The sequence below is a fragment of the Glycomyces algeriensis genome (assembly GCF_027622855.1).
Taxonomy (GTDB): domain Bacteria; phylum Actinomycetota; class Actinomycetes; order Mycobacteriales; family Micromonosporaceae; genus Glycomyces; species Glycomyces algeriensis.
The window spans coordinates 1-55111 of record NZ_JAPZVR010000023.1 but is presented as its reverse complement, the minus strand read 5'-3'; the positions used below and the strand labels follow the sequence as shown (position 1 = coordinate 55111).

Sequence of the window (55111 nt, the reverse complement as noted above, 5' to 3'; positions counted from 1 at the left end):
CCACTCGCGCCCCTGAAGTTCGCTCTGGAAACGGATGATCCGCCGCAGGGCGCGCCGTACCGTTCTGGGCATGATCGAGATCGAGCACTTGACGAAGCGCTACGGCAAGAAGACGGCCGTGGACGACTTGACGTTCGCCGTCAAACCCGGCGTCGTCACCGGCTTCCTCGGCCCCAACGGCGCCGGGAAGTCCACCACGATGCGCGCCATCGTGGGCCTGGACGCCCCGACGAGCGGCCTCGCCCGGGTCAACGGCAAGCACTACTCTGAGTTCCGCTCGCCGCTCACCGAGGTCGGAGCGCTCCTGGAGGCCAAGTCCGTCCACGCCGGGCGCAGCGCCTACAAGCACCTCCTCGCCCTCGCCCGCACCCACGGCATTCCGAAGCGCCGCGTCAACGAGGTCATCGACCTCGTCGGCCTCCACGAGGTCGCCGGCAAGCGCGTCGGCGGCTTCAGCCTCGGCATGGGCCAGCGCCTGGGCATCGCGGTGGCGCTCCTGGGCGACCCGGCCGTGCTGATCCTGGACGAGCCGGTGAACGGCCTGGACCCTGACGGTGTGAAGTGGATCCGCTTGCTGCTCAAGGGCCTTGCGTCCGAGGGCCGGACGGTGTTCCTGTCCTCGCACTTGATGAGCGAGCTGGCCCAGACCGCCGAGCACCTGATCGTGATCGGGCAGGGCAGGCTGCTGGCCGACACGACGGTTGACGCGTTCGTGTCCGGCAGCGGGCAGGCGAGCGTGCGGGTGGTCTCGCCCGATGCGGCGCGGCTGGCCGAGCACTTGGCGGGGCCCGGCATCACCGTGTCGAGTCCGGAGCGCGGGGTGCTGGAGGTGACCGGGACCGAGGCGTCCGTGGTCGGCCAGACCGCGGCCGCGCACGGGCTGGTGCTGCACGAGCTGCGCACCGACCGCGGGTCCCTTGAGGACGCGTTCATGCAGTTGACCGCCGACGCGGTCGAGTACCGCCAGACCACTGAAGGGGCGAACCGATGACCGCCGCTGTGATGACCGACCGCGCGGCCTACGTGCCGCCGGCGAACTACAAGCTCTCCGCGGCGGGTCTGCTGCGTTCGGAGTGGACGAAGCTGTGGTCGCTGCGCTCGACCTGGATCGTGCTGCTGTGCGCAGTCGTGTTCAGCGCCGGCCTGGGCGCGCTCATCTCCTCGAGTGTGCCGAACGACCAAGCGGTGGGCGGCGCCGATGTGGCGCTGAGCTTCTCGATGGCGGGGATCTCCTTGTCCTCGGTGTTCGTCGCGGTGCTCGGCATCCTCACGGTGACCGGGGAGTACTCGACGGGGTCGATCCGCTCCACCATGTCGGCCGCGCCGAAGCGCCTGTCGGTGCTGTGGGCGAAGGCCGCCGTGTTCGGGGCCGTGGTCGCGGTCCTGTTCGGGGCCATGGTGTTCTTGACGTTCTTCATGACCCAGGCGATCCTCTCGGACACTGAGCTTGGCAGCGTGTCGCTGTCGGACGAGGGCGTGCTGCGGGCGCTGCTGGGGTGGACGGCGATGATCGTCTACCTGGCGCTCCTGGCGCTGGGCATCGGTGCGATCCTGCGGAACTCGGCGGGTTCGATCGGGTTCTACATCGGCGTGATCATGATCCTGCCGCAGCTGGCGGGTCTGCTGCCGTGGAGCTGGGTGGATGATGTGACGCCGTTCGCGCCGGGCAATGTGGCGAATACGATCGCGATGGTCGACACGACCGGGGCGGACCTGTCGCTGGGCCAGTCGTGGCTGTGGATGGGGATCTGGCTGGTCGTCACTTTCGGGCTGGCGGGCGTGCTGCTCAAGCGTCGCGACGTGTGAGCATGAGCTCGTGGCCGAGGCCGTGACCGTTCCCCGCAAGCGCGGGATGTGGCAGCGGATGCTGGAGTTCGACTCCCGGCATCCGCTGCTTTGGAATCTGTTCCCGATCTTCCTGTTCTCGCTGCCCGCGGCGCTGGCGGTGGTGCTGGCCGCGGTGGGCGAGATCGACCCGGTGGATCCGCTGCTGCAGGTGCTGCTGGTGGCGATGTTCCTGGTGCCGACGATCTGGCGGCGCCGGTACCCGTTCGCGGTACTGCTGAGTCAGTGCGTGCCGCTGGCGATCACGATCCCGATGGGGTACACGAGCGAGGAGAGCGCGGGGTTCGTGAACTCCGCTGCGGCGGTGGCGTTCACGTTCGTGCTCTACAACCTGGTGGTGCGGCGGCCGCTGAAGCTGCTGTGGTGGGCGGGGATGGTCTCGCTCGTGCCGTCGCTGATCGACTGGCTGGTCAATCAGAACCTGTCGGTGGGCAGCTTTCTCGCGTTCTTCGCGCCGACGGTGATCTACTTCGGTTTCATCGTGGCGATCGGCATGCTGATGCGCACGCGCCGGGAGTTCCAGCATTCGGAGCGGGACCAGGCGGCGCAGCAGGCGGTGACGGAGGAGCGCAACCGGATCGCGCGGGAGATGCACGACATCATCGGGCACAACCTGGCGGTGATCAATGCGTTGGCGGACGGAGGCGCGTACGCCGCGACGGCGGCGCCGGAGAAGGCGAAGGAGGCGCTCGAGGCGATCGGGCGCACGAGCCGGGAGGCGCTGTCGGAGTTGCGGCGGGTGCTGTCGGTGCTCAAGGCCGAGGAGGGCGAGGACCTGGAGTTGGCGCCGCAGCCGGGCCTGGCCGAGTTGGACGCGCTCATCGAGCGGGTGCGGGAGGCGGGTCTGCCGGTGACAGTGTCGGTGGCGGGTGATCCGTGGGCGTTGTCGGAGAACCAGCAGTTGGCGGTGTACCGGACGGTGCAGGAGTCGCTGACGAACGTGTTCAAGCACGCGAGGGGTGTGCGGCGGGCCGAGGTGTCGATGGAGTACCGGGATGCGGGGCTGTCCGTGACGGTGCGCAACACCGGGAACCGGGTGGATGAGGCCGGTACGGCCCGTGGTCTGGCAGGCTTGTCGGAGCGTGCGGCGGCGTTCGGCGGCACGATGGTGGCCGGGCCCGAGGCGCTCGGCGGTTGGCGGGTCGCGTTGTGGCTTCCCGAGGATGGAGAGGAGCGCCGGTGACGACGTTGCTGATCGTGGACGATCATCCTTTGCAGCGCATGGGGTTTCGGATGCTGGTGGAGAGCCAGTCGGACCTGGTGGTGCTCGGGGAGGCCGACAACGGGGCCGATGCGGTGCGTCGGGCGACCGAGCTGGGGCCGGACGTGGTGCTCATGGACGTGCGCATGCCGGGCGTTGACGGGATCGAGGCGACGCGGCGGATCATCGCGGCGGGCGGGCGCAGCCGGGTGCTGGTGCTGACCACGTTCGACCTGGACGAGTACGCGTATGCGGCGCTGCGGGCGGGCGCGAGCGGGTTCCTGGTCAAGGACGCGCAGCCGGAGGAGCTGCTCGCGGGCATCCGCGTGGTGGCCGCCGGCGACGCGGTGGTCGCGCCGAAGCTGACGCGGCGGCTGCTCGACCGGTTCGCCGACCAGTTCCCGGTCGACGGCGAAGCGGACGCGTCGGCGACGGCCGAGCGGCTCGGGGTCCTCACCGATCGGGAGAAGGAGGTGCTGACGGCGATCGGGCGGGGGTGGAACAACTCCGAGATCGCTGAGCGGTTCCACCTGGCCGAGTCGACGGTGAAGACCCATGTGGGCCGGATCCTCGCCAAGATCGGCGCCCGAGACCGGGTGCAGGCGGTCATCTTCGCCTACAACACCGGTCTCGTCTCCCCTGACGGCAACTAGGCTACGCGCGGGCCCGGGCCTGTTTCCGCAGGTAGCGGGCCTTTGTCATACCCGTGTGGGAGGGTGTCCTTTTCACTGGTAGTGGTGAAGGTGGGATAGGGCGGGTACCCGGGGCCTCCCGTATCGGCGGCATCTCGCCGGACCGGTGGCATGTCACATGCCATGCAGCGCCGGCCGAGCGGCAGCTCCGCGGCCGAGCCGCGGTGGCAGATCCTCCGTCGAAGTGCACTGCGGCTCCGTTGCCTCCCAACGTGAACCATCAGTGGCATGTCACATGTCATGCGCCATTTCAGGAGTTGCCGCGCCCGTTCACTGCCGTGTGAACGCGAGCAGGTCGCATTCGGATTCGACCGGGCTCGGGGCGGTCTCTGCGAGCGCGTCGGCTTCCAGTGCGGCGAGGCCGTCGCGGTACTCCTCGTCCGTCAAGTGCTCGTAGACCGAGAGCGCGCGCATCCGCTGCCGCCCGGCGTATTCGGCGAGGCTGTCCGCCGAGCGGTGGTGGACCTCGCTGAGCCCGGCGTGCGCGAACCCGGCGTCGGCGAACACGCGCACGGTCTCCTCCAGCGACGGGAACACCTCGGCGTCGATGTCGCGGGTCCGCGGGAAGTACCGGTACAGCAGCAGGTCCTTCAGGCGGTCCGAGAGCGTGGTCGCCATGAGCAGCCGCGCGCCCGGCGCGAGGACCCGCGCCAGCTCCCGCGCGGCCGCGTCCCGGTCGGGCACGTGGTGCCAGACGAGGAACATCAGCGCCAGGTCGGCGCTCCCGTCCTCCAGCGGCAGGTCCGCGGCGTCGCCCGGCACATACGATACGAGCGGGTGCGAGGACTCGACATGGGCGACCTCCCGCATCCGCGCCGAGGGTTCGACGCCGATGACGTCGGCCCCGAACTCGTCGGCCAGCGCGGGGGTGAACCGTCCGGTGCCGGAGCCGACGTCGAGGACGGTGCCGATGCGGCGGTTCCCGGCGTGTTCGCGGAAGGCCCGGAGCCAGGCGCGGCGGCTCGCGGGCAGGAGCCGGCGGCCCTTCGCGTATCCGGCGTGCTGTGTGCGGTCGTAGTCGACGCGTTTGAGTCCCACCTAGTCCCCCAACCTGTGTGCTTGCATTGCTATGGCGCGGTAGGCACCCAGAACCGGAGTCTGCCGCCGCGTTCGTCTTCGAGTACCCCGCCGTTGGCTTCGATGACCTTGCGGGAGGCGGTGTTCTCGGTGTCGCAGGTGATGAGTGCCTTGTCGATGCCGAGGTCTGCGGCGAGGGGCAGGACCGCGGCGAGCATGGCGGTGGCGTGGCCGCGGCGGCGGGCGGTGGGGCGGACGTCGTAGCCGATGTGGCCGCCGATGTCGCTGAGCTGCTCGTTGAGGCGGTGGCGGAGGTTGATGCGGCCGAGGTAGGTGTCGCCCTCGGTCCACCAGTAGGTGGTGGAGGGGACGAAGTCGGCGGGCGGGTCGGTGATGAGGCGGCGTTCGAAGGCGAGGGCGCGTTCGAGCCATGCCGGGGTGTCATCGGGGCGGCCGGCTTCGCGGATGAGGTTGCGGAAGAGGGAGTGGTCGTCGGGTCCGCCGCGGCCTTCGGCGAGGAATTCGCGGACGCCTTCGGTGTAGGAGGGTCCGACGCGTGCGGTGGGGAGTGTCAGTGCTGGCACGGTGTCGACGGTAAGTGGTCGTCCGGTTTCGCGCAACCGTTATCTGCGGGGTGGCGGGGGCTCACGGCGGGCGGGCGCGAATCCTTCGTGAGAGTTAGCGTGGTCGTCATGTTCCGTTGATACCGTGCATGTCCGGTGACTCGAGGAGGGTATGTACATGGGTGATTCGGTGCTGACGGCTGCGGTGCTGCTGTTCGACATGGACGGGACGCTGGTCGATTCGACGGCGTCGGTGGAGCGGGCGTGGGGTCGGTTCGCCGGCCGGCACGGTCTGGAGGCTTCGGCGATTCTGGCGGTGGCGCACGGGCGGCCGACGATCGAGGTGGTGGCGGAGTTCGCGCCGCACGGTGTGGACGTGGTGGCGGAGACCGATCGGATCGAGGCGGAGGAGATCGACCGCACGGACGGGATCAGTGAGATTCCGGGTTCGGCGGCGCTGCTCGGCGGCCTGGACCGGGACCGGTGGGCGGTGGTGACGTCGGCGACGCGGGCGTTGACGCTGCGCCGGCTTGCGGCCGTGGGGATTCCGCTGCCGAAGATCCTGGTGGCCGCTGACGACGTGACGAGGGGCAAGCCGCATCCGCAGCCGTACATGCTGGCGGCGAAGGCGCTGGGGTTCGACGCGGCGGAGGCGGTGGTGTTCGAGGACGCGCCGGCGGGTCTGGCTTCGGCGAGGGCCGCAGGGGCGGCCACGGTGGTGGTAGGCGATTACAAGGGCGAGGCGTCGGAGGGGCTGCCGCGGGTGCCGGACATGCTGTCGGTCTCGGTGTCCGCCAGCGGTTCCGGGATGACGGTGACGCTGGCCTGAGCGGCGTTCGCTATCGAGTCTCCTTGGGGCGCATGGTGTCGGCTTTCCGACAGTGCCGTGTCCGTCCGGTTCGTTCCTCGTTCTCTCGGGTGCATTCCCCGATATGGAAAGAGGAGTCAATGCCAGGAGAGTTCCACGAGATCCTCGTGAAGCTGATCCAGGACGAGCCGGCGTCGGTGCCGTGGATGCTGGCGCTGGCCGGCGGTCCGCGCGGCGCGAAGTGCGTCAAGGCTGAGACGCGCTCGGGCGCGGTGGGCTCGTCGGGTCCGACCGAGCGCCGGGCGGACGGCGTCGTCCGGCTCGGTTTCGCGGACGGCGCGGAGCTGATCGTCGTCTGCGAGGTCCAGAACGAGTGGAGCGAGGACAAGTACCACCGGTTGCCCGGCTACCTGACCCACGCCTTCGAGGACCACCGCGTCCCGGTCGTGCTGCTGATGCTGTGCCGCACCGATGCGCTCGCGCGGCGGTTCCGCCGCGGGATCGCCATGGGCCCGGGCAGTACGGTCGCGGTGGCGACCGTGGGCCCCGGGAACATGCCGGACCTGGGTGCCGACGAGGCGCCGCCGAACGCGGCCGCGGCCGTCGCCGCGGCGGTCATGCGCCGGCAGCCGAAGACCATTCCGACCGAACTGTTCGTCTCGACGCTCGACCGCTGGCTCGGCACCATCGAGCCAGGACGAGCGGCCGACTATGCGAGATTCCTGCTCACCACTTTGGCCAAGGAGCCTGCGACCTTGCTGGAGGCACTGATGAAGACCGAAGCCCGTCTCTACCACTCGGAGTACACCGAGGAGCTGCTCACCAAGGGCCGCGACGAAGGCGCCGTGCGCCACGCCCGGACGACGCTGCTGCTCATGCTGGAGTCCGACGGCGAGGTGCCCGCCGAGCGGCGGGCGGAGATCGAGGCCTGCGAGGACTTGACCCGGCTCGACGCCTGGATCGTCGAGCGGGTCCGGTCCGCCAAGGGCCGACACTGGCATAGCTGATCCCCGCGCATGCGAAAGCCGGGCCGCGAACGCGGCCCGGCTTCGGCGTGTTCGGCGGGCTCAGACGGGCTGAGCGGCGTCCATGCTCGCGACCCGCGCGGCGCGCAGCCGCCCGGCGAGGTCGCGGGTGGGGCCGCCGCGCAGGAGAAGGACCAGCCACGGGTCGTCGTCCATCTTCGCGGCGCTGACCAGGGCGAGCGCCATGATGTGGGCGCACACTTCGCGGCTGTCGGCGCAGGGGCAGGTCGCGGTGATGCGGTTGTGGTCCTCGGTGACGAACTTCTTGGGCAGCAGGCGCATCCCGGTCTCGGCGAGGACGTCGTCGATGCGCTTGGGCAGGCGCCCGGCGAGCAGTCCGGCCACGCACGAGGGCGACAGGGACAGCGCGGTCATCCCGGCGGCCCACGCGGACGCGTTGTAGACGGGGATCTGGATCTCGGTCTCGAAGGTGCGGCCGTTGTCGGTGACGCGGCCCGTGACGCTGCCGGCGTCGATCGACATGCCGGTCACGGCGCCGTGCCCGGCGAGGGCGCGGCCTTTGACGATGCGCTGGTCGGGGTAGTTCAGGCCGATGGTCTCCAGGGCCCGCCACCATTTGCGGCCCCACCAGGTCCGTCCGTACGGGTCGCTCACAGGTGGCCTCCGTCGGCGTCGAGTTCGATGAGTTTGCGCAGCTGGGAATCGTCGAGGTCGCCCAGCCAGTCCTCGCCGTTGCCCACCACGGCGTCGGCGATGGCCCGCTTGCGCTGGAGCAGTTCGTCGACGCGCTCCTCGAGGGAGCCCGCGGTGACGAGTTTGTGGACGTGCACGGTGCGGGTCTGGCCGATGCGGTGCGCCCGGTCGGTGGCCTGGTCCTCGACGGCCGGGTTCCACCAGCGGTCGTAGTGGACGACGTGGGACGCGCCGGTGAGGTTGAGGCCGGTGCCGCCCGCGCGCAGGGACACGAGCAGGATCGCCGGCCCCTCGCCGGTCTGGAACTCGTCCACGAGCCGGTCGCGGGCGGGCTGGTCGAGGCCGCCGTGCAGGAACGGCGCGGCGACGCCGAGCTCGGCGTGGAGGTGGCGCGAGAGCAGCTCCCCCATCTGCCGGTACTGGGTGAAGATCAGCGTCTTGTCGCCCTCGTCGACGACCTCGGCGAGCATCTCGGTGACCCGGTCGAGCTTCCCGGAGCGTTCGGCCAGGCCGGCGCTGTCGCCGACCCCCACGTACTGGGCGGGGTGGTTGCAGATCTGCTTGAGGCGCGTCAGGAGCTTGAGGACGCGGCCGCGGCGGGTGATGCCGTCGCCCAGGCCCTCGTCGAAGGCCTCGCGGATGGCCTCCTTGTACAGGCCGGCCTGCTCGTCGGTCATGGTGCAGGCGACGACGGCCTCGATCTTCGGCGGCAGGTCGGCGGCGACGTCTTCTTTCATGCGGCGCAGCACGACCGGGTCGATGCGGGCCCGGAGGGTGGCGGCCGAGACGGGGTCGCGGCCGATCTCGATGGGGTCGGCGAAGCGGCGCTTGAAGTCGGTCTGGCCGCCGAGGAGCCCGGGGTTCACGAACTCGGAGATCGACCACAGCTCGGAGAGGTGGTTCTCCACGGGCGTGCCCGTGAGGGCGACCCGGACGCGGCCGGTGAGGTCGCGGACGGCGCCGGCGGTGCGCGACCGGTGGTTCTTGATGGCCTGGGCCTCGTCGATGACGATCGTGTCGAACGCGATCTGCCGCAGCAGCTTGATGTCGCGCAGCGCGATCGAGTACGAGGTGACGACCACGTCGGACTCGGTCAGCGGCCGGCGCTCCTTGGTGCGGGACGGGCCGTGGTGCAGGTGCACGGAGAGCTGGGACGCGAAGCGCGCGATCTCCCGCTGCCAGTTGCCGACCAGCGAGGTCGGGCAGACGACCAGGTGCGGGGCGTTCCCGGCGCGGCGCACGAGCAGCCCGATCGACTGGAGGGTCTTGCCCAGGCCCATGTCGTCGGCGAGGATGACGCCCGCGCCGCCCTCGGCCGCGGCCTCCAGCCACGCGATGCCGTGCGCCTGGTACTTGCGCAGGTCGGCGTTGACGCGGACCTCGCCGGGGTCGGAGTGCTGGGCGGTGATGAGCCGCAGGTTGAGCCCGGAGTCGGAGCGCAGCAGCTCGGTGAAGGACTCCACGAACGAGCCCACGAGGGCCTTGGCGGTCCACACGTGGCCCTCGGAGTGGGGCACGCAGTGCCCTTCGGCGGGCAGTTCGCCCGCGATGCGGTCGAGGTCGTCGAACTTGTCGTCGTCCACCGCGTTCGCGATGCGCGCCCAGATCGCGACCGACTCGGTGATGTCCGGCCGGGAGGCGATCCGCGTGAGCGCGGGCAGCACCGGGCGCACCGGCATGGCCACACCCTCGACCTCGACGAGCTCGCCGTCCAGGTACAGCTCGGCGTCCACCGGGTCCCCCGGGGGGAGCCCGAGCTCGGCCACCGCGGCCCAGGGATGCGCGCCGCCGAAGAAGAGCAGCCGCCCGTCGGCCGGGGAGGCGTGGTCGGGCAGGAAGGTGGCGTGCAATTCGCTGGGTGGCAACGAGGCTCCTACGGGTCAACGGCAGACGTGCCATTTTGCCACAAGCGCGGCCCCGAACCCAAACGCGCGCTCCGCGGGCGACGCCTGGGAATGTGTGAAACCCCAGCTCGGCGGTCATCTGCCAACTCGGCGGTGTGCGCATGCAGACGAACGCTTGCACTGGCGGGGACCGGCCTATCGGGACGCGCCCCGGGACGTAGGCCCGCGGCGCAGGAACGGGGCGGGCCCGCCCGTCGCCGCACGGGACCGCGCGTTCACGCGGCCCGGGCGCCTTCGGGCGGACTCGCCCCGTCAACCCCAGAGCAAAGTCCGCGCGGAGGCGCGGGCGGACCGGGCGCTCGCGCGCCGTGCCGCGTCCCTCCGCATTGAGGTGCACCGAACACCCTTCGCACAGAAGGATGTTCGAACGTGTAGAAGTTAGCGGCAATTTCGAACACTGTCAATACCTGTGTCCAGGTTTCGGACCGGTTCACCGCAGCGGGCAGCGCATCGCCAGATCCAGCGAGGCGTCGTCGCGGAACGCCGCCTGGGCCTCCTCGAGCGCGTCCGCGTCCCCCTCCGGCACGCTCGCGACCATCTCCTGGACCCGCACCGCGAAGCCCGACGTGAGCGACTTGAGGTTGGGGTCGACGATGCCGGTGCCGATCGTGTCGATCTGGTCGAGCACGCCGTCCACGTTCTCGCCGTCGGCCTCGGCGGCCAGGTCGAAGGCCTGCCAGGCGTGCTCGCAGTCGGCGGCGATCTGCTCGGCGTCGCGGTCGAGGTCCTGGTATCCCGGGTCGGTCTCGTCCACCCCGCCGAGGCACTCGGTGAGCATCCACAGCAGGGTGAGCACGCCGATCGTCCACGCGAAGAGCTTCACCAGACGCAGGTCGGTCATGTCCGGCTCCAAGGTGAGAGGCCTGTGTCACACAGTCTACGCGGACGGGGGCGGGCGGCACGGGACGGCGCGCCGCGGCGGGCGATCGGCGCCCGCCGCCGCATGGCCCCTGTCTGTATGCGTTTTCCAGTCGGTAGGCTGAAGCTCCGTCTGCCCACCCCTTGCACACGCGGACACGAACGGAGCCACATGGACGTCCTGTGCCTGGGCGAGTCGATGATCGTCCTCGCCCCCGCCGCCGCCGAACCCCTGCGCGGCGCCGTCGACCTCCACATGGGCGTCGCCGGAGCCGAATCCAACGTCGCCGTCGCCCTCGCGCGCCTCGGCGCCGGCACCGCCTGGTGCGGCAAGATCGGCGACGACCCGCTCGGACGGCGCATCCGCGACGTCCTCGACGACGCCGGCGTCGACTGCAGCCTCGTCCAGACCGACACCGAGCGGCCCACCGGCGTCTACTTCAAGGACCCCGGGCCTGAGGGCACCCGCGTCCACTACTACCGGCGCGGCTCGGCCGCCTCGACCATGCGCCCCGGGCACCTCGACGGCATCGCGCCGCCGCGCCTGCTGCACCTCTCGGGCATCACGCCGGTCCTCTCCGACACCTGCGCCGCGCTCGTCGACGAACTCCTCATCGACCGGGCCCTGGACCCGGCGCTGGTGAGCTTCGATGTCAACTACCGTCCCGCGCTCTGGCCTGTGAGCGAGGCCGGGCCGGCGCTGCGGCGGCTCGCCGACGCCGCCGACATCGCGTTCGTGGGGCTCGACGAGGCCCAGACCCTGTGGGGCACGGCGACCGCCGACGACGTCCGCGAGCTCCTGCCCGGCACCGGCGTGCTCGTCGTCAAGGACGGCGGCAACGGGGTCACCGCGTTCGAGGGCGGCAAGAGCGCCTACTCCCCCGCCGAACCGGTCGACGTGGTCGAACCGGTCGGCGCCGGCGACGCGTTCGCCGCCGGATTCCTCTACGGCCGCTTGCAGGACGCCTCCCTCGAGGCGTCCATGCGGCTGGGCCACCGGCTCGCCGCCGGCGCCCTCCAGACCGTCGGGGACCTCGCGCCCCCGCCGCCACCCGAGACCGTCCGAGCCATCCTGGAGGACCAGTGACCATTGACCAAGGCGCATTCTTCGACCGCCTCTTCGCCGGGCAGCGCGTCATGGCGATCTGGCGGGGCCTGCCCGCCGAGGAGACCGTCGAGCTCTCCGAGCGCGTGTGGGACGCCGGGTTCGACCTGGTCGAGGTCCCGATCGGGAAGCCCGGCCAGGAGGAGGCGCTCGCCGCTGCGGTGAAGGCCGCGGGCCCGAGCGGGCGAGCCGTCGGCGCGGGGACCGTGGTCTCGGCCGGGCACGTCGAACGCGCCGCCGCGGCGGGCGCGGCCTACACGATCGCGCCGGGCCTGAACCCCGCGGTGCTGGAGGCCTCGCACGCGGCCGGCCTGCCGCACCTGCCGGGCGTGGCCACGGCCAGCGAGGTCGGGCTCGCAAGGGACCTCGGCTGCACCTGGGTGAAGGTCTTCCCGGCCTCCACCCTCGGACCGGACTGGTTCAAGGCCATGCACGGGCCGTTCCCGGACATGAAGTTCGTGGCCACCGGCGGCGTCGGCCCGGACGAGATCGACACCTACATCAAGGCCGGCGCCTCGGTCATCGGCATGGGCTCGGCCCTGGCCGACCCGGCGAACCTGGCGAAGCTCGTCGGCTGAGTCGTTCTTGTGTAATGCCAATGGCGCGTGACATATCACCGGTCACGCGCCATTGGCTTGCCCCTACGGGGCTACAGCTTGCCGAGGAGCGAGACCACCGGGTAGCCGTCGAGGCGGTCGCGTCCCGAGAGGGCGGCGATCTCGAGGAGGGCGGCGCAGGCGGCCACGGTGCCGCCGAGTCCTTCGACCAGGCGCACGCCGGCGGCCATGGACTCGCCGGTGGCGATGACGTCGTCGACCAGGAGGACGCGGTCGCCCTTGCGGACGGCGTCCTTGTGCATCTCGACGCGGACCTCGGCGTACTCGCCGCGGTAGGTCTCGATCGCGGCCTCGCGCGGGAGCTTCCCGGCCTTGCGGATCGGGATGAGCGGCGTGCCGGTGCGGTCGGCGAGCGGGGCGGCCCACAGGAAGCCGCGGGCGTCGAACGCCGCGATCGCGTCGTACGGGTGGGCCGCGCAGGCCTCCAGGAGCCGGTCGACCGAGGCGCGGAAGGCGTCAGGGGCGGCGAGCAGCGGCGTGATGTCGCGGAAGCCGACCCCCGGTTCGGGGAAGTCGGGGACGATGGGCACGTATTCGGTCAGATCCACAGCGGCAAGGGTAGCCGCTCGCGCGCTGCCGGGGTGCCGCCGCACGAGCCCAGTGGCATATCACGCGTCACGCACCACGAAGCCCCCGGCCGATGCTTCGGCCGGGGGCTTCGCCTCCGCGTGATTCACGGCGAGGGGCGTCCTAGACGGGGACGCTCTGGCGGGCCTGCACGGCGGTGACGACCAGGTTCTGCTGGGCCTGGATGTAGCAGAGGTTGGTGCCGGCGAGGAAGCACAGGAGGGTGGCCACGCCGGTGTTGAACGTGGGGGTCAGGCCGGCGGCCTGCTGCTCGGCCTTGATGGAGGCGCACAGCTTGAACCAGTTCATGATCGGGACGATGAACAGCGTGATGGCGCCGAACAGCATCCACACCACGAGGCTGGAACCGCTCACGTTCTTCGGGTTGTCCGGGTTCACGGCCTTGATCTGGGTGGCGGTCTTGGCGTACCAGAACAGGCCGTAGATGCCGAAGCTGACGAGGGTGAGGCCCCACACGCCGAAGGGGGACCGGATCTTCAGTTCTTCCACTGGGGATGACTCCTTGCAAAAGGGACTTTCGGGCTGGGTCAAAGCGCACGGCCGCGGGTGGGGACCCGCGGCCGGTTGGGCACACTGTGACCTAAGTGGGGCTCACATTAACACCTATGAGCGTCGCGTATGGAGCGAGGCGGCCCTTCGGTCACCCCTTGAGGCCGGTCTGCGCCACGCCCTGCACCAGAAAGCGCTGCAGGAACAGGAACACGAACACCAGCGGCAGGATCGCCACCGCGGCGGCCATGAACAGCTGCGGCAGGTTCACCGTCTGCGAGGTCAGGAACGTCGACAATGCGACCTGCACGGTCCACGAGTCCGACGAGCGCCCGATGACCAGCGGCCACAGGAACGAGTTCCATGAGGTCACGAACGTGATCACCGCGATCGCGGCGAGGAAGCCCTTCGAGTTGGGGATCACGATGCGCCAGAACGAACCCCAGTACCCCAACCCGTCCACGCGGGCGGCCTCCTCGAGCTCCCGGGGGAAGCTCAGGAAGTACTGCCGGCACAGGAACGCCACGAACCCGTTGAACAGCGTCGGAATGATCAGCCCTCGCAGGTCCGAGACCCAGCCGAGGCTGGAGACCATCACGAAGCTCGGCAGGAACGTGATCGCGCTGGGCACCATGAGCGTCGCCAGGATCGCGTAGAACACCTTGTCCGCGTGCCGGTACGGGATGCGGGCCAGGCCGTACCCGGCCGTCGTGCACAGGAACAGCGTGCCGACGGTGGTGAGCACGGAGACCATGGCGGAGTTCAGGAGGCTCCGCGCCATCGGCACCTTGTCGTCGTTGAACAGCTCGGTGAAGTTGCCCCACTGGACGTCGGTGGGGAACCACATCCAGCCCGGCGCGGTGATGTCCTCTGTGGTGGAGAGGGCGTTGCGCACGATCAGGTAGAACGGGATCAGGAAGAGCGCTGCGATCACGCACAGCCCGATGAAGTTGAGGGCCCGCGAGGCCCGTGAGCCGACGCCCGGCCTGAATCCGACCGGTTTGCGCCGGTTCTCGGTGGACACCATGTCGGTCACCGTCCTTCCGGTTTGCCGAAGCCGAGGAGCTTGCCCTGGAAGAGGGTCACGATCGCGATCAGGAGCGCCAGGATGAGCGCTCCGGCCGAGCCGCGGCCGAGGTCCTGGCTCGTCCCCAGCGAGGTGTGGAACAGGTAGATCAGCGGGGTCCGGGCGTACGGGACGTTCCCGGAGTTGGGCAGCAGGTTCCAGAACTCGTCGAAGGCCTGGTAGGCGGCGATGAGCACCAGCATCAGCACCGCCACCGAGGAGGCCCGCAGGTGCGGCAGCGTGATGTGCCAGAAGGTCTGCCAGCCCGGCTTCGCACCGTCCACATAGGCGGCCTCGTAGAGGTGCTCGGGGATCTGCTGGAGCGCGGCGATGAACAGGATCATGTAGAAGCCGCACTGGATCCACAGGCGGAGCGAGGCGATGACCAGCCAGAACCACGGCGGGTCGTTCCCGAACAGCCACGGGATGTTCTCGATCCCGAACCAGCCGAGCACGGTGTTGGCCATGCCGTAGCGCACCCCGGCGAAGATCGACATCTTCCACACCAGCGACGCCACCACGTACGAGCAGGCGAAGGGCAGGAAGAACACCGAGCGGAAGAACGCCCGCATGATGCGGACCTTGTTCACCGCCAGCGCGAGTCCGAGCGAGGAGACGAAGGTGATCGGCACGATGATCGCCGCGAAGACGGAGAAGGTGATGAGGCTCCGCCGGAAGTCCGCGTTGGTGAGCATGGTGACGTAGTTGTCGACGCCGACGAAGTCCTCGCTCGCCGGGGTGACGGTGTTGCGCGCGTCGAAGAGCGACAGGTAGGCGGACCAGCCCACCGGGATGTACGTGAAGATGATCAGGCCGAGCAGGAAGGGCCCGACGAAGTACCAGAAGGCGAGGTTGCGGCCGCCGAACGTCCGGCGGCGGCGGGGGCGTCGTGACGTCCCCGCTGCCGCCGCTGCCGGTTCGGCCGTCGTGTCGGTGACGGCCATGTCGATCCCCTTACCCGAAGATGCCGTCGAGTTCGGTGTTGACCGTCTCGACGGCCTTGGCCAGTTCGGCCTCGGGGTCGTTGCCCTCGATGGCGATGTTGGAGAACATGTCGTTGACGGCGGTGTTCATCGCCGGGGTCCAGTCGGGGCTGTCGGCCCAGCCGTACTCCTCCGAGATGGCCACGGCCTCGGCGGCCGGGCCGGAGGCGAGCTGGTCGGCCTGCTCCCGCAGTGAGAGCCGCGAGGGGATGTGGAAGCCGTAGCTCAGGCACCAGTCGAGGATGGCTTCGGTGTTGTCGACCCACAGCCACTTGGTGAAGGCCTTGGCCGCGTCGACGTTCTTGCCGTTGGCGTTGACGAAGGTCGCCCAGCCGCCGTTGTAGACCGTGGGCGTGCCGCCGACGAAGCCGGGGCACGGGAAGATCCCGATGTCGTCGCCGAGGTTCTCGATGAGCGCCGGCATGGTCCAGAGGCCGGTCCACGACATCGCCGTAAGGCCCTGGATCATCGACGAGGGGTCCCACCAGTCGGTGGGGGCGCCGAGCAGGAGCGAGCCGGAGTCGTTGAGCTGCTTGACGAGTTGGGCGCCTTCGGCCATCCGCGGGTCGTTGAAGCCGGCCTGCATGTCGGCGCCGATGAACGACAGGCCGAGGCTGTTGATCATGTGCTGGCCGAGCCGGTCGGTGCCGCCGGCCGCGCCGAAGTCGATGCCCTTGACGTCGCCGGTGGTCAGTTCGGTGGCGATCGCGATCAGCTCTTCGAAGGTGGTCGGCGGCGCGGTGATGCCCGCGGCCTCGAACAGGCTGGGGCGGTAGACGATGTACTGCGGGTCGTCGATCATGTTGATGCCGTAGACGGTGCCGTCGATCGTGTTCCGCACGAGGTCGCCCTCGGGGATGTCGGCGATGACGTCCGCGATGATGTCGTCGAGCGGCACGAGCTGGCCGGCCTCGACCATGCCGCGGTTGAGGTGGCTCTCGAAGACGTCGGGGCCGTCGTCGGTCAGCAGACCCGAGGCGAGCGCGGCGTCGTAGTCGCCGGGAATCCACTCGACGGTCACGTTGGCGTCGGCGTAGTCCGCGGCGTAACCCTTGGCCGCTTCCTGGGTGCCCGCCTCGCCGTACTCGTGGTACCACTGCTTCAGGGCGACGCCGTCGCCCTGCTCCTCGCGGCCGGTGTTGCCGCCGCAGGCCGCCAGGGCGCCGGCGCCGGCGGTCATGCCGCCGAGCGCGAGCATGCGCCGGCGGTTCATCATGAACTCGGCGAACGCTTTCTTCGAAGGGTGGTTGTTGCGTGAGGCAACCATCGTCTAGCTCCTCGCTACGTTGAGAGGTGAAGGGCTCCCGCGCGGCCCCCGGTTCGACACCACAGCGGGGAATCAACATGCGTCGATTCGACTCCCAGTGTTACGAGCGCCACTCACTTTGTCAATGGGTTGGAGTAAGTGTTCGGATAACGATTTGTGCGCGGTCGGACCAGTCCGGATCGGCCTGCGGCATTCGATTGCACAGCGCTGACCAGCACGAACAGCGCCCTCGGCGGTATCGTGCCGGGGGCGCTGGGCTCGTGATGGCGGCTCCGCGGGCGTTCGCCGCCGCGGAAATATTCGGTTGCGCCGGTGGCGGCGCCGTGCTCAGCGGCGGCTGCGGGAGCCGACCGTGTTCAACCGGTTCAAATGGCCTTCGAGCGCCAGCGCGGCGGCGCCGAGGGCGACCATGTTGCGGTCCTGGCCGTTGCGCTTGAGGCGCGCGGCCTTGAGCGGCGCCTCCATGGCGTGGTCGGCGAGGCGGCGCTGGAACTCGGGGACGAGGGCGTCGCCGAGGACGCTGGTGACCCAGCCGTCGAAGACGACGAGGTCGGGGTTGAAGAGGTTGAGGAGGTTGGCGACACCCGCGGCGAGGTATTCGGCGACGGTCTCGACGGTGCGGACGGCGGTGGTCTCGCCGGCTTCCCAGGCGGCGGCGAGTGCGGCCATGGCCTCGGTCTGGGAGCCGAGGGCGGCGCGGGGGTCGAGCTGTCCCCAGTGCCAGAGGATGGCGGGGGCGCCGACGTAGGCCTCGATGCATCCCTTTGCGCCGCAGCGGCATTGGGGACCAGCGGGGTTGATGGTGGTGTGGCCCCATTCGCCGGCGGAGTTGGTGGCGCCGCGGTAGAGCTGGCCGCCGAAGGCGAGGCCGGCGCCGACGCCGGTGCCGAGGATGAGGACGGCGAGGCGGTCGACGCCGCGGCCGTCGCCGAACCAGAGTTCGCCGACGGTGATGGTCTTGAGGGGGTTGTCGAGGTAGATGGGGACGCCGAGTTGGAGGCGGTCGTCGAGGAGTTTGCGGAAGGGGACGTCGTGCCAGTTCCAGTTGGGGGCGAAGCCGGAGACGCCCCAGGTGACGTCGACCTGGCCGGGGAGGCTGACGCCGAGGCCGAGGATGGCGCGGTCGCCGAGGCGTTCGCGGATCTGGTCCATGGCGGAGACGATGTGGCCGATGACCTGTTCGGGGGCGTTCTCGCTGGGTTCCATGCGTTCTTCGACGCGGTCGACGACGGCGAGGGTGAGGTCGTAGACCTCGAGGTAGACGTAGGTTTCGGCGACGTCGACGCCGATCATGACGCCGCCGCCGGCGTTGGGGGCGAGCAGGGCGCGGGGCCTGCCGCCGCCGGAGTCCTCGCGGCCCACTTCTACGACGACGCCGAGTTCGATCAGGTCGGTCACCAGGTTGGAGACGGTGGCGACGCTGAGGTCGGTCTCGCGGGCGAGGATCTGGCGGGAGGTCGGGGCGTCCGCGATCAGGTGCCGGAGCACTGCGAAGCAGTTGCGGAGGCGGATGTCGCGCGAGGTGGACTTCATGGATGCATGGTACGGCGCGAATGCCGCCTTTGTAAATGGGTTAGATGAAGGGTCCGGTATCGGCTGTGAGGGTAATGCCGCAGGCAGTGCGGTTGCCGAGCGGGCATTGGTGATACGTCACATGTCATGTACCGCCCCGAATCGGGGTATGTCGGGTGACCGGCGGTGGGAAGTGACATGTGACGTATCACTGTTCCACTGAACGCACCGCAAAGGCGAAAGGCGGGTCGATGCGTGCACGTGCACTCCGGGTCAGCGATCCGGGTTCAGGATGCGGTCGGCGTCGGGGGCCCGGGTGACCTCGACGGCGTCGAGGTCGATGTCCTGCGGGCCGGGCATGATGCTGCCGGGCAGTGTCACCGCGGCGGTGCCCCAGGCGACGGCGGCCGCGAGCGCTTCGGGGCCGCGGCCTCCCGCGGCGAGGAATCCCGCGAGGGCGGCGTCGCCGGCCCCGACGGTGCTGACGAGGGGCCCGGCGAGCGGGGCCTTCGCGTGCCAGACGCCGTCGGCGTCGACGAGGATCGCGCCTTCCGCGCCGAGCGAGGCGAGGACCGCTCCGGCCCCGGCGGCGCGCAGCGCCTGGGCGGCGGCGACGGCGTCGCCCATGGTCGTGATCGGGGTGCGGGCGGCTTCGGCGAGCTCTTCGAGGTTGGGTTTGACCAGGTCGGGCCGGGACGCGAGACACGATTCCAGTGCGGGACCGGAAGTGTCGATGACGGTGGCGGCCCCGGCGTCGCGGGCGCGTTCGACCAGTTCGGCGTAGAAGGAGGCGCCGACGCCGGGCGGCAGGCTGCCGCAGCCGGCGATCCAGGCGGTCGGCCGTTCGATGCTGCTGGAGGGGGTCTGCAGGGCGTAGTTCGGGGGCGCCGAGATCGCCGCGTCGAGCAGCTCTTCGATCTCCTCGGCCCGCAGGACCGGGCCGGATTCGTTGAGTTTGGTGACCGTGCCGTCGGCTTCGGCGAGGGTGAGGTTCGAGCGGACCCCTTGGGAGACGGGCACTTCGATGATTGGGACGTCCGCTTCGGCGAGGAGGTCGAGCAGCTCGGCGCCGGCGTGGCCGCCGCTGATGAGGACGGCCCGGGTGGCGTGGCCGTTGGCGACGAGCGCGCGGGAGACGTTGACGCCCTTGCCGCCCGGGTCGACCCGGTCGCCGATGGCGCGCTGCACTTCGCCGCGGCGGAGCCGGTCGACCTCGATCGTCCGGTCGAGGCTCGGGTTGGCGGTCAAGGTGACGATCATGCGCACCACTTTCGGGTCGGCGGGCTCGGCGGCGGCGGCGAGGCCGTTGCCGTGACCCCGAACGGTACTGCGGCGCCTGCGGCACGGCACGGAAACCCCGGGCGCTGGACCGCAGCCGGCCGCGGCGTGTTTGCATGGGGCATGGACATCCGGATCCTCAGCGGCGACATCACGAAGCAGCGCGTGGACGCGATCGTCAACGCCGCGAACTCCTCGCTCCTCGGCGGCGGCGGCGTGGACGGCGCGATCCACCGCGCCGGCGGCCCGGCGATCCTCGCGGAGTGCCAGGAGCTGCGCCGCGGGCAGTACGGCAAAGGCCTGCCGACCGGGCAGGCGGTCGCGACCACCGCCGGGCGGCTCGACGCCGACTGGGTCATCCACACCGTCGGCCCCGTCTACTCCCCTGCCGAGGACCGCAGCGCGCTCCTCGCCTCCTGCTACCGCGAGTCCCTCGCCCTCGCCGACCGGCTCGGCGCCGACTCGATCGCGTTTCCGGCGGTCTCGGCCGGGGTATACGGCTGGCCCGCCGCATCGGCGGCGGCGATCGCGGTCGCCGCCGTCCGCGAAGCCGAGGCGAGCGTCGCGGACGTCAGGTTCGTCCTGTTCACCGAGGAACTGCTCGCGGCCTTCCAGCAGGCACTGGGCTGAACCGCCGCGCGGTGTCGCACCCGGCCGGTACGGTCGGGCGCGCACCACTCGCCAGAAGGGGCCCGCCATGAAGACGCTCAGCCAGGACGCGTTCGCCGCCGCAGAGCGGTACCTCCAGCTCAACGCCCGACTCATCGACCGGGCGCGGTTCGCCAACCGCTTCCACGGCGGCCAGGCCGGCGCCGTGACGCACGCCGTGCGCGCCTACCAGAACCCCGACGGCGGGTTCGGCCACGCCATCGAACCGGACCTGCGCGGCGCCGGCAGCCAGCCGCAGGGCGCCGAGGTCGCACTGTGGGCGCTCGACGACGTCGGCGCGTTCGACGAGCCCATCGTGCTCGCCGCCTGCGCCTGGCTCGAAGCGAACTCGACCGATGAGGGCGGTGTGCCGTGGGTGCTGCCCAGCGTCGTCGGCGACGAGCGCGGCCCCTGGTGGCAGCCGCAGGGCGAGCAGCCCCCGGCGGCCCTGAACCCGACCGCGCCGATCGTCGGCCTCCTCCACACCCACGACGTCAAGCACCCCTGGATGGAGTCGGCCACCGAGTTCTGCTGGCGGAAGATCGCCGAACTGGACGAGGTCGGCGCCTACGACGCGATGTGCGTGCTGCACTTCCTCGAACGGGTCCCCGACAGCGAACGCGCCCGGACCGAGTTCGAGCGCCTCGGCCCCTCCCTCCGCGCCAGCGCGGCCCTGGACCCGGACGAGCCCGGGCACACCCACTCGCCGCTCGACCTGGCGCCGACCCCTGATTCCTTGGCGCGCAGCCTGTTCAGTGACGAGGAGATCGGCCGCCACCTCGACCACCTGGTCGAGACCCAGGGCGCCGAGGGCGGTTGGGCCCCGAACTTCCCGATGTGGACGCCGGTGGTCGCCCACGAATGGGGCGGCTTCCTGACGCGGGCGACACTCGCGACCCTGCAGGCGTACGGCCGCATCGCCTGAGGGCGGCCCGCCGGGTCTGCGGCGGGCGCTGAGGAGCATGGCAAGGGGTCCGCGGGACGAGATCGACTGCGGTGGGCCCGCATTCGCGTGCTCAGGAGTCGGGCCACTCGCCCTTGGCGGCGAGGTCGAGGACGACGGCGGCGATGTTCCAGGCGTCGTCGGCGCCGCTGTGGTGGCGGCCTTCCAGCGGCAGGCCCGCGATCTCGAGGGCTTGGGCCATGCCGGGCCTGCGGCGCAGTCCTCTGGCTTCGGTGAAGCGCAGTTTCGCGTTGACGTGCCGCCGCCCGAACGGGTAGCGGGTGCCGGTCGCCCGGCATTGGCGTTCGAACTGCTTGCGGTCGTAATCGCCCCAGCTGGCCCAGGACCGCGAGTCCGCGCGGTGCTCGGCGGTGAGGAGCCGGCAGGCCTCCGTGAAGGTGATGCCGGTGTCGACCTCCTCCTGGGTGAGGCCGGTGAGCTCGGTGCAGAACGCGCTGACGCGGGACCGCTGGGGCCGCACCAGGATGCGGTGCTTGGCGAGGCGCTCGCGGGCGGCGAGGTCGACGACGGTGAGGCCGATCTCGATGATCTCGTTGACCGCGCCCGGCGGCGGCTGCCCTTCCCAGCAGGTCGCTTCGACGTCGACCACGTTGAGCAGGTTTCGGGGTGCGTCCATGCCGTGAGCGTAGGCGGGCGCCGCCATGGGGCTCAAGCGGTTTCGGGCCGCAGGCGCCAGAGCGAGGTCACTTCCCGGCGGCGGGCGTCGGCGAGGAGGTCGGGGTCGCGTTCGGGTCCGGGGTGGGTCGGGCGGGTCTCCAGGCGTCCGGCGACGGTGAGGCCCGCGCTCGCGATGGCGTCGAGGAGGTCGGTGCGGGTGCGCAGGCCGAGGTGCTCGGCGAGGTCGGAGAGGACGAGCCAGCCCTCGCCGCCGGGCCGGAGGTGCTCGGTGAGGCCGGTGAGGAAGCCGTTGAGCATCGCGGCGTCGGGGTCGTAGACGCCGCCTTCGACGGCGGAGACGGGCCGGCCGGGGAGCCACGGCGGGTTGCACACGACGAGGTCGGCGCGGCCGTCCGGGTAGAGGCCGGTGGTGGTCGCTGCGATGCGGTCGGCGAGGCCGAGCCGTTCGGCGTTGTCGCGGGCGCAGGCGAGCGCGCGCGGGTTGACGTCGGTGGCCTCGACCCGGTCGAAGCCGCGGCGGGCCAGGACCGCGGCGAGCACGCCCGTCCCGGTCCCGAGGTCGAAGGCAACGCGGTCGTAGGCGATGCCGTCGAAGGCGGTGTCGGTCCGGTCGGGCAGCGGCGCGTTCGCCACGAGGTCGATGTACTCGCCCCGGATCGGTGAGAACACGCCGTAGTGCGGGTGGACGCTGGCGTCGAGCGCGGGGATGTGGACGCCCTTCTCGCGCCACTGGTGGGCGCTGAGCACGCCCTGCAGTTCGGTGAACGCGACGGCGACCGGCCCGGTGGACGGGCCGTACGCCTCGGTGCAGGCCTGGCGCACGTCGGGCGCGCGGTGCAGGTCCAGGTCGTAGCCGTCCCCGAGCACGACGATGAGCCGCCCCAGGACCCTCGCGCGGTGGCCGCGGTACTGGCGGTGGCGGTAGAAGGTCTGGGCGGGCGTCCCCTGCGAACCGCGCGGTTCGCGGATGCGGCGGTCCATGGCGCGCAGCAGCTGCCGGGCGTTGTGGAAGTCGCCGCGCCAGAGCAGGGCCGTGCCTTTGGCGGCGAGCCGGTACGCGGTGTCGGCCTTCATGCGGTCGTCAGCGACGTGGACCTCGGCCGGCGGCGGCGTGGCGTTCTCGGAATGCCAGGCGGCGGTGCGGGTCTCGTCGGCTTCGGTCCAGCTGATGGCGGACATGGGTCTCCCGGTGATCGAAGGTGCGCGGGCGGCATTCCGATCGAGGGCGCGTCCCTGGGGGCGGCCGGGGCCTGGCGGAGCGGCTACCCCTCCCGCGTTGAAATGCGGGGGTCTGCCGACCTGCGCCATGGGCGTCGCACCGATTTCCGCCAGAGTCTTCCACAGGGCCCGGTGCGCCGGGTTTGCGGGCGGCGCCGGCCAGGTGCGGGCTCACCGAGCACGGGAACGGCCCTGAGCCGCTAGGCGGGTTTGCGGGCCGAGCCGACGAGGTGGGTGCTCTTGGAGACCGGGAACGGCAGGAACGCGAACCGCTCCTCGCTCATCCCGGCGGTGTCGAACCCGGCCGCGCGGATCGCGCCCAGCGTGTCGCGGGAGAGGTGGCAGCCGCCGTTCAGGTGCGTCCAGAGCACGGCGTCGAGGACCTTCTCGGCCGCATGCCGGGCGCGGCCGGGCGAGCCGACGTGCTCGAAGCCCCAGAGCTGCCCGCCGGGCTTGAGGACCCGGGCGATCTCGGCCAGCGCGTCCGCCTGGCTGTCGACCGAGCAGAGGACGGCGGTGGCGACGACGGCGTCGAACGAGCCGGTCTCGACGGGGAGGGCTTCGGCGGTGCCTTCGATGATCGCGGCCTTGAGCCCGAGTTCGTCGGCGCGGGCGCGGGCGAGGTCGCGGAAGTGCTCCTCGGGTTCGACGGCGACCAGTTCGGTCACCGTATCGGGGTAGTGCGGGAAGTTGGCGCCGAAGCCGGGGCCGATCTCGAGGACGCGGCCTTCGAGCGGGGCGAGGAGTCGGGCGCGCTGCGCGGCGAGGCCGCGCTCCTCGAGGCGGGCGGCGGCGTCGGGGTACCAGCGGGCGAACAGGGGGCGCTTGCGGCGTGCCATGGGGTGTCCTCTCATCCGGGAGCGTGCCGTAGGGCGCTCCCCGGTGCTGAGCCTAGTCAAGGGGTGCTCAGCGGTGGGGCCAACCGGTTCCAGGGGCCCGGGTCATTCCTCGTCGCGGGAGGAGCGGGCCATGACGGCGAAGCCGATGACGATGGCGGCCAGCAGGATCACGGCGACGAGCAGGGTGTCGACCGCGAACAGGGTGTTGAAGAGCTGGGCGATGACGGGGGCGAGCATGGCGAGCAGGGCCGCCAGTGCGATCCATTTCGCGTTGCGACGCATGAAGTCCATCGAGGCTCCTCCCGGGGTTCGCCCCGAGCCTACGTGAGGGCCCGGGGCGAATCCGGACGCGTCAGTTGGTCCGCGTGTTGGGCAGGTGGTCGCCGAGGTAGCCGATCCACACCTTGCCGGTGGCGCCGCCGGCGTCGTCGAGGAAGTGCATGCGGGGCGCGGGCGAGCCGACCTGCTGGAGCTTGATGTGGGAGGGCATGTAGACGCGGCCTGACGGGTCGATCTCGGTGGGGACGCGGAAGACCCTGGCCCGGTGGTACTTCGGGTTGCCCGAGACCGAGTCGGACTCCTTCATGGACACCATGGTGGGGGTGATGGCGGGCGCTCCGGGGAGCGGGCGGGCGCACCAGTCGTAGAAGCCGCCGGTGAAGCGGGCGTCGGCGCGGGCGGCGGCGTAGGCGTCGAGGGCGCGCAGGGCGTCCCAGGTGCGGCCGGTCCAGCGGCGGCGCTGGCGCGGGTACATGACGTCGAGTTTGGACACCTCGGTGTCGAGGGAGTCGGGGAGGTCGAGGTGGCGCAGCTGCTTGCGGGCGCGCTGGACCACTTCCATGAGGCTCTCGGCCTCCCAGCAGTCGTCCCGGTCGGCGTCGGTCTGGACGCCGTAGACGGGGTCGGCGTGCTCGGCGAGGCGGCTCTCGAGCCAGCGGATGCGGTCCTGGGCCTTGCGTTCGCATTCCTGGAGTTCGGTGTAGTCGAGTTCGAGCTGGTCGTACTGGCGGCGGAGGCGTTCGAGCTCCTGGCCGGGCGCGCGGACGGCGAGGAGCCCGGTGGACTCGACGGCGCGGGTGAGGGCGTCGAGGTGGGCGGCCATGGTCTTGATGAGGGCGGTGGTCTCGGTGTCGCCGCCGCGGGCCATGTCGACGAGGGCGTCGAGGACGCTCTCGTCGAGGCGGTCGGCGAGCTTCGCGGCGATGTCGTCGGCGAGTCCGGCCGCGGGCTCGGGTTCGGGTACTGGGTCGGGTTCGACGCCCGGTTCGGGCGCGGTCGTCAGTTCGGGCTGCGGGTCCGGGGGTGCCGGTGGTTCGGGCTGCGCCGGTGGTTCGGGTTGGAGTGTCTGCGGTTCTGAGGGCGCGGCGGGTCTGGGGATGCGGGGGCCGCGCGGGACGGCTATCGCGGCGGGGGTGGGCGGGGCGGCGTGGAGTTCGCCCGGCGGCAGCGCCCCGGCGAGCACGCGGGCGATCCGCGGCTCGGTCTGGCGCACGTCCGCGGGCACCGCCCGGTGGACGGAGAGTTCGACGACGCCTTTGACGACCACTTCGAGTGAGCGCACGCCCTGGTCGCGTATCGCGCCGCCGCCGCGCGGCTGGTGGCGCATCGCGTAGGTCTCCTCCCCCGGGCGCACGCCGGGCAGATAGGTGCGCAGGCCGCCGCCGAAGACGCTGAGGTCGCCGCCGAGCCAGGCGTTGAGGTCGTCCTGGGTGCGGGCGTCGTAGAGGCGGGCGACGAGGGCGACGCCCGCGAGGGTCTCGGCGAGGTGGTCGGCGCAGGCGGCGACGAGGTTCGGGTCGCTGCGGTCGACGGTGAGGACGATGACGGGGACGCCCCGGTCGGGGCGGGCGAGCCAGCCGGTGAGCTCCTTGACCTCTTCGGGGCCGATGAGGTGCGGGCCGGCCTCGACGGGCACGGCGCCGTCGGTGGCGCGGCCGGTGGCAAGGAACGCGGGCATGAAGCCCGGGGCGGTCACCGCGGCCTGGTCGAGGTCGCCTTCGACGGTGACGCGGACCCAGCCGGGCGCGCCCTTGCGCCCGGCGGCCCAGGTCGCGGTGGTGCGGAGCCGGCCGTCGCCGGTCGGGACGTCGTGGAGGTAGCGGCCGCACAGGTCGTTGTCGGCGAGGGCGGTGCGGGAGCGGCCGCGGGCGTGCTCGAGGGCCGGGCCCCCGTCGTCCTCGACACCGGCCCAGGCGGCGAAGCACCGCCGCAGCCGCGGCCCCAGCCGGGGCCCTCCGTCCCGGAGCAAAGCTTGGTAGAACTGCGTCATTGCGCCTCCAACGGTCCAGCTCACGGCCACGTTGAGGCAACATGCTACTTGAAGTTCACCTTCGCGTCGTCCCCCAAATCCAATAGGGACGGTTGCGTGAGACCGGTGGGAACGCGAACGGCCCGCACCGTGAGCGGTGCGGGCCGGAAGCAGTGCGGTTCAGGAGGTCTCGGCGGCGGGCGCTTCCGCACTGACGGGCACCTGGGCGCCGGCTCCCCCGGACTTGTCGCCTTCGGGGTTGTCGGCACTGGGGTTGTTGGCCTTGTCGAGGACGGGTCCGCCCACGTCGCGCTCGGCGAGGTGGCGGCGCACCGAGTACCAGACGGCAGCGATCCAGACCGCGGCGATGGCGATGTAGACGGCGGTCGCGACCCCGGCGGGAGCGGCGACCCAGTCGCTGCGCAGCAGCGTGCGGGTGTTGGTCAGGATGATGACGCCGCCCACTGCCGAGCCGAGCACGCGCGGCGGGATGTGGCGGACCAGCCAGGCCGCGATCGGCGCCGCGATGAGGCCGCCGGCCAGGAGCACGCCGACCCACGCGAAGTTGATGCCCGCGCTGCCGATGCCGATGATGAAGCCGGCCGAGGCGGCCAGCGCGACGAGGAACTCGGAGGTGTCGATGGAGCCGATGACCTTGCGCGGTTCGATGCGGCCGCTGGCGAGCAGGGCGGGCGTGCCGACCGGGCCCCAGCCGCCGCCGCCGGTCGCGTCGAGGAAGCCGCCGACGAGGCCGAGCGGGGTCAGGAACCGCTTGCGCAGGGGCTTGCCGAGGTTCTTGCGGTCGAGCCCGCGCACGGTGAAGCGGATGAGCAGGTACAGGCCGAGGGAGAGCAGGATGATCGACATGACCGGGGCGGCGATCTCGGTCGAGAGCCACGACAGGAACGTGGCGCCCGCGAAGGCGCCGACGGCGCCGGGGATGCCGATCTTGAGGACGACCTTCCAGTCGACGTTGCCGAAGCGCCAGTGCGAGGCGCCGGAGGCGAGGGTCGTGCCGATCTCGGCGAGGTGGACGGTGGCCGAGGCCGAGGCGGGGTTGGCGCCGATGGCGAGGAGCAGTGTGGTCGAGGTGACGCCGTAGGCCATGCCGAGGCTGCCGTCCACGAGCTGAGCGGCGAGGCCTACGAGGCCGAGCAAGACGAGGGAGCGCACTGAGGGAGCCTTCCGAGTGATGACCGGAACGATTTCTCTACCAAATCTATGGGAAATATAGATTGAACGGCCGGGGACCGTCAACCGGTGTTCCCGCCAGGCGGGAATGCCGCGCCCGGCACCCCTCGCACCCACCAGGAACAGGGTTTGCGTGCGTTTCCCGGCGAAGACCTGCAAAGGCGGACACAATCGGGCGAGACGCCGCCGAAGGCGGCCCGCAGAGAGGAAGACGCATGAGCAAACTCATCGCCGTGGCCTACCCGGACGTGCCCACCGCGCAGACGGTCCTCGGCAAACTCGCCGACATGCAGAAGCGCGAGCTCATCAAGCTCGACGACGCGGTCGTGGTCGAGCGGCGGGACGACGGCAAGGTCAAGCTCCACCAGTCGACCTCGCTGGTCGGCATCAGCGCCACCGGCGGTGCGCTGTGGGGCGGGCTCATCGGCCTGCTGTTCCTCGCGCCGCTGCTCGGCATGGCCGTGGGCGCGGCCGCGGGGGCCGCGGGCGGGGCCATGTCCGACGTCGGCGTGGACGACACGTTCATGAAGAACCTCGGCAAGGAGCTCAGCCCCGGCGGTGCCGCGCTCGTGCTCCTCGTCCGCTCCATGACCGAGGACAAGGTCCTCGAGGAGCTCCACGGCCAGTACCAGGGCAAGCTCCTCCAGACGAACCTCTCGTCCGAAGAGGAGACCCGCCTGCGCGAGCACATCGAGGCCGCCCAAGCGCGCACCTGATCGGAAGGCGCAGAGCGGACGGGAGCGGCCCTCGTCCGCTTTCGCCGTCTCCGGGCCCGTTTTCGCTGTTCAAGAGGCGGGTCGGCGGTGGGCCGCTTACGCTCTCCCCGTGAAGAGGACCAAGCCCGCCGGCGCCGACATGCAGGGGTACTTCAGGTCCTATGTGCAGCCCAAGAACATCCTGAGCCGCATGGCCGCCGGGCAGTCCGGCTCGGTCCTGGTCCTGCGCCTCATGCCGTACATCCTCATCGCCGTGACCTTCCCCATCGCGTTCATCGACGACACCGCGGCCGAGTACGCCGACTTCACCGTGGTCCTCCTGCCCGCCTTCACCGCGCTCGTCAACGGGCCCATCGCGACCGCCGCGTCGACGCTCCTCGTCGTCGCCGTCATCAGCGCCGGGGAGGACGCGCTCGGGCTGCTCCCCTACCCCGAGTCGAGCTGGTCGGACGTGCCGCCGGTCGCCATCGTCGGCATCCTGTGCACCGCGCTCGCGTGGGTCAGGAACCGCATGGTCGTGCGCCTCCTCGAGATGACGCTCGTGGCCGAGGCCGTCCAGACCGCGATCCTGCCCGAACTGCCCGCGCACGTGGGCGGCGCGCGCGTCGCCGTCGCCTACCGGACCCACAAGGGCAGCCCCGGGCTCGTCGGCGGCGACTTCTACGAAGTGCTGGAGACCGACCTCGGCCTCCGCGCGGTCGTCGGCGACGTCCAGGGCCACGGCCTCACCACCGTCCACCTCACCGAAGCGCTCCTGGGCACCTTCCGGGAGCGCTCGCTGGACGACCCCGACCTCTACACGCTCGCCGCGCGCATGGAGCGCCGCGTCCGCATGCACAACCGCGGCCGGGGCGAATGGGAGCAGTCGTTCGCCACCGCCGTGTTCGTGGAGATCACGCCCCGGTTCGACACCATCAGGGTCGTCCTGTGCGGCCACCCCGCGCCGCTCCTGGTGCGCGGCTCGGCGCAGCCGCTGTCCGCGCGGCCCATGCCGCCGCTCGGCCTGGCCGACTTCGCGCTCCAGCGCACCCAGGTCCGCGAGGCCACGCTCATGCCCGGCGACCTGATCGTGATGTTCTCCGACGGGTTCATCGAGGGCCGCAACGCCGCCGGGGAGACCTTCCCGGTGATCGAGCGCATCAACGCGCACATCTCCTCCGGCATCCGCGATCCCGACCGCCTCCACCGCAAGCTCAAGGCCGACTTCCAGGGCGGCGGGTACAAGCGCACCGACGACCTCACGGTCCTCATCATCCAAGCGCCCGGTGCAACCTCGCGGTAGGGCCGTCGCGTTAGGTGAGCGGAACCCCGGACCGACCGAAGGACACCGCATGCCACGCATCTCCCGGCCCCTTGCGCTCATCGCCGCCGTCCTCGCACTGGCGGCTGCCGGGTGCGGCGCCGACGCCGGCGGCGATGCCGGCGGTGAGGCCGTTGCGGCGACCTCCACCGAGTGCGACGAGCACGGCATCCAGATGTCGCTCACCCCGACCGCGAAGGCCGGCGACCGCACGTTCATGGCGATCGGCCTGGTCAACTGCGGCGAGACCCCGCTGCTGCTCGACAGCATGCCGCAGGTCGGCGTCTTCGGCGGGAACGTCGTGGCGCCGCGCGACCACAACGCCGCCGAGTCCATCACCGTGGACCCCGGGCAGGGCGCGATCGCACCGCTCTCATGGGAGGTCGCGACCCGCACCGGCGACGTGCTCGAAGTGGACCGGTTCCTCATCAACGCCCTGCCGGTGACCGCCGGGTACGAACTGGACCTCGCCGAGCCGGTCGAGCTCAACGCCGACCACGAGCTCGACCTCGGCGCCTGGCAGCTCACGGGCGTGCCGGCGGCGGAAGTCGACCCGGTTGAGCCGGCCACCGACCGGCCTGAGGAGCCGCAGTGCCCCGAAGGAGGCTTCCATGTCACCGTCACCCAGGGCGACGCGGCCATGGGCCTGCGCACCAGCGGCATCGAGCTGGTCAACTGCGGCACCGAGGACATCGCGATCGACGGCTACCCGGTGATCGAGATCCCCGGCGTCGAGATCGCGGTCCGGCAAGGCTCGGACACGCTCCAGGACCCCGGACCGACGTCCATCACCCTCGCCCCCGGAGCGTCGGTGAGCGCGGGCATGCTCTGGACCAACAGGGTCGAGAGCGGCGACGCCGTCAACGCCACCGAGATCAACGTCGGCTACGCCGAGGGGTCGCCCCTGGAGACCGTCACCCCCGAGGCCCCCATCGACCTCGGGACCACGCGTGAAATCGAAGTCACCGCCTGGAGCCCGGCGGATTAGCGGCCGCGGAGCGATCACCCAGGGTCGCACGAAGAGCGGCCCGCGCCCTTTTCCTATAGGAAATATCCTATAGGGCTGAGCCCTATTCGATCTGCCAGCCGAGGTTTCGCACCCGCCCTGAACGACAGCGGCGGCGGCGCATCAGCGCCACCGCCGTTCACTTCGAGGAGGGCGCTACTCGGCGCCTTCCTCATGACTCGGTACGAAGTACGAGCGGGAAGGCGCCACTGCCGGAGTACCGACCGGCAGGTCCACGGTCACCGCCTCGCCGTTCGAGAAGACGAACGTGACCTCGACGGTCTGGCCCATCGACACCTCCTCCTTCAGCCCGTCCAGAAGCAGGAAGGAGCCCCTGGTGGGCGCCAGGCGCACGAACGAGTCCGGCGCGATCTCGATCGTGAAGTCGCGCTCCCCCGCCAGCTCCGGAGCGGCCTCCTCGCCCTCAGGCGAAGCGGACGCCGAAGCGTCGGCGGTCGGCGAGGCGTCCTCGCCCCCCGGCGTCGCCGAGGCATCTGCCGAGGGTGTCTCGGAGGCGTCGGCCGAAGGCGTCTCGGACGCATCGGCATCGGGCGTCGCCGACGCGTCAGGGGCCGGGGTCGACTCGCCTTCCGCGGGCGTCTCGGCGACGGCGTCGGAAGCGAGGACCACGGCCTCGGCGTCCGGGCTCGTCACCGCTTCGAGGGTCACCGGCTCGTCGCCCTGGTTGTCGATCCAGATCCGCAGCGGGGCCTGCCCGCCGGCGGGGTAGAAGCCCCGCTCGCCGAAGTCCACCTGCATGTCGCGCAGGGCCAGCGTGCCGGCGTCCACGTCGACACCCGAAATCGCCGGCGCGTCCTCACTGGTCTGCGCACTCCGGCTCGCTCCGCAACCGGCCACGGCCATCGCCACTATCGCCAGGGCTGCGGCCCAGCGGACCCCGGCCGCCCCCGCGCTCGCTTCTCGTCTCTCCACAAGCGCCACCTTAAGGGCGCGAAGGCGCCGCGCCCGGCCGCGACATACCGGGCACCGCGTTCTCGCTTCCCGAAGCACCTCAGGTGCCACGTGACATATCACATGCCACATGGCACACCGCCGCAACGAATGCGGCAGTCAGGTGGCGCGGCGGCGGCTCACCGCCCGGTGGTCGAGGGCGGCGAGCACGCGGTCGACGAGGACCGGGTCGTGCCCCGGCGAGGAACGCAGCTGCAGCACCCGCGCCGTGGCGGCGGACAGCATCTCGCCCTCGATGCGCTGCAACGTGTCGAACCGCTCGGCGAGCCGCTCGGTCTCAGGGTCCTCGCGGTCCTCCACCATCGCGGTGATCTGCGCGGCCCGGTGTTCGAACCGCCGCTCCATCGCCGCCGCGACCTCGTCGTCCACATCGTTGTGCTCCCGGCGCAACTCCCGCAGCCGCTCCGTCGCCGCCTCGCCCGCCTCCCGCATGAGCGACCGCAGCGCGGCGGTCTCCTTCTCCTCGTCGGCCCGCACACCGAGGAACGCGATCAGGCCCGGCAGGGTCAGGCCCTGCGCGACGAGCGTGGCGAGCACGACCACCACGGACAGGAACTGGATCTGCTCGCGCCCGGGGAACGGCGAACCTTCCGCCGTGAACTCCGGGATCGCCAGCGCGGTCACGACCGTGACGACGCCGCGCATCCCGGCCCAGGCGGTCACCACGGCCAGGCGAGGCTGGTTCCCCAGGCTCGTCCAGCCGATGCCCTTGCGGCCCAGGACGATCGCCATGGCGAGCCAGAGGGCGCGGACCGCGATCACCGCGCCCGCCACCGCCAGGCCCTTCCACAGCAGTTCGCTCACGCCGGGGCCGATGGCGTCGATGATGTCGATGAGCTCCATGCCGACCAGGCCGAAGGTGAGGGCGATGAGGCCGGTCTCCAGGACGTCCCACACCGAGCCCTGGACGAGCCGGCCTTCGAAGTCGTCCGGGTCGTTCGACCTGGCGACGAGGTAGAACGCGGCGCAGATGACGGCGAGGACCCCGGAGGCCTTCAGGGCGTCGGCGAGCAGGTAGGCGATGTAGGGGGCGGTGAGGCCGAGGGCGGTGCGGACCCGGCTGTCGGCTACGAGGGACCCGAGTTTGACGAGGCACCAGCCGACGCCCAGGCCGATCACGGCGGCGGCGACCGCCGAGTAGGCGAACAGGCCGGCCGTCCACAATGCTGAGACCGAGCCGGTGACGACGCCGATGACGGCGACGTTGTAGAGGGTGAGGGCGGTGACGTCGTTGAACAGTCCCTCGCCTTCGAGGATGGTGACGAGCCGGCGGGGCAGGCCGAGCCGGTCGGCGACGGCGGTGACGGCCGCGGCGTCGGGCGGGGCGCAGATCGCGCCGAGCACGATCGCGGCGCTGACCGGCAGGACCGGGCTGATAGTGGCGGCCAGGGCGGCGACGGCCGCGGTCGTGATGAAGACGAGGAGCACCGCGAGGAAGAGGATCGGCCGCCAGTTCGCGGCGAAGTGGCGCCACGAGGACTTGCGGGCGGCGGCCCACAGGATGGGCGGCAGCAGGATCGGGAGGAGGTGCTCGGGGTCGAGGTCGAGGGCGGGCATGCCGGGGACGAGGCCGAGGGCGAGTCCGTAGAGGCAGATGAGGACCGGGGCGGGGATGCGCATCCATTCGGCGGCGGCCGTCAGGAGGAGCCCGCCGACGGCGAGTGCGAACAGGATCGCGACCAGTTCCATGCCACCTCCGACGTGGGGACCCTCGATGCCCGGGCACACCTTACGCCCGTCCGGTCGGGATCGGGCGCAGTCGGCCATGGCGGCGCCGGTTTGCGGCTATCGTGCCGGTTATGGCCACTGTCGACACTCCTGAGCGCGCGGACCCCGCGGAACCGGCGCCGCCGGTGCTGGGCAAGTCCCGGCGCAACCTCGTGTTCGCCACCATCATGCTCGGCATGCTCATGGCGGCGCTGGACCAGACGATCGTCTCCACGGCCCTGCCGACGATCGTGGCCGACCTCGGCAGCCCCGGCCACATGGCGTGGGTGGTCACGTCCTACCTGCTCGCCGAGGCGATCGCGGCGGCCGTGGTCGGCAAGTTCGGCGACATGTTCGGACGCAAGGCGATCTTCCAGATCAGCGCGGTCGTGTTCGTGGGCGGCTCGGCTCTGGCGGGGTTCAGCGACGGCATGGTCTTCCTGATCGTGTCCCGCGCGGTCCAGGGCCTGGGCGCGGGCGGCCTGATGGTGACGGCGATGGCGCTCATCGCGGACGTCATCCCGCTCCGCGACCGCGGCAAGTACCAGGGCGCCATGGGCGCGGTGTTCGGTGTGACCACTGTGCTCGGTCCGACCCTCGGCGGCCTGTTCACCGACCACCTGTCGTGGCGGTGGTGCTTCTACGTGAACCTGCCTATCGCGGTGGTCATGATCGCGATGGCGGCCGCCACGATCCCGCGGGTGCGGTCGGTCGTCAAGCCCGTGATCGACTACCTGGGCCTGATCCTCGTCGCGGTCGGCACGACGCTCCTGATCCTGGCGCTGGAGTGGGGCGGCGACGAGTACGCGTGGGACTCCGGGGTGATCCTGGGGATGTTCGCCGGCGCGGGCGTGGCGATCCTCCTGTTCATCGTGGTCGAGCGCCGCGCGGCCGAGCCGATCCTCCCCATGGCGCTCTTCGCGAACCCGGTGTTCACCGTCTCCTCGATCCTGAGCTTCATCGTGGGGTTCGCGATGCTCGGGGCGATGACCTTCCTGCCGACCTACCTGCAGTACGTGGACGGCACCTCGGCCACGGTCTCCGGGTACCGCACGCTGCCGATGGTCGCGGGCATGATGGTCTGCTCGATCCTGTCGGGCTCGGTGGTGAGCAGGACCGGCCGGTACAAGATCTTCCCGATCCTCGGCACGTTCATCATGGGCGTCGGGCTCTACCTCATGTCGACCATGGGCACGGACACGAGCATCTGGCTGGAGTCGCTGTACATGCTCGTGTTCGGCAGCGGCCTCGGCCTGGCGATGCAGGTGCTGACGATCGCGGTGCAGAACACCGTCCCGTACGCGCAGATGGGCGCGGCCACCTCGGGCGTGACGTTCTTCCGGACCATCGGCTCCACGTTCGGCACCGCGATCTTCGGGACCCTCTTCACCAACCACAGCACGCCGCTGCTGGCGGCGGCCTACGCGGAGTCGGGAGTGGACCCCGCCGTGGCCGCGAGCCCGGCCGCGCTGCACGAGCTGCCGGATGCGGTGATCGCGCCGATCATCCAGGCCTACGCCGACTCGATCGACTTCGTGTTCTTCTGGACCGTGCCGGTGGCCGCGGTCGGGTTCGTCGTCGCCTGGTTCCTCGTCGAGCGGCCCCTGCACGACGCGACGCGCGGACGCGCCGCCGACATGGGCGAGGGCTTCGGCGCCCCCGACCCGGCACCCTCGGAGGAGCGGCTGGCGCGCATGATCGCCGACGTCATGCAGCGCGAGCGCGAGACGGTCTTCACCGAGGTGTACAAGGCGACCGACACGCTGCTCGACCGCGCGGACGCATGGGCGATGCGCCAGGTCTACGTGCTCGAACGCGCCGGCGAGGGCGCCAGCGTCCGCAAGATCGCCGCCGCCCACCGCGTGCCGCCGGAGGTGCTCATGCCGGTGTTCACGCAGGCGGTCCGCTCCGGACTGCTCGCCGTCGACACTGGACGACTGCACCTGACGCCGCTGGGCCGGGCCGAGTTCGAGCGCTTCATCGCCGTCTGGCGGCGCTGGCTCGACGCGCACCTGGACGACTGGGACCTCGCCGACCCCGAGGACCGCAAGGTGTTCGACAAGGCCGTCACCCGCATCGCGCGCGCGATCACCACCGAGGAGTCGCAGGACTGGAACGAGCCGGCGGCGCTCCGATCCTGACAGGCCGATCGGTCGGCCGCCTGGCGTTCAGGATTTCGGCGCGGGTTCGAGGACGCCGTCGACGCGGCGCTGGAGGCCCAGCGGGTTGTCGTAGTGGAGCGCCTCGGGCAGCAGCGGTTCGGGCGTGGACTGGTAGGCGACGGGCCGGACGAACCGCGCGATCGCGCCGGTGCCGACCGAGGTGTAGCGGGCATTGAGCGTGGCGGGCCACGGGCCGCCGTGGTGCTGGGCGTGGGTCACGGCCACGCCGGTCGGCCAGCCGTTGACGATGACGCGGCCCGAGCGTTCGGCCAGGAGCGGCAGGGCGGCCTGCGCGACCGGGTCCGCGGAGGTCGCGAGCTGCACCGTCGCGGTGAGGCCGCCCGGCAGTTGCGGCAGGACCCGCTCGAGCTCGGCCGTGTCGGCGTAGGTGAGCACCAGGGCCGTCGGGCCGAAGCACTCGTGCAGCAGCGTGTCGTCGCCGTCGATCGCGGCGGCGGGAGCCGCGATGAGCCCCGGTGTCACCGCGAAGCCGCCACCGGCGGTCGACGGCTCGACCGCGAAGCGCGCCTGCGGATGCGACGCGAGTCCGGCCGCCTCCGCCGCGTAGGCCTCCTGGATGCGGCCGTTGAGCATCGGGTGGACCTCCTTGGCGCGCACGGCGGCCGCCAGCGCCTCGTCGAGGCCGTGGCCCTCAGGAAGGAAGAGCAGGCCCGGCTTCGTGCAGAACTGACCCGCGCCGAGCGTCATGGACGCGACGAACTCCTCCACCAGGCCGCGGCCGCGCTGCGCGACGGCCTCGGGGGTGACGACGACGGGGTTGAGGCTGCCGAGCTCGCCGTAGAACGGGATCGGTTCGGGCCGGCCCGCGGCCTCGTCGGCGAGCGCCCGGCCGCCCGCGATCGATCCGGTGAAGGCTCCGGCTTTGATGTTCGGGTCGCGGATCAGGTCGAGTCCGGCTTGGAAGCCGCTGACGACGGCGAACAGGCGCGGGTCGGCGCCGTGGCGTTCGAGCGCTGCGGCGATGATCTTGCCGAGCAGGACTGCGAGGGCGGGCTGGGAGGCGTGGGCTTTGGCGACGACCGGGCAGCCGGCGGCGAGGGCGGCGGCGGTGTCGGTGCCGGCGACGCCGAAGCCGAGCGGGAAGTTGGAGGCCGCGTAGACCGCGACGGGGCCGAGCGGGGTGTTCCAGCGGCGCAGGTCGGGGCGGGGCGGTGTCGCGCGCGGGGCGGCGTGGTCGATCACGACGTCGAGGACGCCGCCGTGCTCGGCGTAGGCGGCGTACTGCTCGAACTGGCCGGTGGTGCGGGCGAGTTCGCCGCGGAGGCGGGTCTCGCCGAGGCCGGACTCGGCGTCGGCGAGGGCGACGACGGCGTCCTCATGCTCGGTGAGCGCGGCGGCGATGGTGTGCATGATCGCACCGCGTTCGGCGGGGCGCAGCGCGGCGAGGCCGGGTGCGGCGGCGCGGGCGGCGGCCGCGAGGCGGGCGACCTCCTCGGGGGTGGTCTGGGCGATCGGCTCGCCGAACGCTTCCCCGGTGGTCGGGTTGACGCTGCGCAGTGTGTCGGCCATGGGTGATGCGGTCCGTTCGGTCGTCGGTGCGGCGGTGCCCGCGGGCGCGGCCTTCAAGTATGGGAAGTCCGGCGGGCGGGCTTCGGTCGGTGCGCGGGGCTCGGGCGTCAGGATTCGCCCGCTGGTCCGCGGGGTTCACTCCCCGTTGCCCGCGGCCCCCTCGAACCAACTATAGTATGTGACATATTACTGATGCTGAACGGTGAGCGGCCCCTACCGCCGCCTGCCGCTGCCGGACCGCTCCAAGCGGTTTCGGCAGTACCATGTCACACGTCATCGAGATTGGAAGCCCCATGTCGGCACTCGAATCGCGCCCTTGGCGCGGCGTCTTCGTCGCCACCGCCCTGCCGTTCAACGACGACGGATCGGTCGACTTCGCGGCCTTCGACGAGCACTGCGCCTGGCTGGTGGCGAACGGGTGCGACGGCGTCACTCCCAACGGCTCCCTCGGGGAGTACCAGACCCTCACCGAGGCCGAGCGCGCCGAGGTCGTCACCACCGCCGTCGCGGCGGTCGGCGGCGAGCGCGTCATGCCCGGCATCGCCGCCTACGGCGCGGCCGAGGCCCGCCGCTGGGCCGAGCAGGCGCGCGACGCGGGGTGCGGCGCGGTCATGCTCCTGCCGCCCAACGCCTACCGGGCCGACGAGCGCTCGGTGATCGCCCACTACGAGGAGGTCGCCAAGGCCGGCGTGCCGATCGTGGCATACAACAACCCGATCGACACCAAGGTCGACCTCACGCCCGAGCTGCTGGCGAAGCTCCACGCCGAACGCCTCATCCAGGCCGTCAAGGAGTTCTCCGGAGACGTGCGCCGCGCCTACCGCATCGCCGAGCTCGCCCCCGGACTCGACCTGCTCGTGGGCGCCGACGACGTGCTGCTCGAGCTGGCCGTCGCGGGCGCCGTCGGCTGGGTCTCCGGCTACCCCAACGCCCTCCCGAAGTCCACCGTGGAGCTGTACCGGGCGGCCGTCGCGGGCGACCTCACGACCGCCCTCCCGCTGTACCGCCAGCTGCACCCGCTCCTGCGCTGGGACTCCAAGGTCGAGTTCGTGCAGGCCATCAAGCTCTCCATGGACCTCGTCGGCCGCAAGGGCGGCGCCTGCCGCCTCCCCCGCGTCCCGCTCCTGCCCGAGCAGGCCGCCGAGATCCGCACCGCCACCGAGCAGGCCCTCGCGGTCGGGCTCGCGTAAGAGGAGGACCGATGCGCAGCAGGCTGGTGCTCCAGACCGTCGAATCGCACACCGAGGGCATGCCCACGCGGGTCGTCACCGGCGGCGTGGGCGCCGTCCCCGGGGCGACGATGATGGAGCGGCGCAACCACTTGCGCGACCACGACGACCACATCCGCCAGTTCCTGATGAACGAGCCGCGCGGCCACGCGGCGATGAGCGGGGCGATCCTCCAGCCGCCGACCCGGCCGGACGCCGACTGGGGCGTGCTGTTCATCGAGGTCTCCGGGTACCTCCCGATGTGCGGCCACGGCACGATCGGGGTGGCGACAGTGCTGTGTGAGACGGGCATGGTGCCGGTGACCGAGCCGATCACCACCGTCCGGCTCGACACCCCCGCGGGCCTGGTCACTGTGGACGTGCGCGTCGAGGACGGGTCGGCGAAGGCCGTCACGCTCGTCAACGTCCCGGCGTTCTCCGTCGGGCTCGACCGCACCGTCCACCTCAAGGACGGCCGCGAGATCCGCTACGACCTGGCGTTCGGCGGGAACTTCTACGCGTTCGTCGACCTCGACGACCTCGGCCTGCCCTTCGACCGGGCCGCCAAGAACGAGCTCATCGCGGCCGGGCTCGACATCATGGCGGCGGTGAACGCCGAAGCGGAGCCGGTGCACCCGCTCGAGCCGTCCATCAGGGGCCTCCACCACGTGTACCTGACCGCGCCCGGCTCCGACGCAAAGCACTCGCGGCACGCCATGGCGATCCATCCCGGCTGGTTCGACCGGTCCCCTTGCGGCACAGGGACCTCCGCGCGCATGGCCCAGCTCCACGCCCGCGGCCTGCTCGACCTCGACCAGGACTTCGTGAACGAGTCGTTCATCGGATCGCGCTTCACCGGGCGCCTGATCGGCGAGACGGAGGTCGCCGGCATCCCGGCTGTCGTCCCGTCCGTCACGGGCCGGGCGTGGATAACCGGTACCGCCCAGTACACCCTCGACCCCGACGACCCCTTCCCCAGCGGTTTCATCCTCTGAGCCCTCCCGCATACTGTGACGCGCCACGTGTGACATACCACTGAGGAGGTCCTGATGCCAGCTCGAGCCGGAGCCGCGCCAGCCGTCGCGATGTCCCTGCCCGAGATGGGCGGGCGCCGCGCCAGCTACCGGGAGCGCATAGGCGAGGCCCTCCGGGCCGCCGTCATCACCGGTGAACTCGCCCCGGGCAAGGTCTACTCGGTGCCCGCCCTCGCCGAGCAGTTCGGCGTCTCCGCCACCCCGGTGCGCGAGGCGATGCTGGACCTCGTCAAGGAGGAACTGGTCGAACCCGTGCCCAACAAGGGCTTCCGGGTCAAGGTCGTCTCCGAGTCGCAGCTCGACGAGTACACGAAGCTGCGCGAGCTCATCGAGATCCCCACGACCGTGGCGCTCGCTACCACGGCGGACCCCGCCGACATCGAGGCGCTGCGCCCCCTCGCCCAGGCCATCGTCGACGCCGCGGCCGAAGAGGACCTCATCGCCTACGTCGAGGCCGATATGCGCTTCCACCTGGAGATGCTCGCGCTCTCGGGCAACGCGACCCTGGTCGAGACCGTCCGCAACCTCCGCCAGCGCTCGCGCCTGTACGGCCTGACCGCGCTCATGGAGCTGGGCGAGCTCGAGGAGTCGGCCGGCGAGCACATGGAGATCCTGCACGGGCTCCTCACCCGCGACCCCGAGTACGTGCAGCAGGTGATGGAGCTGCACCTCAGCCACGTCAGGGGCTCGTGGGCGCAGCCTTCCTGACCGAGACGGCGCGAAGCGGCCGTGGGCGGAATGCCCACGGCCGCTTCGCTTTCGCCTGCAACCGGATCAGTGGTCGTCCCAGTGGCCGGCGTGGGCGGCGTGGCGGCAGCCGTCGTGGGCGTAGTCGGTGTGGTCGCCGTGGACGACCGCGAGGTGCCCGCAGTCCTTGCCGTGCTCGTGGGCGTGCCCTTCGTGGACGTGGTGGCCCTGCGGCTCGCATTCGTCCACGTGCTCGCCGTGGACCTTGTGCATGTGCCCGTCGTGGGCGTAGTCGGTGTGGTCGCCGTGCGGGACCGCGGTGTGCCCGCAGTCCTTGCCGTGGTGGTGCGCGTGCGCGGCGTGTTCCTTGTGCGCGGCCATGTCGCCGCCTCCTCAGTGTCTCCCCGTGGCGAGCCCGCGCGAAGGCGCGGCTCAACGTCACCGTAGCGTCCCCGCCCGCCCTGTTTGAGGGCTTTTCGCGATCCGGCCGGGTCAGCGGCGTTCGGCGTCGCGGATCGCCAGGGCGGCGTTGATGAGCCCGATGTGGCTGAACGCCTGCGGGAAGTTGCCGAGCATCGCCCCGGAGGCGGTGTCGACCTCTTCGGACAGGAGGCCGAGGTCGTTCGCGCAGGCGGCGGCCACGGCGAAGGCGTCGCGGGCGCGGTCGGGCCGGCCGGTGAGGGCGAGCGCCTGGGCGAGCCAGAACGTGCACATCACGAACGAGCCTTCGGCGCCTTCGAGGCCGTCGGTGCCCGATTCGTAGCGGCGCACCAGGCCGCGCGGGTCGCGCAGCCATTCCGCGATGGCGTCCACCGTCGAGACCAGCCGCGGGTCGTCGCCGGGCAGGAAGCCGACGGCGGCCATGCTGAGGACGGACGCGTCGAGGTCCTCGCCGCCGAAGGCCGCGCAGAACGCTCCGGCGTCGGGGTTCCAGCCGCGGGTCTCGATGGCCTCGCGCACGCGGTCGCGCTCGGCCTCCCAGCGCGGCGCGGCGCCTTCGATGTCGAGCAGGTGCGCGTACTTGACGGCCCGGTCGAGCGCGACCCAGCACATGAGCTTGGAGTACGTGTAGTGCCGGGGCAGGCCGCGCGACTCCCAGATGCCCTGGTCGGGCTGCTCCCACTGGTCGGCGGCGGCGTCGGCGACGTCTGCGAGGAAGTGGCGCGCGGTGTCGTCGAGGCGGCGCAGGTGGCCGCGCAGGTGCCAGGCGGCGTCGAGCAGTTCGCCGTAGACGTCGAGCTGCGGCTGGAGCCAGGCGGCGTTGCCCACCCTGACCGGACGTGAAGCGCGCCAGCCGGAGAGGTGGCCGAGCTCCCGTTCGGAGAGGTCGTGCTCGCCGCCGATGCCGAACATGATCTGCAGCGGCGTCTCGGGCTTGTAGCGGGCGGCGGCGTGCGTCATGAACTCGAAGAACTCGACGGCCTCGCCGTGGCACCCGGCCGCGGCGAGCGCCTGCACCGTGAAGCTGGCGTCGCGCACCCACGCGTAGCGGTAGTCCCAGTTGCGGCCCGCGCCAACGGCCTCGGGCAGCGAGGTGGTGGGCGCGGCGACGATGGCGCCGGTGGGCTGGTAGCGGAGCGCTTCGAGGACGAGGATCGAGCGGAGCACGAGATGCGGCAGGGGGCCGTCCCAGGGCGGGTGGGCGTCGCACCAGTCCTGCCAGCCCTGCACGGTCTCGGTGAGGGACGCGTCGATCGCCTCGGGCGTCCAGGTGGCGGGCGGTTCGTCGGCGAGGCCGGTGGTCTGGGCGGCGAAGCGCAGGCGGTCGCCCGCGCGGAGCCGGAGCCGCGCGGTTGCGCCCTCATGGCCGAACGCGAGGTCGACGGGGCTGGTGAGGACCGTGCGGACGGGCCCGCCGGTGGCGAGCACCCCGCCGGGGACCGCGGTGAGGATGGGGGTGACCAGCCCGTACTCGGGGCGGGGGCGGAAGGTGAAGTCGAGCTCCATCGCTCCGGCGGTGCACTCGATGACGCGGAGGGTCGCGATCGGGGCGTGGGCCGCGAGCAGGAGGCGCCGGTCGGCGTCGTCGTCGGTGGTGTTCGTTTCGGCGCTGCCGGCGGTGCGGGTGGGGCCGAGGGCGAGCGCGTCGGTGAGGTGGACGGTGCCGGTGTCGGTGGTGAAGACGGAGCGGAGGGCGAACGTGTCGCCCACATAGGAGCGCTCGGTGTGGAACTCGGCGGCGGGCCTGATCGACCAGTGGCCGGCGTCGGGGTCGAGGAGGCGGCCGAAGACGGCGGGGCTGTCGAAGCGGGGGCGGCACAGCCAGTCGATGGAGCCTTCAGTGGAGACCAGGGCGGCGCCGTGGCGGTCGGAGAGCAGGGCGTAGTCCTCGATGGGGCGGCTCTGGTCGGTGGTCGCGCCCGTTTCGGCGGTGTCCCGGTGTTCCATGGTGTGCTCCTCGCCTTCGGCGCTGGCGGCATTCTATGGCGCGCAGCAGGAGCCGCGTCGGCTTTCCGGTGGCATATGCCATGCGACATGTGACATACCACCGGCGGTTGGCGAACGAGCGTTCCCACCCCGGCGTGGCTCGTAACAAGCCGGCCGCAGTCCCGACGTGTGGGCCGTCGACGAGAGCCGGATCGTGGACCTGCGCCTGAGCAACCCCAACTGGCTGCTCTACCAGATCGAGGCCTGGGGGGAGGCCGCCCAAGGGGATCGCGATGGATCGCCGGTCGGTTCTCGCAGCGTGTTTACGGCGCGGGCGCGCGATGCCACTTCCAGTGCGGCGTGGGGCGGCGCGGCCCGGCCGGGACTGGGATGGCGGCGCAGTCGGGTCGAGCCCGACGGTGCCGGTCGGCGGCAGCGATGCTCAGCCCGTCCGGTGCGTGCGGACCGTGGCAGCCGCGCGCGGTCGGTCGATCCTTTGCGTTGCAAAGCGCCTGACCGCTGGGTGGCGGCCTCTTCGCGAGCCGCCACCCCGGTCGGGCGTCAGGAGGGTTTGCGGTCGGCGCGGCGGTACTGGCGCGGGAGCGGGTGCGGGTCGCCGAGTTCGTGCGCGGCCTTGCGGGGCCAGTAGGGGTTGCGCAGGAGTTCACGGCCGAGCAGGACGGCGTCGGCGCCGCCGTCAACGAGGATCTTCTCGGCCTGCTGCACCTCGGTGATGATCCCGACCGCGGCGGTCGGGATCCCGGCCTCGCGGCGGATCCGCTCGGCGAACGGCACCTGGTAGCCGGGGCCGGACGCGATCGGGGCGTTCGGAATGTTGCCGCCGGTCGAGACGTCGATCAGGTCGACGCCGTGCTCGCGCAGCAGCGCGGCGAGGCGCACGGTCTGGTCGGCGGTCCAGCCCTCGGGCTCGATCCAGTCGGTCGCCGAGAGCCGGAACAGCACCGGCACCTGCTCCCCCACCGTCGCGCGCACGGCGTCGGCGATCTCCAGCGGCAGGCGGGCGCAGCGCTCGAAGTCGCCGCCGTACGCGTCCTCGCGACGGTTCGAGACCGGGGACAGGAACTCGTGGACGAGGTAGCCGTGCGCGGCGTGCACCTCGATGACCTCGTACCCCGCCTCGAGCGACCGCCGGGCGGCTTCGGCGAAGGCAGTCACGACGCCGCGGATCTCCGCGATGCTCAGCTCGTGCGGCACGGCGTGGTCGTCACTGAACGCGACCGCGCTGGGCGCCACCGTCTCCCAGCCGCCGTGGTCCAGGTCGAGCGAGCCGCCGCCGTGGGCTTCGCTGTCGGTGCTGGCCTTGCGGCCGGCGTGGGCGATCTGGATGCCGGGGACGACCCCCTGGCCGCGCATGAACGCGGTGAGCCGCCGGTGCCCTTCGACCTGGGCGTCGTTCCAGATGCCGAGGTCGTAGGGGCTGATGCGGCCTTCCGGGACGACCGCGGTGGCCTCGACCAGGATTAGGCCGGGGCCACCGGCGGCGCGGGAGCCGTAATGCTGGACATGCCAGTCGTTCGGCACCCCGGTCCCGGATCCGGTGGCATCGGCGCTGTACTGGCACATCGGCGCCATCCAGATCCGGTTCGGCACGGTGGTCCCGCGCAGCGTGATCGGGGTGAACAGGTTGCTGGTCATGATGACTCCCTTGAGGTTTTCGGGCCGGGGGCGCTAGCCGATGCGGGCGTTGAAGGCTTCGGCGAAGGCGGTGGACGACTGCGGGTTCTGGGCGGTGACGAGGTTGCGGTCGACCTGGACGTGAGCGGTGAACGGGTCGGCGGGCGCGAACTCGATCCCGGCGGCCTCGAGCCGGTCCTGGAGCAGCCAGGGAGCCTTGTCGGCGAGGCCTGCAAGGCGCTCTTCGGCATTGGTGAAACCGGTGGCGCGGTAGCCCGCGAAGGCGTTCACGCCGTCAGCGTCGGCGGCGAGGAGCGCCGCGAGGCCGTGGCAGACCAGGCCGACCGGCTTGCCCGCGCGGAGGGCCCCGGCGAGGAGCCGCCCGGCGTCGGCGTCGACCGCCAGGTCCTCCATGGGGCCGTGGCCGCCCGGCGCATACACCGCGTCGAACGCTGCAAGGTCCACAATGGACAGGTCGACGGGCTTGGTGAACTCGTCGGCCGATGCGACCACGGTGCGCAGATGCGCTGCGGTCTCGGCGTCGCCGGCCACCTCGTCGGTGAGGCTCGCCGCGTCGACCGGCGGCACGACGCCGCCGGGGGTGGCCACGGTGACCTGGTGCCCGGCGTGCTTGAACGCCTCGAGCGGGACCACGGCCTCCTCGGCCCAGAAACCGGTGGTGTGCCGGGTGCCGTCGTTCAGGGTCCACTCGTCGGCCCCGGTCATGATGAACAGGATCTTCGCCACGATCGCTTCCTCTCGTTGTCGTTGCGGCGCTTGCTAGTCGGTGAAGCTCGCGAAGTAGGACGCGGCCATGTCCTCACTGCCGTGCCCCTGCGCGGAGGCGCGGCGGAACCGCTCGACCCCGGCCTCACCGAGGTCGAGCCGGACGCCGTTCGCGCGGGCGGCCTCCACGATGAGCCTCGCGTCCTTCTCGGCCGTGTCCAGGCCGAAGCTGGTGTTCGCGGTGTCGCCGCCCAGGATCAGACCGCCCTTGGCATGGGCGTACCCGGCGTCGAGCGGGCCGCCGTCGATGAGCGCGAAGAACCGCTCCGGGTCGACGCCGAGGCCCTTCGCCAGGGCGAGGACCTCCCCGATGCCGTGGGTGAGCACCAGGACCCAGCTGTTGGCGACGAGTTTGAGCCGGGAGGCGGCGCCGTCCGCGCCGTTCTCGCCGAGCCACACGGTCTTCGCGCCGACCGCGTCGAACACGGCGCTCGCGGCGGGGTCGTCGTTCGGTCCGGCGGCGAGCACGGTGAGCTCGCCGGCCTCGGCCGGTTCGCGGGTGCCGAGGACGGGGGCGTCGAAGAACAGGAGGTCGTGGTCGGCCGCGAAGGCGGCCAGCTCGGCGATGCCCTCGACGCCGGCGGTGGTCGACTGGATCCACCGCGTACCGGGGCGCAGGGCGGGGGCGGCCTGGCGCATCACGTCGAGTGCGGCGGGGCCGTCGTGGAGCATGGTCACGATCGCGTCGGCGTCCGCGACGGCCTCGGCGGGCGTGCCGGCGATCCGGACGCCGTCCTCGGCGAGCGGCGCGGCCTTGTCGGGGCTGCGGTTCCAGGCCGTGACCCGGTGCCCGGCGCGGGCGAGGTTGCGGGCCATCGCGGCCCCCATGATGCCGGTGCCCAGGACGCTCACGGTCGGCTTGTCGCTCATCGGTTCTCCAGTCCGCAGGCCCCTGGCGGGCGTGCTCGGTGTCGGAACTGCCGCGACCGATAATACTTGCAGACGCCGACTAATGCAAGCGACGATTATCTTCGAGAGAGTTATGTCGCGATACGCTAGTATCGGTACGAACGGACCGAGCCGGAGGACCATCGTGAGTACAGCAGCGACCCCCAGCACCGCGCTGGCCCAGCACTGGTGCGCCCTCTCCGCACTGCACGACGGCATCGCCGACCACATCGAACGCCGGCTCGAAGCCGCCCACGGGCTTTCCGTGCGCGAGTTCTCACTGCTCACCGTCCTCGACCGGCAGGCGCCGGGCAGGCACCTGCAGATGCGGCAGGTCGCCGAAGCGGTCGTACTGAGCCAGAGCGCGACCACGCGCCTGGTGACCCGCATGGAGGACCGGGGCCTGCTGCAGCGCACCATCTGCGCCGACGACCGGCGCGGGATCTACACCGACGTCACCGAGTCCGGGCGAAAACTGCTCACCGACGCGAAGCCGACGCACGACCGGGCACTGGCGGAGGCGCTCGAAACGGCGCGGAAGAACCCGGAGTTCACGCCGCTCGTCGAAGTCTTGGAGCGCATCGGCACCGAATGAGCGGGGCTCGGAACGCGCTGCCCCGCAAGGGATTCGCGCCGACCCTCGTCACCGGGACCGGGTTCCGGGGCTCAGCCCTTCCAGAACTTCGCGCCGGTGCGGGCCATGGCATCGCGCTGGGCGCGGTTGAGCTGCGTCTCGTAGCGATAGTTGAGCTTGAGGACCGGCGGTTCGGACTCGACGCGGAACACGTTGCCGAGCCAGCGGACCGGATGTCCGTCGACCAGCTCCCACAACTGCACGATCCGGTCGCCCGGGGTGATGGTCATTCTCATGTGGAGGCCGGCGAACTCGAGGTCCTCGGTACGCGCCCAGCCCACGACCTCGGGGTCGGGGTATCCGTCTGGCAATGAGACTTCGTCGTGTCCGCTCATGTCCGGGCCAGCCATTTCTTGCATTGATGACATTCCGGTCTCGATCATCGCAGACCACGGTATGCACGCAAGTGCCGCACAGAGTGACACCGGGTCTGCAATGACCAGGATAGTAGGCGCATCAGGCGGATCGGAAGAGGCATCCGAGGCGACCCGTCCCGGAACGTGACCGGCGACCGGCGCGCCGCGCCCGAAAAGTCCCCCCGCATTCGCGGCCGGATACTGGTGCCATGAAGCTCAGCCGCCCGGTCTCGGTGTTCCTGCTCGCCTTCGGCGTGTGGTCGGTGTTCATCTGGACGACGTTCGTAAAAAACCTGTTCGAGGACGTCAGCGGCCTGGCGTTCGACGCCGCGGGCGAGCCGACGGCCTATTTCTGGGTCCACTTGACACTCGCTGTCACCTCGTTCGGGCTCGGGGTCGCCATCGGATTGATCGGTCTGCGAGGCTTCCTCGCGGACCGCCGCGCGACCCGCGAATGACTCCTCAAGGGAGTATTCGACGACTGGACGACTCGTGCACGAGTCGGAAATCCGACCCGATTCTTTTCACTCGAACGGGCCCCGGCGGCCACTGAGCGTTCAGACAGGCGCCGAAGCGGTCACGCGCGCTCGAGCGCGTCCACGGTCGCGGCCGCGGCGGCGACGTCGCGCTCGCCCTCGGCTTCGGCCAGGTTGTCGATGGCGCGCAGGAGGGCCCAGGCGCGCAGGCGCTCGGGATCGACGCCCAGGCCGTCCGCGACCGCGTGCAGCAGCTCGGCGCCGCTGTGCGGACCGTGGTGCTGCAGCATGAACAGCAGGAAGCCGCCGTCGAAGGCCCGTTCGGCGAGGTACGGCTTCGGGTCGATGACGAGCCACGGTTCGCGCTCCGCCGAGACGATGTTGCCCAGGTGGGTGTCGCGGTTGCCGATGCCCAGTTCAGGCGGGTTCCCGAGCCGGTCGCACAGCTCGAGTGCGAAGTCGAGGCGGGCCGCGGCCGGGCTCTGCCGCGCGTCGCCTTGCGGGTCACCGTATTCGGCCCGCCACAGGTCGAGCATCTCGGTGGCCGCCGGGAGCTCGGGGAAGCCGTCTACGGCGACCACCGGCCGCCACAGCCGCCGGTAGAGGCCGCAGGCGATCCCGATGCGCCGCCACGCCGCCTCCGGGGTGCGGTGCCCGAAGAAGCGCGTCGACTTGAGGCGGTTGCCGGGGACGGCCCGCTCCAGGAGCATCGCTCCCGTCTCCCGGTCGTACTCGTGCAGGTGTACCGCGCCGTCGCCCGCGTACTGCTGCAGCGCGGTCGGTTCGGCGGCGTTCTCCTCATCCCGGTAGATGACCTTGAGCACCGCCTGCTCGCCGGAGTCGCGCCGGACCGGGACCACATAGGAGTGGCTGCCGCCGCCGTAGGGCGGCCCGTCCGTCCGCAGCGACCACAGCCGCTGCAGACGCCAGACCGTCTTGGGAAGGCCGTCGAGCCAGGCCTGGCCGGCATTGCCGTGCCAAGCGAGGACGTCGCGGCGGACGGAGGAGGGAACCACACCGAATCGCATCGGTACAGTATCGAGCAACGCCTTTTGCCGCCGCAATCCGCATACGCATGGGAGGCAAGCAGACAGGCGTGATCAGTCTCCTGAGGCGAGTGCGTCCACCGCTTCGGTGACCGCGGTGTCACCGCCCCGCAGCTCCAGGACCAGCCGCGACACCGCCGGACGGCGCAGGAGCTCGGCCACCACGGCGGCCACATCGGAGCGGGTGACGTCGCCGCGTCCCACCGGCGGCGCGGCGAGGTGCACCTGCCCGGTCGGCTCGTCGTTCGTGAGCGAACCGGGCCGCAGGATGATCCAGTCGAGGTCCCTGGCGCGCAGGTCCTCCTCCGCGGCGGCCTTCGCCTCGATGTACGCCGCCCACACCTCGTCGCGGCCCGGATCGGGCTCCGAATCGGCGCCCATGCTCGAGATCTGCAGGAAGCGGCGCACGCCGGCCCGCTCGGCCGCGTCGGCCAGCAGCACCGCCGCCGCCCGGTCCACGGAATCCTTGCGGACCGCCCCGCTGCCGGGCCCCGCGCCCGCCGCGAAGACCACGGCGTCGACCTCCCCGTACATCTCGGAGGCGAGGAGCCCGCCGAGGTGCTCGGCGTCGGCCTGCTCGAGGTCGAGGACGATGGGGCGCCCGCCGATCGCCGTGAGGTCCTCGGCGTGGTCGGGATTGCGGATGAGGCCGGTGACCGAATGCCCTTCGGCGGCCAGGATCTCGGTGAGGCGCAGCGCGATCTGGCCGTGCCCTCCGGCGATGACGACATGCATACGGCCCAGCCTAACCCCGCTCGCGGCGGCGCGGGCCGCTCTGCGCGGTCCGGTGGGACTACCCGGATCCGCACGGCGATCCGCGATCCGGCCGCCTTGAGCGGGGAGCTCGCCGCGCACTTCGCGACTCACGACGTGTTCTCGTTCGCGAAGGCGGCCGTCTCCCACCGCAGCCGGTAGCCGCGGTCAGGCGGCCTGCAGGTCCAGGAGCGCTTCGATCGCCTTCGCCACGCCGTCGTCGGCGGCGGCTTCAGCACGGTCGGTGGCGGCCGCGACCGCCTCGGCGTGGGCGCCCGCCATCGCGAAGGAGCGGCCCGCCCAGGCGAGCATCGAGACGTCGTTCGGCATGTCGCCGAAGGCGACCACGTCCTCGGCGCCGATGCCGCGCCCGGCGCACCAGGCGGCCAGCGCCTTGCCCTTGGTCGCTTCGGCGGCGGTGCATTCGATCTCGGGGAAGTTGCCCCAGTGCCAGAGGCGGACGCCGGGGGTGTCGATGTGGCGGGTGGCCTCGTGCATGGCGGTGCCGGTGGAGCCGGGGACGCGGACGATGAGTTCGGCGACGGTGTCGGCGTGGGTGAAGAGGTCCTCGCCGGGTTCGAGGACGGTCCAGGGGTCGCCGTAGTGGATGCCCGCCTGCATGTGGATGGAGTTGGCGACCTGGCGCCGGCCGGTCTCGATGGCAAAGAGCGCGCCGGGGAGGGCGTCGCTGAGGCGGGCGCAGAGGTCGCGGGCGGCGGGGAGGGGGATGGGGTGGCGCAGGTCGGCGGTGCGGGTCGCGGTGTCGTACCAGATCGCGCCGGTGCAGCAGATGGCGCCGTCGAGGACGTTCGCGAGTTCGGGGACGCGGTAGACGGCGCGGGGGGCGCGGGCGGTCACGGCGAGGGTGAGGATGCCGTGTTCGCGGGCGGCTTGGAGGGCCTTCTGGTTGCGTTCGGAGAGTCGGCCCTGCGGGTCGAGCAGGGTGCCGTCGAGGTCGGTGGCGATGAGTTTCGGTAGGGGCACCGCATGAGTATCGGGGTCGGGCGGTGGGCGGGGCAACCCGCTTCGCGGTGCGGGCCGGGGCGTCACATGCTCCGGCCCGGGGTGCGGTTCAGGCGCGTTTCTTGGCGGAGCGGCGTCGGAGCAGTGCGCCGACGGCCCATCCGGCGAGGAAGACGACGGTGATCATGATCCACATGGGCGTCTCGACTTTGAAGAGCCAGAGTTTGACGCTCACTGCTTCGGTGTTGGCGAGGATGAACCAGACGGCGAGCGCGATGATCACGCCCGCGACGATGAGTCGGCGGATCGCGTTCCCGCCTTTGGCTCCGGCCGTGTCGTCGGTCGTCATGGCCCGCTCCTCTCCCTGGGGATGATCCGGACAGTATGGACGGTCGGCGGGGCGGTCGGGTGGTTTTCCGGGTCCCGGCGGCGTCGCTCTGTCGCTCGGCCTGTGCCGCCGGGACCCGGGCGGCTAGCCGGCGTAGGGCGCGGCGGCGGCTTGGGCGGCGGTCATGAGCGCGCCCTCGTTCTCGGGCCAGAGGTTGTCGTCGACGCAGGTGAAGGCGGGGAAGAATCCGCCGCAGTTCCCGCTGTCGGGGCCGATCTCGTAGGTGAATGCGGCGACGCCGAGTTCGCCGTAGGCCATGTCGTCGGTGGTGCCGCTGGTGCTGTAGCCGACGGTGTCGTCGTTGGTGCCGACGAAGTAGCCGTTGGACTGGGCCATGGCGGCGCCGAGGGCGCGCAGTCCGGCGTCGTTCGGCGCCGCGTCGCTGGTGTAACCGAACGGGACGATGATGTACTCGCCGTATGAGTGGAGGGTGATGAAGACGTCGCGGGCGTCGTCGGGGGCGGGGTCCTGGGGGCTCTCGCCGCGCTGGTCGGGGTGGAGGGCGCGGAGCCAGTCCTCGACGGCCCGCGTCTCGGGTTCGGATCCGGCCGAGAGTCCCTGGAAGGTCTCGGAGCAGGGGTTGGTGGAGTCGGCGCCCCAGGCGAAGGTGGAGTTGCGGTTGAGGTCGACGCCGAGGCGGTCGCCGCAGTTGCCGCTGGTGTCGTTGGCGTTCTTGCGCTGGAGGATCGGGTCGTCGCCGCCGGAGGCGACGATGTCGACGCCGTCGGGGTTGGCGATGGGGACGACCCAGATCTCGGTGGTGTCCATGAGTTCGGTGACCTGGGCGTCGGTGCCGTAGCCGGCGACGAGCTTCTCGATCCAGCGCCACGCGACTTCGCCGGTGGCGATCTCGCGGGCGTGCATCTGGGCGATGAGGGAGAAGCGGGGCTTGGTCGAGTCAGGGTCGGTCTCGCAGTCGCCGGCGTTGATCTTGGTGAGGCAGACGGCGTAGACGTCGTGTCCGGCAGGGTCGCCCTGGGTCTTGAGCCAGGAGTCGCCGATGTCGTGGAGGGCGGCGAGTTCGGGATTGGCCGCGGCGAGGGCCTGGAGGTCGGCCTCGTAGGTGTCGACGGTGCGGTAGCCGCCGTAGTAGGTGCCCTCCTGCTCGGCGGTGGCGGGGAGTTCCTTGTAGACGGTGTCGAGGAATTCGGGGTCGTAGCCGAGTTCGCGGGCCTGGGCGGCGAGGTCGTCGTCGCCGATGATGTGGGATTCGTCGCCGTGGTCGTGGGCGAGGGTGAAGCCGAGGCCTTCGAGTTCGGCCGCTTCGTCGGCGGTGAGCCGCGGGAGGGTCCAGGTGGCGAGTACGTCGCCGGCGGGTGCAGCGGGATCGGCTTGGGCGGTGAGGGTGGCGGCGCTGGTGGCGGCCACGACGACGCCCAGCGCGACGCTCGCGGTGACGAGCCTTCGCTTCATGTGCTTGTTCCGTTCTCTGCTCGTCCGGCCGAGGGTGTCGACGGGACGAAGGGGCCGTCAAGGGATCTTAATCATACATTTGCTCATCAATTCCTCAAATAGCGAACATATTGGGACACAATAGATTCCACTTGGGAGCACGGCGGAGCCCGCCCGGTCAGGCGGGCAGGGCGGAGCGTCGAAACGGCGTTATCGCTGCATGGCGCCGGTCAGGCGGCGGCCGCGGTGTCGCTGTCGAGGAGGCCCTCGATGATCTGGGCGACGCCGTCCTCGGCGTTCGTGGCGGCGCGGTCGGTCGCGGCGGCGACGGCCTCGGGGTGGGCGTCGCCCATCGCGTAGGAGCGGCCCGCCCAGGCGAGCATCGGCGCGTCGTTCGGCATGTCGCCGAAGGCGACCACCGCGTCGGGCCCGACCCGGCGCTCCTTGCACCAGGTGGCGAGGCCGAAGGCCTTGTCGGCGCCGCGGGCGTTGAGGTCGAGCATCCCGAAGTCGCCCCAGTGGCACATCGCGAGCCCGCCGAGGTCGGCGCCTTCGACCGCGGCGGCCATCTCCTCGCCGGTGCGCTCGCCGCAGTAGACCTTGATCTTCACGGCCCGCTTGGCGCGCTTGAAGACCCCGTCGACATCGTTTGCGAACTCCCAGTTCGAGGAGCCGACCAGGGCCCGGTAGGACTCCTCCCCCACGATCCCGACGCCGGTCTCCACGGCGAACACCGCGTCGGGCAGGCGCTTGGCGATGGCGGCGGCGACCTTGCGGCCCTGGGAGATCCGGATCGACCGCAGGATGCGGATGCGGCCGGTCACGGGGTCGTAGACGATCGCGCCGTTCGCGCAGACCGCGCCGTCGAGGTGCGGCAGGAGGTCGGGGAGCATGTCGACGCCGTACGGGGTGCGGGCGGTGACGGCGACGACGGCGACGCCGTCGGCTCGGGCGGCCGCGAGGGCGTCGCGGGTCCGATCGGACAGGGCGCCGTCCGGGGCGAGGAGGGTGCCGTCCAGATCGGAGGCGATGACGAGGGGTTTGCGCACGGTTCCAGTATCGCCCGGCCCCGCAAGTGCGGCAACTGTACGAAACGGCACGATCACCGCGACCTTCGGACCGGTTGCCCACCAGGGCGTTCACCGTTGCGCGGAGCGAACCGCACCCGTTGTTGACCCCTGGGTCAAGAATGGTGTAGGGTTTCGGACATGGGCAGACCGAAGAACTTCGATCCGGACGTGGCCGTCGCGCAGGCGATGGAGACGTTCTGGACCAAGGGCTACGCGGGGACCTCCCCCGCGGACCTCGCCGAAGCCACCGGCGTCGGCAAAGGCAGCCTGTACCACGCGTTCGGCTCCAAGCGGGAGCTGTTCGGGAAGGCGCTCGACCGGTACGGGGAGGGCGGCTCGGCGATGACCGAGGCCTACCTGAACGAACCGGGCACCGCCAAGGAGCGCATCCGCGCCTACCTGATGCGCCTCATCGAGGTCGACCTGAGTCTCCCCGCCCCCCGCGGCTGCCTCGCGGCCAACACCGCGCTCGAACTGGGCGCCGCGGACCCCGAGGCGATGCGGGCCGTGCGGCGCATGACCGACGAGACCATCCGGCTGTTCACCGAGCGGATCCGCCGGGGCCAGCGCGAGGGCGACGTCGCGAAGGACGTCGACGCCCAGGCGCAGGCGCAGTTCCTGATGAACACCATCGTCGGGCTGCGCGTCATGACCCAGACCCACGACGGTCCGGTGCTGCACCGGATCATCGACACGGCCGTGGCGGGCCTCTGACCGCCGCGCCGGAGCGCAGCGCGCCCTCGTCCGAGGGCGTTTTTCCGGCCCTAATTTTTGACCTCAAGTTCAAGAACTATTGAAAGGCTCTCTCATGGAACTCGGACTCAACGGCAAGACCGCCCTCGTCACCGGCGCCAGCCGCGGCATCGGCCTCGCGATCGCCGAGACCCTCGCCGCCGAAGGCGTCCGCGTCGTCGGCGCCGCCCGCACCGTCACCCCCGAGCTGGAGAAGGTCGCCGCCGCCACGGTCAGCGCCGACCTCTCCACCCGGGAAGGCGCCGAGCGGATCGTCGCTGAGGCGATCAGCACGGTCGGCGGCATCGACCTGCTGGTCAACAACGTCGGCGGCGGCGACGCCGACCGCATGGCGCTCGGCGGCTTCCTCGACATCCCCGTCGAGCAGTGGGAGTCGGTGTTCAACCTCAACCTGTTCAGCGCGGTGTGGACCACGCGGGCGGCGCTGCCGGACCTCATCGGGCGGCGCGGCGCGATCGTGAACGTCTCCTCGGTGAACAAGTACCTCCCGGCGGCCGGCCCGGTCGGCTACAGCGAGGCCAAGGCCGGGCTGACGGCGTTCTCGAAGCGGCTCAGCGAAGAGCTCGCGCCGCAGGGCGTGCGGGTCAACACGGTCTCCCCCGGTGTCATCGGCTCGTCGCTGTGGCGCGACGAGGAGCGGTTCGGCGGCAAGGTCGCGGCGGCGTACGGGATCGCGCACAGCGACTTCCTCGAGGCGATCCCCGGCCAGTTCGGCATCGCCTCGGGCCGCATCGGCGAGCCCGAGGAGGTCGCCGACCTGGTGGCGTTCCTGCTGTCCGACCGGGCGGGGAACATCCACGGCGCCGACCACGTGATCGACGGCGGCACCCTCAAGGCGGCCTAGCGGATCGGCGGGGGGGGGGGGGGGGGGCCCCCCCCCCCCCCCGCCCCCGCGGGCCCCCCCGGGGGGGGGGGGGGGGGGGGGCGGGGCCCCCCCCCCCCCCCCCCGCGTCACACTGGACCCAGCCGTTGCAGGTCCGTGATGTCAAGTTTGGGTAACGACGGTGACCGGTCCCGGTTCCCTGTCGTCACACTGGTAGTGCCGTCGATTCGCACGGCCGCTCTACCCTGGACTGCGACCCTCCGTTGAAGGAGCCCATCATGGCCTACAACCCGCCCCCGCACTACAACCTCGGCGGTCCGAGCGATCCCCAGCAGCCGCAGAGCGCGCCGCCCTCCTACTCGCCGCTGCAACCGCAGCCGTACGACTCCGGGTACGCCCCGCAGGCGCCGGTCCCCGCGCAGACGGCCCCGCCGCCGCAGGGCATCCCGGCGCAGCCCGGGTACGGGACGCAGACGTTCCTGCAACCGCCGCCGCCGACCGCGCCGCGGAAGTCCCCGGCGGTGGTGCTCCTCGCCATCGGCATGGTCGTCGGGTTGGCCGCCGCCGCCGTGTCGATCGCCCTGTGGCTGAGGGCCACCGGCGACCTGGAGGACGCGGAGGCGCGGCTCTCCGACCGCGACGACCAGATCTCCCAGCTGCAGGAGGACCTGGAGGCGGCCCAGGCGCAGGTCGCCGATTTGGAGGGTCCTGCGGCGGAGGCGGAGGCGATGCAGGCGTGCATCGACGACCTCAACGACTACTACAGCTCCGCGGAGGGCTCGGAGGAGGAGACGGCGGCGCTCGACGCCATCGACACCTCCTGCGACGGGTACATCTTCTAGGGGCTGTCCTGTGAATCAGGGGCGGCGGTATCCGAATCGGCTCGTTCGCTCGCTCCACCGATTGACGGCTCGCAAGCGTCACCGAGACTGCGGAAGGCCCTCCCGATACCGGTGTTACATCGGGAGGGCTGACAACGCAGCGAGCGGGCGAACGGGCCGGACAACGACCGGTCTGACCGGACAGGCCCTAGAGCGCGGACGGGGGGGGGGGGGGGGGGGGCGCGGGGGGGGGGGGGGCCCCCCCCGGCGGCCCGCCCCGGGGGGGGGGGGGGGGGGCGGGGGGGGGGGGGGGGGGGGGGGCCCCCCTCCAGGCGTCCGGCGACGGTGAGGCCCGCGCTCGCGATGGCGTCGAGGAGGTCGGTGCGGGTGCGCAGGCCGAGGTGCTCGGCGAGGTCGGAGAGGACGAGCCAGCCCTCGCC

Annotated in this window: 55 protein-coding genes and 1 pseudogene; 22 read left to right on the top strand and 34 right to left on the bottom strand. The window is 71.4% G+C overall.

Annotated elements, in window-relative coordinates:
• The first annotated feature begins 70 nt into the window (after positions 1-70).
• From O2L52_RS23970 to O2L52_RS23955, 4 genes are read left to right on the top strand one after another with little or no spacing between them, the layout of a single operon-like run.
• Positions 71-991: an ABC transporter ATP-binding protein gene (locus O2L52_RS23970; protein ID WP_270118731.1), complete on the top strand. Its 921-nt coding sequence runs from the start codon at positions 71-73 to the stop codon at positions 989-991.
• On the top strand, positions 988-1806 hold the full coding sequence (locus O2L52_RS23965) for an ABC transporter permease subunit (RefSeq protein ID WP_270118730.1): 819 nt from the start codon (positions 988-990) through the stop codon (positions 1804-1806). Before O2L52_RS23970 ends, O2L52_RS23965 begins: the two co-directional genes overlap by 4 nt.
• A 10-nt stretch (positions 1807-1816) precedes the next feature.
• Positions 1817-3028 carry a sensor histidine kinase gene (locus O2L52_RS23960; protein WP_270118729.1) on the top strand — a complete coding sequence of 404 codons (1212 nt, stop codon included), beginning with the start codon at positions 1817-1819 and terminating at the stop codon, positions 3026-3028.
• The gene (locus O2L52_RS23955) at positions 3025-3699 is read left to right on the top strand and encodes a response regulator (protein WP_270118728.1); all 675 of its coding nucleotides are present in this window, start codon (positions 3025-3027) and stop codon (positions 3697-3699) included. Before O2L52_RS23960 ends, O2L52_RS23955 begins: the two co-directional genes overlap by 4 nt.
• Before the next feature lie 309 nt (positions 3700-4008).
• On the opposite strand, the gene O2L52_RS23950 is transcribed toward O2L52_RS23955, so the two are convergent.
• Both O2L52_RS23950 and O2L52_RS23945 read right to left on the bottom strand, forming a co-directional pair.
• Positions 4009-4776 (bottom strand): class I SAM-dependent methyltransferase, encoded by a 768-nt coding sequence (locus O2L52_RS23950; protein WP_270118727.1) that lies wholly within the window; start codon positions 4774-4776, stop codon positions 4009-4011.
• Between the two features lie 29 nt (positions 4777-4805).
• Complete coding sequence (locus O2L52_RS23945; RefSeq protein WP_270118725.1) at positions 4806-5339, bottom strand: GNAT family N-acetyltransferase; 534 nt, start codon at positions 5337-5339, stop codon at positions 4806-4808.
• Positions 5340-5496: 157 nt separating this feature from the next.
• Here O2L52_RS23945 and O2L52_RS23940 point away from each other — a divergent pair, with 157 nt between their 5' ends.
• On the top strand, positions 5497-6147 hold the full coding sequence (locus tag O2L52_RS23940; RefSeq protein WP_270118723.1) for an HAD-IA family hydrolase: 651 nt from the start codon (positions 5497-5499) through the stop codon (positions 6145-6147).
• 119 nt (positions 6148-6266) lie between these two features.
• Positions 6267-7133 carry a hypothetical protein gene (locus tag O2L52_RS23935; RefSeq protein ID WP_270118722.1) on the top strand — a complete coding sequence of 289 codons (867 nt, stop codon included), beginning with the start codon at positions 6267-6269 and terminating at the stop codon, positions 7131-7133.
• Between the two features lie 60 nt (positions 7134-7193).
• Here O2L52_RS23935 and O2L52_RS23930 read toward each other — a convergent pair whose 3' ends face one another.
• The 3 genes from O2L52_RS23930 to O2L52_RS23920 form a co-directional block, all read right to left on the bottom strand.
• Entirely contained in the window at positions 7194-7766 is a 573-nt protein-coding gene (locus O2L52_RS23930; protein ID WP_270118720.1) for an SWIM zinc finger family protein, read from the bottom strand.
• A complete protein-coding gene (locus tag O2L52_RS23925; RefSeq protein WP_270118718.1) occupies positions 7763-9670 on the bottom strand; it encodes a DEAD/DEAH box helicase in 1908 nt (635 codons plus the stop codon). Before O2L52_RS23925 ends, O2L52_RS23930 begins: the two co-directional genes overlap by 4 nt.
• A 469-nt stretch (positions 9671-10139) precedes the next feature.
• On the bottom strand, positions 10140-10550 hold the full coding sequence (locus O2L52_RS23920) for a hypothetical protein (protein WP_270118717.1): 411 nt from the start codon (positions 10548-10550) through the stop codon (positions 10140-10142).
• A 189-nt stretch (positions 10551-10739) separates the two neighbouring features.
• On the opposite strand from O2L52_RS23920, the gene O2L52_RS23915 reads away from it, so the two are divergent.
• Together O2L52_RS23915 and O2L52_RS23910 are read left to right on the top strand one after the other, a co-directional pair.
• Positions 10740-11654 carry a sugar kinase gene (locus O2L52_RS23915; protein WP_270118716.1) on the top strand — a complete coding sequence of 305 codons (915 nt, stop codon included), beginning with the start codon at positions 10740-10742 and terminating at the stop codon, positions 11652-11654.
• A complete protein-coding gene (locus O2L52_RS23910) occupies positions 11651-12250 on the top strand; it encodes a bifunctional 4-hydroxy-2-oxoglutarate aldolase/2-dehydro-3-deoxy-phosphogluconate aldolase (protein ID WP_270118715.1) in 600 nt (199 codons plus the stop codon). The genes O2L52_RS23915 and O2L52_RS23910 overlap by 4 nt, the downstream gene beginning before the upstream one ends.
• 71 nt (positions 12251-12321) lie before the next feature.
• On the opposite strand, the gene O2L52_RS23905 is transcribed toward O2L52_RS23910, so the two are convergent.
• From O2L52_RS23905 to O2L52_RS23875, 7 genes are all read right to left on the bottom strand, one after another.
• Entirely contained in the window at positions 12322-12837 is a 516-nt protein-coding gene (locus O2L52_RS23905; RefSeq protein ID WP_270118713.1) for an adenine phosphoribosyltransferase, read from the bottom strand.
• A 142-nt stretch (positions 12838-12979) separates the two neighbouring features.
• On the bottom strand, positions 12980-13366 hold the full coding sequence (locus O2L52_RS23900; protein WP_270118711.1) for a DUF4234 domain-containing protein: 387 nt from the start codon (positions 13364-13366) through the stop codon (positions 12980-12982).
• A gap of 151 nt (positions 13367-13517) precedes the next feature.
• The gene (locus O2L52_RS23895) at positions 13518-14393 is read right to left on the bottom strand and encodes a carbohydrate ABC transporter permease (RefSeq protein ID WP_270118735.1); all 876 of its coding nucleotides are present in this window, start codon (positions 14391-14393) and stop codon (positions 13518-13520) included.
• 5 nt (positions 14394-14398) lie between these two features.
• Positions 14399-15376 (bottom strand): carbohydrate ABC transporter permease, encoded by a 978-nt coding sequence (locus O2L52_RS23890; protein WP_270118710.1) that lies wholly within the window; start codon positions 15374-15376, stop codon positions 14399-14401.
• A gap of 10 nt (positions 15377-15386) precedes the next feature.
• A complete protein-coding gene (locus O2L52_RS23885; protein WP_270118708.1) occupies positions 15387-16682 on the bottom strand; it encodes an ABC transporter substrate-binding protein in 1296 nt (431 codons plus the stop codon).
• Between the two features lie 327 nt (positions 16683-17009).
• Entirely contained in the window at positions 17010-18215 is a 1206-nt protein-coding gene (locus O2L52_RS23880) for an ROK family transcriptional regulator (RefSeq protein ID WP_270118707.1), read from the bottom strand.
• Positions 18216-18467: 252 nt separating this feature from the next.
• Complete coding sequence (locus tag O2L52_RS23875; RefSeq protein ID WP_270118705.1) at positions 18468-19454, bottom strand: 1-phosphofructokinase family hexose kinase; 987 nt, start codon at positions 19452-19454, stop codon at positions 18468-18470.
• Positions 19455-19595: 141 nt separating this feature from the next.
• Here O2L52_RS23875 and O2L52_RS23870 point away from each other — a divergent pair, with 141 nt between their 5' ends.
• Positions 19596-20102 carry an O-acetyl-ADP-ribose deacetylase gene (locus O2L52_RS23870; RefSeq protein WP_270118703.1) on the top strand — a complete coding sequence of 169 codons (507 nt, stop codon included), beginning with the start codon at positions 19596-19598 and terminating at the stop codon, positions 20100-20102.
• Between the two features lie 67 nt (positions 20103-20169).
• Positions 20170-21045 carry a hypothetical protein gene (locus O2L52_RS23865; RefSeq protein ID WP_270118701.1) on the top strand — a complete coding sequence of 292 codons (876 nt, stop codon included), beginning with the start codon at positions 20170-20172 and terminating at the stop codon, positions 21043-21045.
• Between the two features lie 91 nt (positions 21046-21136).
• Here the strand turns inward: O2L52_RS23865 and O2L52_RS23860 are convergent, their stop codons facing one another.
• From O2L52_RS23860 to O2L52_RS23835, 6 genes are all read right to left on the bottom strand, one after another.
• Positions 21137-21700, bottom strand: a complete 564-nt coding sequence (locus O2L52_RS23860) for a 3'-5' exonuclease (RefSeq protein ID WP_270118699.1) — start codon at positions 21698-21700, stop codon at positions 21137-21139.
• Positions 21701-21732: 32 nt separating this feature from the next.
• The gene (locus O2L52_RS23855) at positions 21733-22881 is read right to left on the bottom strand and encodes a class I SAM-dependent methyltransferase (RefSeq protein ID WP_270118698.1); all 1149 of its coding nucleotides are present in this window, start codon (positions 22879-22881) and stop codon (positions 21733-21735) included.
• Between the two features lie 239 nt (positions 22882-23120).
• A complete protein-coding gene (locus tag O2L52_RS23850; protein ID WP_270118696.1) occupies positions 23121-23759 on the bottom strand; it encodes a class I SAM-dependent methyltransferase in 639 nt (212 codons plus the stop codon).
• Between the two features lie 102 nt (positions 23760-23861).
• Positions 23862-24050 (bottom strand): hypothetical protein, encoded by a 189-nt coding sequence (locus O2L52_RS23845; protein ID WP_270118694.1) that lies wholly within the window; start codon positions 24048-24050, stop codon positions 23862-23864.
• A 61-nt stretch (positions 24051-24111) separates the two neighbouring features.
• The gene (locus O2L52_RS23840; protein ID WP_270118692.1) at positions 24112-26028 is read right to left on the bottom strand and encodes a hypothetical protein; all 1917 of its coding nucleotides are present in this window, start codon (positions 26026-26028) and stop codon (positions 24112-24114) included.
• A gap of 159 nt (positions 26029-26187) precedes the next feature.
• A complete protein-coding gene (locus O2L52_RS23835) occupies positions 26188-27180 on the bottom strand; it encodes a sulfite exporter TauE/SafE family protein (protein ID WP_270118690.1) in 993 nt (330 codons plus the stop codon).
• Between the two features lie 233 nt (positions 27181-27413).
• On the opposite strand from O2L52_RS23835, the gene O2L52_RS23830 reads away from it, so the two are divergent.
• The 3 genes from O2L52_RS23830 (at position 27414) to O2L52_RS23820 (ending at position 30202) form a co-directional block, all read left to right on the top strand.
• Positions 27414-27914 (top strand): DUF1269 domain-containing protein, encoded by a 501-nt coding sequence (locus O2L52_RS23830; protein WP_270118688.1) that lies wholly within the window; start codon positions 27414-27416, stop codon positions 27912-27914.
• Between the two features lie 109 nt (positions 27915-28023).
• Positions 28024-29196: a PP2C family protein-serine/threonine phosphatase gene (locus tag O2L52_RS23825; RefSeq protein ID WP_270118686.1), complete on the top strand. Its 1173-nt coding sequence runs from the start codon at positions 28024-28026 to the stop codon at positions 29194-29196.
• Positions 29197-29245: 49 nt separating this feature from the next.
• Complete coding sequence (locus tag O2L52_RS23820; protein WP_270118685.1) at positions 29246-30202, top strand: DUF4232 domain-containing protein; 957 nt, start codon at positions 29246-29248, stop codon at positions 30200-30202.
• 174 nt (positions 30203-30376) lie between these two features.
• Here O2L52_RS23820 and O2L52_RS23815 read toward each other — a convergent pair whose 3' ends face one another.
• Positions 30377-31153, bottom strand: coding sequence for a hypothetical protein (locus O2L52_RS23815; RefSeq protein ID WP_270118683.1), 777 nt, complete (start codon positions 31151-31153; stop codon positions 30377-30379).
• Positions 31154-31291: 138 nt separating this feature from the next.
• Complete coding sequence (locus O2L52_RS23810; RefSeq protein WP_270118681.1) at positions 31292-32881, bottom strand: cation:proton antiporter; 1590 nt, start codon at positions 32879-32881, stop codon at positions 31292-31294.
• A 110-nt stretch (positions 32882-32991) separates the two neighbouring features.
• Between O2L52_RS23810 and O2L52_RS23805 the strand changes: the two genes are divergently transcribed.
• Entirely contained in the window at positions 32992-35040 is a 2049-nt protein-coding gene (locus tag O2L52_RS23805) for an MDR family MFS transporter (protein ID WP_270118677.1), read from the top strand.
• 27 nt (positions 35041-35067) lie between these two features.
• Here the strand turns inward: O2L52_RS23805 and O2L52_RS23800 are convergent, their stop codons facing one another.
• Positions 35068-36591: an aldehyde dehydrogenase (NADP(+)) gene (locus O2L52_RS23800; RefSeq protein WP_270118675.1), complete on the bottom strand. Its 1524-nt coding sequence runs from the start codon at positions 36589-36591 to the stop codon at positions 35068-35070.
• 293 nt (positions 36592-36884) lie between these two features.
• Here O2L52_RS23800 and O2L52_RS23795 point away from each other — a divergent pair, with 293 nt between their 5' ends.
• The 3 genes from O2L52_RS23795 to O2L52_RS23785 are packed head-to-tail and all read left to right on the top strand — an operon-like array spanning position 36885 to position 39541.
• Complete coding sequence (locus tag O2L52_RS23795) at positions 36885-37781, top strand: dihydrodipicolinate synthase family protein (protein WP_270118673.1); 897 nt, start codon at positions 36885-36887, stop codon at positions 37779-37781.
• An 11-nt stretch (positions 37782-37792) separates the two neighbouring features.
• On the top strand, positions 37793-38794 hold the full coding sequence (locus O2L52_RS23790) for a proline racemase family protein (protein ID WP_270118670.1): 1002 nt from the start codon (positions 37793-37795) through the stop codon (positions 38792-38794).
• A 54-nt stretch (positions 38795-38848) separates the two neighbouring features.
• Entirely contained in the window at positions 38849-39541 is a 693-nt protein-coding gene (locus O2L52_RS23785) for a GntR family transcriptional regulator (RefSeq protein WP_270118669.1), read from the top strand.
• 66 nt (positions 39542-39607) lie between these two features.
• Here O2L52_RS23785 and O2L52_RS23780 read toward each other — a convergent pair whose 3' ends face one another.
• The 5 genes from O2L52_RS23780 to O2L52_RS23760 all read right to left on the bottom strand — a co-directional run bounded on the left by O2L52_RS23780 (position 39608) and on the right by O2L52_RS23760 (position 45178).
• Positions 39608-39901: a hypothetical protein gene (locus tag O2L52_RS23780; protein WP_270118668.1), complete on the bottom strand. Its 294-nt coding sequence runs from the start codon at positions 39899-39901 to the stop codon at positions 39608-39610.
• Positions 39902-40012: 111 nt separating this feature from the next.
• Complete coding sequence (locus tag O2L52_RS23775; RefSeq protein WP_270118667.1) at positions 40013-41908, bottom strand: glycoside hydrolase family 15 protein; 1896 nt, start codon at positions 41906-41908, stop codon at positions 40013-40015.
• 540 nt (positions 41909-42448) lie between these two features.
• Complete coding sequence (locus O2L52_RS23770; protein WP_270118665.1) at positions 42449-43543, bottom strand: NADH:flavin oxidoreductase/NADH oxidase; 1095 nt, start codon at positions 43541-43543, stop codon at positions 42449-42451.
• Between the two features lie 33 nt (positions 43544-43576).
• Positions 43577-44269: a type 1 glutamine amidotransferase domain-containing protein gene (locus tag O2L52_RS23765; protein ID WP_270118662.1), complete on the bottom strand. Its 693-nt coding sequence runs from the start codon at positions 44267-44269 to the stop codon at positions 43577-43579.
• 33 nt (positions 44270-44302) lie between these two features.
• Positions 44303-45178, bottom strand: a complete 876-nt coding sequence (locus O2L52_RS23760) for an NAD(P)-dependent oxidoreductase (RefSeq protein WP_270118660.1) — start codon at positions 45176-45178, stop codon at positions 44303-44305.
• Between the two features lie 112 nt (positions 45179-45290).
• Here O2L52_RS23760 and O2L52_RS23755 point away from each other — a divergent pair, with 112 nt between their 5' ends.
• Complete coding sequence (locus O2L52_RS23755; protein ID WP_373897021.1) at positions 45291-45791, top strand: MarR family winged helix-turn-helix transcriptional regulator; 501 nt, start codon at positions 45291-45293, stop codon at positions 45789-45791.
• Positions 45792-45862: 71 nt separating this feature from the next.
• On the opposite strand, the gene O2L52_RS23750 is transcribed toward O2L52_RS23755, so the two are convergent.
• Complete coding sequence (locus tag O2L52_RS23750) at positions 45863-46141, bottom strand: hypothetical protein (protein ID WP_270118656.1); 279 nt, start codon at positions 46139-46141, stop codon at positions 45863-45865.
• Positions 46142-46395: 254 nt separating this feature from the next.
• On the opposite strand from O2L52_RS23750, the gene O2L52_RS23745 reads away from it, so the two are divergent.
• Positions 46396-46644 carry an SCO4848 family membrane protein gene (locus tag O2L52_RS23745; protein WP_270118654.1) on the top strand — a complete coding sequence of 83 codons (249 nt, stop codon included), beginning with the start codon at positions 46396-46398 and terminating at the stop codon, positions 46642-46644.
• Between the two features lie 119 nt (positions 46645-46763).
• Here O2L52_RS23745 and O2L52_RS23740 read toward each other — a convergent pair whose 3' ends face one another.
• The 6 genes from O2L52_RS23740 to O2L52_RS23715 form a co-directional block, all read right to left on the bottom strand.
• Positions 46764-47690, bottom strand: a complete 927-nt coding sequence (locus tag O2L52_RS23740) for an aminoglycoside phosphotransferase family protein (RefSeq protein WP_270118652.1) — start codon at positions 47688-47690, stop codon at positions 46764-46766.
• A 72-nt stretch (positions 47691-47762) separates the two neighbouring features.
• Positions 47763-48443 carry an NAD(P)-binding oxidoreductase gene (locus O2L52_RS23735; RefSeq protein WP_270118650.1) on the bottom strand — a complete coding sequence of 227 codons (681 nt, stop codon included), beginning with the start codon at positions 48441-48443 and terminating at the stop codon, positions 47763-47765.
• A 186-nt stretch (positions 48444-48629) separates the two neighbouring features.
• Complete coding sequence (locus O2L52_RS23730) at positions 48630-49445, bottom strand: HAD family hydrolase (protein ID WP_270118648.1); 816 nt, start codon at positions 49443-49445, stop codon at positions 48630-48632.
• An 88-nt stretch (positions 49446-49533) separates the two neighbouring features.
• Positions 49534-49773 (bottom strand): LapA family protein, encoded by a 240-nt coding sequence (locus tag O2L52_RS23725; RefSeq protein ID WP_270118646.1) that lies wholly within the window; start codon positions 49771-49773, stop codon positions 49534-49536.
• A gap of 123 nt (positions 49774-49896) precedes the next feature.
• The gene (locus O2L52_RS23720; RefSeq protein WP_270118643.1) at positions 49897-51225 is read right to left on the bottom strand and encodes a M14 family zinc carboxypeptidase; all 1329 of its coding nucleotides are present in this window, start codon (positions 51223-51225) and stop codon (positions 49897-49899) included.
• Between the two features lie 209 nt (positions 51226-51434).
• Positions 51435-52253 (bottom strand): HAD family hydrolase, encoded by an 819-nt coding sequence (locus tag O2L52_RS23715; RefSeq protein ID WP_270118641.1) that lies wholly within the window; start codon positions 52251-52253, stop codon positions 51435-51437.
• A gap of 159 nt (positions 52254-52412) precedes the next feature.
• Here O2L52_RS23715 and O2L52_RS23710 point away from each other — a divergent pair, with 159 nt between their 5' ends.
• The 3 genes from O2L52_RS23710 to O2L52_RS23700 all read left to right on the top strand — a co-directional run bounded on the left by O2L52_RS23710 (position 52413) and on the right by O2L52_RS23700 (position 54692).
• Complete coding sequence (locus O2L52_RS23710) at positions 52413-52988, top strand: TetR/AcrR family transcriptional regulator (RefSeq protein ID WP_270118639.1); 576 nt, start codon at positions 52413-52415, stop codon at positions 52986-52988.
• Positions 52989-53082: 94 nt separating this feature from the next.
• The gene (locus O2L52_RS23705) at positions 53083-53871 is read left to right on the top strand and encodes an oxidoreductase (RefSeq protein WP_270118637.1); all 789 of its coding nucleotides are present in this window, start codon (positions 53083-53085) and stop codon (positions 53869-53871) included.
• 257 nt (positions 53872-54128) lie between these two features.
• Entirely contained in the window at positions 54129-54692 is a 564-nt protein-coding gene (locus O2L52_RS23700) for a hypothetical protein (protein WP_270118635.1), read from the top strand.
• Between the two features lie 287 nt (positions 54693-54979).
• On the opposite strand, the pseudogene O2L52_RS25525 reads toward O2L52_RS23700, so the two are convergent.
• Positions 54980-55111: pseudogene (locus O2L52_RS25525) on the bottom strand (methylase); the annotation flags it as partial.

What these genes read in the sequence shown, in the direction of transcription:
- O2L52_RS23970 (WP_270118731.1), top strand. Translation starts at nt 71, where the DNA reads ATGATCGAGATCGAGCACTTGACGAAGCGCTACGGCAAGAAGACGGCC.
- O2L52_RS23965 (WP_270118730.1), top strand. Translation starts at nt 988, where the DNA reads ATGACCGCCGCTGTGATGACCGACCGCGCGGCCTACGTGCCGCCGGCG.
- O2L52_RS23940 (WP_270118723.1), top strand. Translation starts at nt 5,497, where the DNA reads ATGGGTGATTCGGTGCTGACGGCTGCGGTGCTGCTGTTCGACATGGAC.
- O2L52_RS23935 (WP_270118722.1), top strand. Translation starts at nt 6,267, where the DNA reads ATGCCAGGAGAGTTCCACGAGATCCTCGTGAAGCTGATCCAGGACGAG.
- O2L52_RS23920 (WP_270118717.1), bottom strand. Translation starts at nt 10,550, where the DNA reads ATGACCGACCTGCGTCTGGTGAAGCTCTTCGCGTGGACGATCGGCGTG.
- O2L52_RS23915 (WP_270118716.1), top strand. Translation starts at nt 10,740, where the DNA reads ATGGACGTCCTGTGCCTGGGCGAGTCGATGATCGTCCTCGCCCCCGCC.
- O2L52_RS23895 (WP_270118735.1), bottom strand. Translation starts at nt 14,393, where the DNA reads ATGGTGTCCACCGAGAACCGGCGCAAACCGGTCGGATTCAGGCCGGGC.
- O2L52_RS23890 (WP_270118710.1), bottom strand. Translation starts at nt 15,376, where the DNA reads ATGGCCGTCACCGACACGACGGCCGAACCGGCAGCGGCGGCAGCGGGG.
- O2L52_RS23885 (WP_270118708.1), bottom strand. Translation starts at nt 16,682, where the DNA reads ATGGTTGCCTCACGCAACAACCACCCTTCGAAGAAAGCGTTCGCCGAG.
- O2L52_RS23880 (WP_270118707.1), bottom strand. Translation starts at nt 18,215, where the DNA reads ATGAAGTCCACCTCGCGCGACATCCGCCTCCGCAACTGCTTCGCAGTG.
- O2L52_RS23875 (WP_270118705.1), bottom strand. Translation starts at nt 19,454, where the DNA reads ATGATCGTCACCTTGACCGCCAACCCGAGCCTCGACCGGACGATCGAG.
- O2L52_RS23870 (WP_270118703.1), top strand. Translation starts at nt 19,596, where the DNA reads ATGGACATCCGGATCCTCAGCGGCGACATCACGAAGCAGCGCGTGGAC.
- O2L52_RS23865 (WP_270118701.1), top strand. Translation starts at nt 20,170, where the DNA reads ATGAAGACGCTCAGCCAGGACGCGTTCGCCGCCGCAGAGCGGTACCTC.
- O2L52_RS23860 (WP_270118699.1), bottom strand. Translation starts at nt 21,700, where the DNA reads ATGGACGCACCCCGAAACCTGCTCAACGTGGTCGACGTCGAAGCGACC.
- O2L52_RS23855 (WP_270118698.1), bottom strand. Translation starts at nt 22,881, where the DNA reads ATGTCCGCCATCAGCTGGACCGAAGCCGACGAGACCCGCACCGCCGCC.
- O2L52_RS23850 (WP_270118696.1), bottom strand. Translation starts at nt 23,759, where the DNA reads ATGGCACGCCGCAAGCGCCCCCTGTTCGCCCGCTGGTACCCCGACGCC.
- O2L52_RS23845 (WP_270118694.1), bottom strand. Translation starts at nt 24,050, where the DNA reads ATGGACTTCATGCGTCGCAACGCGAAATGGATCGCACTGGCGGCCCTG.
- O2L52_RS23840 (WP_270118692.1), bottom strand. Translation starts at nt 26,028, where the DNA reads ATGACGCAGTTCTACCAAGCTTTGCTCCGGGACGGAGGGCCCCGGCTG.
- O2L52_RS23830 (WP_270118688.1), top strand. Translation starts at nt 27,414, where the DNA reads ATGAGCAAACTCATCGCCGTGGCCTACCCGGACGTGCCCACCGCGCAG.
- O2L52_RS23820 (WP_270118685.1), top strand. Translation starts at nt 29,246, where the DNA reads ATGCCACGCATCTCCCGGCCCCTTGCGCTCATCGCCGCCGTCCTCGCA.
- O2L52_RS23810 (WP_270118681.1), bottom strand. Translation starts at nt 32,881, where the DNA reads ATGGAACTGGTCGCGATCCTGTTCGCACTCGCCGTCGGCGGGCTCCTC.
- O2L52_RS23805 (WP_270118677.1), top strand. Translation starts at nt 32,992, where the DNA reads ATGGCCACTGTCGACACTCCTGAGCGCGCGGACCCCGCGGAACCGGCG.
- O2L52_RS23800 (WP_270118675.1), bottom strand. Translation starts at nt 36,591, where the DNA reads ATGGCCGACACACTGCGCAGCGTCAACCCGACCACCGGGGAAGCGTTC.
- O2L52_RS23795 (WP_270118673.1), top strand. Translation starts at nt 36,885, where the DNA reads ATGTCGGCACTCGAATCGCGCCCTTGGCGCGGCGTCTTCGTCGCCACC.
- O2L52_RS23790 (WP_270118670.1), top strand. Translation starts at nt 37,793, where the DNA reads ATGCGCAGCAGGCTGGTGCTCCAGACCGTCGAATCGCACACCGAGGGC.
- O2L52_RS23785 (WP_270118669.1), top strand. Translation starts at nt 38,849, where the DNA reads ATGCCAGCTCGAGCCGGAGCCGCGCCAGCCGTCGCGATGTCCCTGCCC.
- O2L52_RS23780 (WP_270118668.1), bottom strand. Translation starts at nt 39,901, where the DNA reads ATGGCCGCGCACAAGGAACACGCCGCGCACGCGCACCACCACGGCAAG.
- O2L52_RS23775 (WP_270118667.1), bottom strand. Translation starts at nt 41,908, where the DNA reads ATGGAACACCGGGACACCGCCGAAACGGGCGCGACCACCGACCAGAGC.
- O2L52_RS23770 (WP_270118665.1), bottom strand. Translation starts at nt 43,543, where the DNA reads ATGACCAGCAACCTGTTCACCCCGATCACGCTGCGCGGGACCACCGTG.
- O2L52_RS23760 (WP_270118660.1), bottom strand. Translation starts at nt 45,178, where the DNA reads ATGAGCGACAAGCCGACCGTGAGCGTCCTGGGCACCGGCATCATGGGG.
- O2L52_RS23755 (WP_373897021.1), top strand. Translation starts at nt 45,291, where the DNA reads ATGTCGCGATACGCTAGTATCGGTACGAACGGACCGAGCCGGAGGACC.
- O2L52_RS23745 (WP_270118654.1), top strand. Translation starts at nt 46,396, where the DNA reads ATGAAGCTCAGCCGCCCGGTCTCGGTGTTCCTGCTCGCCTTCGGCGTG.
- O2L52_RS23740 (WP_270118652.1), bottom strand. Translation starts at nt 47,690, where the DNA reads ATGCGATTCGGTGTGGTTCCCTCCTCCGTCCGCCGCGACGTCCTCGCT.
- O2L52_RS23735 (WP_270118650.1), bottom strand. Translation starts at nt 48,443, where the DNA reads ATGCATGTCGTCATCGCCGGAGGGCACGGCCAGATCGCGCTGCGCCTC.
- O2L52_RS23725 (WP_270118646.1), bottom strand. Translation starts at nt 49,773, where the DNA reads ATGACGACCGACGACACGGCCGGAGCCAAAGGCGGGAACGCGATCCGC.
- O2L52_RS23720 (WP_270118643.1), bottom strand. Translation starts at nt 51,225, where the DNA reads ATGAAGCGAAGGCTCGTCACCGCGAGCGTCGCGCTGGGCGTCGTCGTG.
- O2L52_RS23710 (WP_270118639.1), top strand. Translation starts at nt 52,413, where the DNA reads ATGGGCAGACCGAAGAACTTCGATCCGGACGTGGCCGTCGCGCAGGCG.
- O2L52_RS23705 (WP_270118637.1), top strand. Translation starts at nt 53,083, where the DNA reads ATGGAACTCGGACTCAACGGCAAGACCGCCCTCGTCACCGGCGCCAGC.
- O2L52_RS23700 (WP_270118635.1), top strand. Translation starts at nt 54,129, where the DNA reads ATGGCCTACAACCCGCCCCCGCACTACAACCTCGGCGGTCCGAGCGAT.